Source organism: Pseudonocardia sp. ICBG601 (assembly GCF_020496245.1).
Window position 1 is genome coordinate 460146 of the sequence record NZ_JAHLJA010000002.1, and the last position, 56320, is coordinate 516465.

Here is a 56320-nt window from a genome sequence, read left to right on the forward strand (position 1 = left end):
GGCAGCTACGCCGTCGGGGTGCACGTCGACCCGACGGTGACCGCGGTCGTCCTGGTCGACCTCACCGCGGCGGTCGTGGCCGCCCGCCGCACCGTCGCCGCGTCGGCGACGACGCCGGACGAGCTGGTCACCGCGGTCGCGGCCGCGGTGACCGAGGTGACCGCGGGGGTGCCGCCCGACCGGGTGCTCGGCGTGGGCATCGCGACGCCCGGCCCGGTGGACACCGGCGCCGGCGTCGTGGTCGGTGCGCCGCTGCTGCCCGGCTGGGACCGGGTCGCGCTGCGGTCCCTGGTCCGGGACGCGACCGGGCTGCCGGTGGTGATGCACAAGGACACCGCCGCAGCCGCGGTCGGGGAGCTGTGGCACGACCTCGACCCGGCCGACTTCGTGTTCCTCTACCTGGGCACCGGGCTCGGCGCCGGGTTCGTGGTGGGCGGGGAGCTGCTGCCGGGCAGCACCGACAACGCCGGCGAGATCGGGCACCTCATGGTGGCGCCGGACGGGCCGCCCTGCCCGTGCGGCCAGCCCGGCTGCGTCGGCCCGTCGGGCATGCCCCGCACCCTGGTGGCCGAGGCCGCCGCGGCCGGGGTGCTCGACCCGCTGCCGCACGACGCCACCGACCGCCGGGTGGACGCCGCGTTCAGCACGCTCTGCGCGCGGGCCGCCGACGACCCGGTCGCGCACGGCATCCTCGCCCGCAGCGCCGGGCGGATCGCCCGCGCCGCGGTCACCCTGTGCAACGCGCTTGACGTCGGCGCCGTCGTCCTCGGCGGGCCGGCGTGGTCGCGGACCGCGCCGGTGTTCCTGCCGATCGTGCGCGACGTCGTCACCGCCACCACCGAGGCCCGGCGGGTGCACGAGGTCGACGTGCGCGGCAGCGCCCTCGGCGACGACGCCGCCGTCGTCGGCGCCGCCTGTCTCGTGCTCGAACACGCCTTCTCCGCGCGCCCGGCGACGCTGCTCATCCGTTGACCACCGGCCGCGGGTGTCGCATCGGTCCCGGCGGGGCTCGCGGGGTGTTGCATCGATTGTGCCGATCCTCCCTGCCCGGGAGACTCCGGGCACGGGATCCGTGGTCACGGTCGGAGCCCGGGACGGGAGGGGTCATGTCGGTGTCGGACCGGGCGTCGTGAGCCGCCGGCCGGACGTCACGCTCACCCAGCTGCGCTACTTCGTCGAGGCCGCGTCGACGTTGAGCATGACGCGTGCCGCGGAGGAGCTCCGCGTCGCGCAGTCGGCGGTCTCGGCGTCGATCGCCCAGCTGGAGAAGCAGGTCGGGACCCCGCTGTTCCTGCGCAGGCACGCCCGCGGGCTCGTGCTGACCGCGGCCGGCGAGGCGTTCCTGCGCGACGTGCGCGGGCTGCTCGACCACCTCGGCGAGGTGCTGGACGCGGCACGCGGCCGCGGGGACGAGGTCCGGGGCCGGATCACGCTGGCCTGCATGGTCACCCTCGTCCCGTTCCTGCTGCCGTCGCTGCTCGCCGAGCTGAGCGAGCACTGCCCGGGGCTGGCGGTCGAGGTGCTGGAGCTCGAGGCGGCCGCGGTGAGCGCCGCGCTGCGCAGCGGCACCGTCGAGGTCGCCGTCACCTACGACCTGGGGCTCGGGCCGGGGGTGACCCGCGAGGTGGTCGCGCACGCCCCGCCGTACGTGATCCTCCCGCCGGGGCACCGGCTGGCCGGCGCGGCGCAGGTGCGCCTGATCGACCTGGCCGACGAGCCGATGGTGCTGCTGGACCTGCCGCACAGCCGGGAGTACTTCCGCGACGTGCTGGCCACGGCCGGGGTGACCCCGCCGGTCGCGTACCGCTCGCACAGCGTGGAGGCCGTCCGCGGGATGGTCGCGCGCGGGCTCGGCTTCTCGGTGCTCAACCAGCGGCCCACGCACGGCGACACCTACACCGGGGGCACGGTCGAGAGCCGGCCGATCGCCGACGACGTCCCGGCGCTGTCGGTCGTCGTCGCCTGGATGGAGTCGGCGCGCCGGACGGCCCGCGCCCGCGCCGTCACCGACGCCGCCCGTGAGGTCGCCCACCGGCACCGGGTGGCGGCCGGTGACCCGTCGGTGGACGACGGCGACGACTGAGCCCTCCACCGGCGCTGGTCACGCGGCCGTGACAGGGGTGATACACGGACGCAACTGCATCGATCGAACCGATGCAGCGGACCGTATTTCACTGTTTGATCGACTTTCCCTCCGTTGCCTAGCGTCGTCCCCCACGCGGCCGTGGATGTTCCCGCCGCTGCTCACGGCCCGTGTTCCCCCGGGTTCCGGCCGTGGTCCACGACGAGACCCGCTGGGGGATCCGTGTCCGAACCCACCGCCCGCTCCGCGGCCGAGGCCGCGCTCGACGCCGCCGGCCGGCCCGACCCGGCCACCATGCGCCGCAGCGTCGTCGCCGGCGCCGTCGGCGTCTTCGTCCACTGGTTCGACTGGGCCGTCTACGCCTACCTGGCCACGACCCTGGCCGTGGTGTTCTTCCCCGCGGAGAACCACGTCGCCGGCGTCCTGTCGGTGTTCGCGGTGTTCGCGGTCTCGTTCGGGATCCGGCCGATCGGCGCGCTGGTGTTCGGTCCGCTCGGCGACCGCATCGGGCGGCGCCGCACGCTGTCGATCGTCATCGTGATCATGTCGGTGGCGACGCTGGCGATCGGCCTGCTCCCCGGCTACGCGACGATCGGCATCGCCGCCCCGATCCTGCTGGTCGCGATCCGGCTGGTGCAGGGCTTCGCCGCCGGTGGCGAGTTCGGCAGCGCGGCGAGCTTCCTCGCCGAGTCCGCACCGCGGCGCCGCCGCGGGTTCGGGACGAGCTGGCTCGAGGTCGGCGCGCTGCTCGGCTTCCTCGGCGGCTCGTTCACCTTCTACCTGCTCTCGGTGTCGCTGACCGCGGAGGAGATCACCGCCTGGGGCTGGCGGATCCCGTTCCTGATCGCCGCGCCGATGGGCGTCATCGGGTACGTCATCCGGGCGAAGATCGAGGACACCCCGGAGTACCGGGCGCTGGAGGCGACCGACTCGGTCTCTCGCCGCCCCGCGCGGGAGCTGTTCCGCAGCAACTGGCGCCAGCTGCTGCAGGTCGCCGGGCTGATGACGATGATGCACGTCCTGTTCTACTCGGTGCTGACCTACCTGGTGACCTACCAGACCGACCACCTGGGCCACTCGGCCGAGAGCGCGGCGCTGCTGTCGACCTGCGCGTCGCTGCTCGGACTGGTCCTGGTGCCGGTGTTCGGCAGGCTGTCGGACCGGACCGGCCGCAAGCCGGTGCTGGTGACGGCCGCGGTCGTCCTGCTGGTGACGGCGACGCCGGCCTACCTGCTGATGCAGACCGGCATGGTCGGCACCGTGGTCGCCGCGCTCGGCCTGGCGGTGATCCTCTCGGCGATCCTCGGGACCTACGCGGTGTGGTCGGTCGAGACCCTCCCGACCCGCACCCGCCAGGGCGGTCTGTCCATCGCCTACAACGTCAGCGCCGCGCTGTTCGCCGGCACGGTCCCGTTCCTCATGACCGTGCTCATCGCGACCACCGGGAGCCTGCTCGTCCCCGGCCCGTACCTGATGGCCGCCGCGGCGATCGGTCTCGTCGCCGCCCTGAGCATGCGCGAGACGGCCGGGACGAGCCTGCTGCACGACCAGGACCTCGCGGGCCTGCCCGCACCGACGCCGGCCGCGCAGCCGGCACCCGTCGCGGACCGGGTCGGCTCGTGAGCGGGCACAGCGGACGGAACCGTGGAACGGAGTACGGGATGGCCGACGTCGTGACCGAGGTACTGGTCGTCGGTGCGGGGCAGGCCGGGGTGGCCGCCAGCGAGCACCTGGGCGCCCGCGGGATCGACCACCTGGTGCTCGAACGCGACCGGATCGCCGAGAGCTGGCGCACCCGTCGCTGGGACTCGCTGGTGGCGAACGGCCCGGCGTGGCACGACCGGTTCCCCGGGCTGGAGTTCGACGGGGTGGCACCGGACGGGTTCGCGTCGAAGGACCAGGTGGCCGACTACTTCTCCGCCTACGTAGAGAAGATCGACGCCCCGGTCCGCTGCGGGGTCGAGGTGCTCGGTGTGCACCGGCACGAGGGGCGGCCCGGCTTCCGGGTGGAGACCTCCGCGGGCACCGTCGACGCGCAGCGGGTCGTGGCCGCGACCGGTCCGTTCCAGACGCCGGTCGTCCCGCCCGTCGTGCCCGCCGACGCCGGGGTGACCCAGATCCACTCCAGCGACTACCGGCGTCCCGGTCAGCTGCCCGACGGCGGCGTGCTGGTCGTGGGGGCGGGGTCGTCGGGCGTGCAGATCGCCGACGAGCTCCGGCGCTCCGGGCGCGCGGTGCACCTGTCGGTGGGCCCGCACGAGCGGCCCCCGCGCCGCTACCGCGGGCAGGACTTCTGCTGGTGGCTCGGCGTGCTGGACAAGTGGGACGCGGCGGCGCCGCCACAGGGGGCCGCGCACGTCACGATCGCGGTCAGCGGGGCCCGGGGCGGGCACACCGTCGACTTCCGTGAGCTGGCGGCCACCGGCATCACCCTGGTCGGGATGACCCGGTCCTTCGCCGACGGCCGGCTGCGGTTCGCCCCGGACCTGGCCGACACCGTCGCCGCGGGGGACGCCCACTACCTGGCGATGCTCGACGAGGCCGACGCCTACGTCGTGCGCAACGGGCTCGACCTGCCCGAGGAGCCCGCCGCCCGCGTCCTCGGGCCCGCCCCGGACTGCGTGACCGACCCGGTCACCGAGCTGGACCTCGCGCGGGCCGGGATCGCCTCGATCGTCTGGGCCACCGGCTACAGCTCCGACTACGGCTGGCTGCCCGCCGGCGCCCTCGACGACGACGGCCGCCCGCGGCACTCCCGCGGGATCTCCACCGAGCCCGGCATCTACTTCCTCGGCCTGCCCTGGCAGTCGCGGCGTGGGTCCAGCTTCATCTGGGGCGTGTGGCACGACGCCGCCCACGTCGCCGACCACATCGCGATCCAGCGCGGCTACCTCGCCCACCTCCCCGAGCCCACCGTCACCACGAGCGGAGCCCCCCGATGACCGCACAGCCGGCACAGCCGACCCACACCCGCATCCGGCCGTTCAACACCCGCGACACCTACCCGGAGCAGAACCTCGACAACGACCTGTGCCAGGCCGTCGTCGCCGGCAACACCGTCTACGTCCGCGGCCAGATCGGGCAGGACCTCGACACCAGCGAGTCCGTCGGCATCGGCGACGTCGCGGCGCAGGCCGAGCAGGCGATGGCGAACATCGACCAGCTCCTGCGCGAGGCGGGCAGCCGGATGGAGCACCTGGTCAAGCTGACGATCTACCTGGTCGACCCCCGCTACCGGGAGGCCGTCTACCGGACCGTCGGACGCTGGACGACGGGCGTCCACCCCATCTCGACCGGCGTCGTGGTGTCCGCGCTCGCCCGCCCGGAGTGGCTGTGCGAGATCGACGCCATCGCCGTGATCCCGGAGGACGGGCGGTGACCTTCTCGATCGCGGCCCGTCAGGACGGCCGGTTCGGCATGGCCGTCAGCTCCTCCAGCCCGGCGGTCGCCGCGCGCTGCCTGCACCTGCGGCCGGGGGTCGGCGTCGCCGCGTCGCAGAACGTCACCGACCCGCGGCTCGGCGGGCGCCTGCTGGACCGGCTGGCCGCCCACGACGACGCCGTCCGGGCGGTGCGTGAGGTCGGCGCCGACGCCGTCGACCCGGAGTACCGCCAGCTCACCGCGCTGGGCCGGACCGGCCCGCCCGCCTGGTTCAGCGGGGAGCGGACGCTGGGCACGCACGGCGCCGCCGCCGGTGCGGACGCGGTGGCCGCGGGCAACATGCTGGCCGACGCCGGGCTGCCCGCGGTCCTGGTCGACGCCTTCGAGGCCGCGACCGGCGAGCTCGAGGAGCGGCTGCTCGCCGCCCTGCGCGCCGGGCTCGACGCCGGTGGGGAGGAGGGCCCGGTGCACTCGGCCGGGCTGGCCGTCGTCGCCGACGTCGAGTGGCGGGTGACCGACCTCCGGGTCGACTGGGCCGAGGACCCGGTCGACCGGCTGGCCGAGGCGGTGGAGGTCTGGCTGCCGCAGCGCGACGACTACGTCCGCCGCGGGCTGGCCCCGGCGACCGCGCCGTCCTACGGCGTCCCGGGCGACCGGTGACCGGGGCGAAGGCGGCCGCCCGGGCCGCCGTCGACCGGGCGGCGGACGGGCTGGTCGCGCTGTCGGCCGAGCTGCACGCCCATCCCGAGACGGCCTGGGAGGAGCACCGGGCCGCGACCGTGGTGCCGGAGCTGCTGGACCGCCGCGGGTTCGCGGTGACGCCGTCGTTCCTGGGGCTGGAGACCGCGTTCCACGCCCGGTACGGGTCCGGACCGCTGCGGATCGCGTTGTGCGCCGAGTACGACGCCCTGCCCGGGCTCGGGCACGCCTGCGGGCACAACCTGATCGCCGCCTCGTCGGTCGGGGCCGCGCTGGGCCTGGCCGAGGTCGCCGACGAGCTGGGGCTGACCGTCGAGGTCTACGGCACCCCGGCCGAGGAGGGCGGCGGCGGCAAGATCGAGATGCTGGACCGCGGCGCGTTCCGCGACGTCGACCTGGCGATGATGGTGCACCCCGGCCCGGTCGACGTCGCCGAGGCGCGTCCGTTCGCCGTCAGCCACTCCCGGGTCTCCTACCGGGGCCGGGCCGCGCACGCGGCGGCCTACCCCGAGGAGGGGGTCAACGCCGCGGACGCGTTCACCGTCGCCCAGGTCGCGATCGGGCTGCTGCGACAGCAGCTCCCGCACAGCGCGCGGGTGCACGGCATCGTCACCGCCGCGGGGACGGCGCCCAACGCGATCCCCGAGGACTCGTCGGGACGCTGGTACGTGCGCGCGGAGACCCTCGCCGAGCTGGCCGAGATCGAGCCGAGGGTGCGACGCTGCTTCGAGGCCGGTGCCCTGGCCACCGGGTGCACGCTGGAGATCGAGCCGGAGAGCAGGCCCTACGCCGAGTTCCGCGCCGATCCCACCGCCCTGGCGCACTACCGCGTCAACGCCGTCGAGCTGGGGCGGGAGTTCGCCCCCGACGGCCCGGCGGGCCGGATGAACCGGGCGTCGACCGACATGGGCAACGTGTCCCAGGTCGTGCCGGCCATCCACCCCTACATCGGGATCGGGTCGCTGCCCGCCACGAACCATCAGCGCGAGTTCGCGGCGCACTGCGCGGGTCCCGACGCGGAACGGGCGCTGCTCGACGGCGCGGTCGCGCTGGCCTGGACCGGCGTCGACCGTGCCGGGCGGCGCGACACCGCCTAGCCCTTCAGCCCGCCCGCCGCCGCGAACCCGGACCCGAGCCGGCGTCCCAGCACGAGGTAGAGCACCACCACCGGGGCCGAGTAGAGGATCGAGAAGGCGGCGAGCTGGCCGTAGGCGACCTGGCCGTACTGCGAGGAGAAGGTGAACAGGCTGACCGCGGCGGGCAGCTTGTCCGGCGAGAGCAGCAGCATGAACGGGACGAAGAAGTTCCCCCACGTCTGGACCAGCGTGAAGATCGCGACGACGGCGACGCCCGGGCGCATCATCGGCAGCACGACCTCCCACAGCGTGCGCAGCATGGTGGCGCCGTCGACCCAGGCGGCCTCCTCGATCTCGACCGGAACGCCGTCCATGAAGCCCTTGGTCAGGAAGATCGCGTACGGCAGCGCCGACGTGGCCAGGAACAGCACCGCCGCCGGCATCGAGTCGATGAGGTTGACCTGCACGAACAGCGCGTAGACCGGGATCATGATCGCGGTGATCGGCAGCCCGGTGGCGAAGACGATCGTCAGCAGGAACGGTCGGCTCGCCCGGCTGCGGTAGCGCGAGAGCGGGTAGGCGGCGAGCACCGCGCAGACCACGGTGACCAGCGTGGCGCCGCCGCAGAGCACGACCGAGTTCCACATCGGGCGGAACGTCGTCTCGGTGTCGAGCACGGCGGCGTAGTTGTCCAGGGTCGGTTCCGCGGGCCACGCCACGGCGAGCGAGGCCTCCGCGTCGAACGACGCGAGGACCACCCAGGCCAGCGGGATGCAGAAGAACACCGCGACCGCCACCAGGACGAGGTCGGCGGGGCGGGGTCCGCGCCGGCGCCGTGCGGCGTCCGGCGCGGGGGACGGGACGGCCGGGTCGACCGGCGGTGGACGGTGCGCGGTGGCGGTCATGCGTCCTCCTTGGCGAGCAGGCGCAGGTAGGCGATCGAGGCGATCCCGCCGAGCAGCAGCAGGAGCAGGGCCACCGCGGTGCCGTAACCGAGCTGCCCGTAGGAGAAGGCCTGCTCGTACATGTGCAGCGGCAGCGTCTGGCTGGAGGTGCCGGGGCCGCCGCCGGTCATGACGTAGATGAGGCCGAACACCGACAGCGTCTGCAGCGTGATCAGCATCAGGTTCGTCGCCACGGCGCGGCGGATCAGCGGCAGGGTCAGGGAGAAGAAGCGCTGCACCGGGCGGGCGCCGTCGATCATCGCCGCCTCCTCGACCTCGCGCGGGATCTCGGCGAGTGCGGCGGTGTAGACGAGCATGGTGAACGCCGTCCCGCGCCAGATGTTGGCGAAGGACACCGCGACGATCGGCAACGCGACGAGCAGCTCCTGCTCGGGCAGCCCGACCAGCCCGAGCAGGGCGTTCAACGAGCCGTCCCCGGCGAGGAAGGTGTACCAGAGGTAACCGACGACGACCTCGGGCAGGATCCACGCCCCGACCACGACCGCCCCGGTCACCGCGCTCACCGGCTTCGACGCGTTGCGCATCAGCAGGGCCAGCGCCAGCCCGAGCAGGTTCTGCCCGATGATCGCCGACACCACGGTGAAGACCAGGGTGAGACCGGCGGAGTTCCAGAACTCCGCCGAGGTGAGCGCGTCGGTGAAGTTGCCGAGCCCGACGAACGACGTGGTGTCCGCACCGTCCCCGCGCAGCGCCCGGTTGGTGAAGGCCAGGTAGACGCTGTAGAGCACCGGCCCGGCGAGGAACAGCACCAGCAGGACGACGGCCGGCACGATCGGCCCGCCCCGCAGCAGGGTGCGGCGCAGCGGCGCGGGTCCGCGGTCGGTGGCCTGCCGCCCGGCGAGGGCGGTCATGCGCGCACCTCCGGCGCGGTCTGCTCGACGCCGACGATGTCGACCAGCGCGGCGTCGTAGGCGTCGGCCGCCGCGTCGGGGCCCAGCCGCCCGGTCATGACGTCCTCGGTCGCCGCCTGGATCGCCGAGGAGATCTGCGGGTACGGCGCCGTCGCGGGCCGGTAGTCGGCGTAGGGGACGAGGTCGGTGAAGAAGGGGGAGGCGGGGGAGTAGCCGTCGTACCCGGGGTGCTCCATGACGTCGCTGCGGTTGGCCAGCTTGGCCTCGGCGACGGTCCACCGCAGGGCGTTCCCGGTGGACATCAGCGTCTCCAGCAGCCCCCAGGCCAGGTCCGGATCGGGGGCCAGGCGCGGCAGCGACCACGCCCAGCCACCGGACAGGGTCACGAACCCCCGGCCCTGCCCGCGCCGGGTGGGCATCCGGGCCAGGTCCATCGTCCGCGACCACTCCGGCCAGGCCCCGGACGCGCCCGGGTCCCAGTTCTGGGCGATCCAGTTGCCGTCGACGACCATGCCGACCCTCCCCTCCGGCATCCACGACGTGTAGACGGTCTCGGTGAGGTTCGGGTCGAGAGCGGCCTGCAGCGGCGGGCCGAGGCCCTCGCCGAAGACGGTGTGCAGGAACCCCAGCGACTCCCGCATCCCGGCGGCGCCGGTCGTCCAGCGCCGGGTGGCCTCGTCGTAGAGGACCGAGTCGGTGCCGTTGAACAGCATCTGCAGGCCCTGCATGCTGGCCTTCTCGCCCTGCGCCTTGCCGGAGTAGAGGACGAGGGGGACGACGTCGGGGACCCGGTCGCGGATCGCCCGCGCCGCGGTGAGCAGGTCGTCCCAGGTCCGGGGCCGGAAGGGCGCGGCGATCCCGGCGGCGGCCAGGACGCCGCGGTGGTACCAGATCCCACGGGTGTCGGTCGGTCCCGGGATGCCGTAGACCTTCCCGTCCTCGCCGGTGACGGCGTCCTTCGCGACGTCGACGTAGGTGTCCCACAGGGGCCAGCGGGAGACGTAGTCGTCCAGCGGTCGCAGGTAGCCGGCGGCGATGTCGGCCTTGAGGATGAAGGTGTCCTCGTAGGCGATGTCCGGTGTGGTCCGGGCCGAGGCCATCATCAGCTCGTTCTTGGTGAAGAAGTCGTTCTCCGCCGCGACCAGCGGGACCACCTCCACCGAGGTACCGGGGCGGGCCGCCATGAACTCCGCGGCCGCGCCCTCGATGTAGTCCCCGACGGCCCGGGCCGAGCCCCACTGCTGGTAGGTCACCCGCAGGTGTCCCGGAGCCCGGGCGTCGGCGCCGCACGCGCCGAGCGCCGGGGCGGCGAGCAGGGCGCCGCCCGCCGCGAGGAGCGCGCGCCGGGAGAACCCGCGGGCAGGGGGAGGGGTCATCGGGCGGACCGTCCTTTCGCGTCGTTGCGAGGGCGGGGCGGGAGGGGTCAGGCGCGGGTCAGACGCACCGTGGCGATCTGGAACGCGCGCAGCTCCAGCCGGAGGTCCCCGCCCAGTGCGCGCGGGGTGTCGAGCGTGCGTTCGAGCAGGTCGGTCTCGACCGCGCCGGTGCAGTCGAAGCCGGGGCGCAGCACCGCGCGGGCCCGGCCGCCGTGCGCCTCGTAGAGCCGCACGACCACGTCGCCGGAGCCGTCGTCGGCGAGCTTGACCGCCTCGACGACGACGGCGCCGGTGCCGCCGTCGTCGACGGTCACCAGCGGCTCGACCGGGCCGGACCCGGTGATCTCCCGGGTGCCCAGCGCCACCCGGTAGCCCTCGCGGACGGCGTCGGGGATCTCCGTGCCGGGGGTGAGCGTGCACCGCAGGACGTGCTCGCCGGAGTCCGCGTGCGGGTCCGGGAACTGCGGGGCCCGCAGCAGCGACAGCCGCAGCAGCGTGGTCGTCCCGGCGGCGGTGCCGTCCGGCCCGGGCCGGGTGTCGCGGGTGATGTCGTGGCCGTAGGTGGCCTCGTTCGCGACGGTGACGCCGTAGCCGGGCTCGCCGACGTGCACGAACCGGTGCGCGCAGGTCTCGAACCGGGCCGCGTCCCACGAGGTGTTGGTGTGCAGCGGCCGGTGCAGGTGCCCGAACTGGATCTCCGAGGTGGCGCGCTCGGCGTGCACGTCGAGCGGGAACGCGAGCTTGAGCAGCTTCTGGCGCTCCTGCCAGTCCGCGTGCACCCGCACCTCCAGGGCGCGACCGCCGGGGGCGAGGGTCCAGTCGATGGTGACCGTGCTGTCCCCGGCCACGACGACGGTGCGCACCCCGCCCGGGACCGGCTCGGCCGACGAGGCCTGCGGCAGCCCGGTCTCGACGCGGCGGTAGTGCCGGTCGACGTCCCAGGCGTCCCACTCGTTGGGGATGTCCTGGAACAGCTGCAGGCCCGCGGTCGCGCCGGGGGCGAGGACCGCCCGGCCGGCGTCGAGGTCGTCGAGGGCGTGCACCCGGCCGTCGTCGCCGACCAGCACCGACAGCCGTCCGTTGCCGATGCGGTGGCCGCCGTCGACCCGCTCGACGGTCACCTCCGGGCCGTCCGGCGCCGCGGCCGGGCCGATGCCCAGCGCGGGTGCGCCGTGCAGCGGATAGGGGCCCGCGTTGGCCCGCAGCACGACGTCGCCGTCCCCGGCCAGTGCGGCCAGCGCGCCGTCGACGATCGTCTCCAGCTCGGCGGTGACCGCGGCGTGGTCGCGTTCGGCGTCGTGGTGGACCCAGGCGATGGAGCTGCCCGGCAGGATGTCGTGGAACTGCAGCAGCAGGACCTTCTGCCACAGCCGGCGCAGGTCCTCGGCCGGGTAGGGGGCGCCGGTGCGGACCGTGGCGGTGGCGGCCCACAGCTCCGCCTCGCGGAGCAGGTGCTCGTTGCGCCGGTTGCCCTGCTTGGTGCGGGCCTGCGAGGTGTAGGTGCCGCGGTGGTACTCCAGGTACAGCTCGCCGGACCACACCGGCGGGTCCGGGTAGTCCGCCTCGGCCTCGGTGAAGAACTCCTCCGAGGTGCCGATCCGCACCCGCGGCGCGCCCTCCAGATCGGCCTGGCGGCGGGCCAGGGCGAGCATCTCCCGGGTGGGGCCGCCGCCGCCGTCGCCGTGGCCGAAGGGCACCAGGGAGACGCCGGCGCGGCCCTTCTCCCGGTACTGGCGCTGGGCGCGGTCGAGCTCGTCGGCGGTGAGCTCGGAGTTGTAGGTGTCGACCGGCGGGAAGTGGGTGAACACCCGGCTGCCGTCGAGGCCCTCCCACAGGAACGTGTGGTGCGGCATCCGGTTGGTGTCGTTCCAGGAGATCTTCTGGGTGAGGAACCAGCGCGACCCGGCCGCGCGGACCAGCTGCGGCAGCGCGGCGGTGTAGCCGAACGAGTCCGGCAGCCACACCTCGAGCGGCTCGACGCCGAACTCGTCGAGGAAGAACCGCTTGCCCTCGACCAGCTGGCGGGCCAGGGCCTCGCCACCGGGCATGTTGGTGTCCGACTCCACCCACATGCCGCCGACCGGCACGAACGTCCCGGCGGCGACGGCGTCGCGCAGCCGGGCGTACAGCTCGGGGTAGGTGTCGCGGACCCACCGGTACTGCTGTGCCGAGGAGCAGGAGAACCGCAGCCCCGGGTCGGCCTCGGCGAGGGTCAGCACGTTGGAGAAGGTGCGCGCGCACTTGCGGACGGTCTCGCGCGTCGGCCAGAGCCACGCCGAGTCGATGTGCGCGTGCCCGGTCGCGACGACGCGGTGCGCGCTGGCGTGCGCGGGTGCGGCGAGGGCCGGGGCGAGCCGCTCGCGGGCCGGCCCCGCGGTCGTCGGGAGGTCGCGCGGGTCGATCACGTCCAGGGCGTCCTCGACGGCGGACACGATCAGCGCGTGCCGCGCGGTGTCCGGGTCGAGCCGGTCCAGCCAGCCCTGCAGCACGGTCAGGTCCTGGTCGAGCTCCCAGACGGTCTCGTCCAGCAGCGCCACGTCGACCCGGCGCAGCGTGTAGAGCGGGTCGGAGCCCGCGGTCGCCGGGTCGCCGAGCGGGGTCGGGACGAACCAGCCGTGCTCGGAGATGTGCGGGTTCGCGGCGGCCTCGACGAACAGGTCGACGGTGTCACCGGTGACGGGCACCCAGGCGTTGCGCGGCTCGATGCCCTTGACGATGCGACCGTCCGGGCTCCAGACGGTGCCCTCGGCCTGGAAGCCCGGGTTCTCGGTGCCGAACCCCAGGTCGACGACGGCCTCCACGCGCGTCCCCGGTACGTCCCGCCAGTCCGCGGGCACGGCGCCGGTGGCGCGGAACCACACGGTGCTCCACGGACGCCCCCACGCCGAGAGGTGACCGCGGCCCACCGGGAACGGGGCGTAGGCCTGCCCGGCGGCCTCGGCGAACCCGACGGGCTCGCCCGGGACCTCCCAGGCGGCGACCTCCAGCGGCCGGGCGTCCCGGTACCGGGACCGCTCCAGGTGCTCGGAGCGGAAGCGACGCAGGCGGTCGACGACGAAACGGGTCCGGTCGTGCACGAACTCTCCAGCCGGTGGGCGACGGTGCCGCAGTTAGTAAAAACGATGGAAGAAATGGCCACAAGAGTCCGGTCGACGCGTGGTGCGCGACAGGCGACCGCGAAGTGAGGTGAGGCTAAGTTCACCGGGAGAGTCCGTATCGTCCCCCGGAGGACCCGTGTCCACAGCCCTGCTCGAGCGTCCCGTCGTCGAGATCGCCACCCGCCGCCAGCTCCTCGCCGCGGTCGGCACGGCGGGCCTGCTCGCCGCGTGCGGCCGCCCCGCGGCGACCGTCGGCGCCCCCGCCGGGCGCACCCGCAGCGTCACGACCGCGCTGGGCACCTACGACGTGCCCGTCGCCCCGGTCTCGGTGCTCGCCGTCGACTCGCGGGTCGACCTGGAGACCGCCGTCGCGCTCGGCCTGCCGGTGTCGGCGACCAGCCTGCGTCCCCCGGCCGCGTGGGTCCCGGCCCCGCCCGGGCTGCCGGTCCTCAAGGGTCCGATCGTCGACGAGGAGGTCCTCGCGCTGGGCCCGGACCTGATCGTCTGCTCGGCGGAGGACGACGGCGAGTACTGGCCGACCGCCCGGCTGCAGCGGATCGCGCCGGTCGTCCCGACCTCGTTCGACGTGCCGTGGCGCGCCGACCTGACTGCGATCGCCACCCAGCTCGACCGGCGCGACGCGCTGGACCGGGTGCTGGCCGAGTACGACGCGGTCGCCGCCGGGGTCCGCGAGCGCCACCGTGCCGCGCTGGCGACGAGGCGCGTCGTCATCGCCCAGTGGCGGCCGGAGGCGGGCACGTTCGTGGTGAACACGGCGGGCCGGCTGCAGCAGCAGGTGCTCACCGACCTGGGCGGGTCGCTGTTCGGCTCCGAGCGGGCCTACGCGGCCGACCAGGAGGTGCCGCTGGAGACGATGAGCGAGTTCCGCGACGCCGACGGCTTCTACCTGCAGAACACCGGCACCGAGCGGTCGCTGGCGACCATGGCCGACGTCCCGGTGTGGCGGGAGCTGCCCGCGGTGCGGGCGGGCCGGGTCGTCGAGACCGCGGGCAACGTCAACTACGGCAGCGTCTACAGCGCCATGCAGGTCGCCCGCGACCTCGACGCGCTGTTCGCCCTGCTCGGCTGAGCGGCTCCCCCGGCGCCGGACCCGTGTGGTCCGGCACCGGAATCGCTCGCCCTCAGGGGCGGGACGCCGTCGCGCCGGAGCCGTCGGTGGCGTCGGTGGCGTCCTCGCGGAACTCCAGCGGCGCGGCACCCGGCAGCGGCTTCCCGGCGGGCTCGACGAGGAACCACACGCTGACCAGCCCGACCAGTCCGGCGCCGATCAGGTAGTAGCCCGGCCAGTCCAGGTTCCCGGTGGCGGTCACCGCGGCCTCGATCACCGCGGGCGCCGTCCCGGCGAACAGTGACACCGCCAGGTTGAACGTCAGCCCGAGACCGGCATAGCGGACCAGGGTGGGGAACTGGGCGGGCAGCGTCGACGGGCAGACGCCCGCGAAGCAGACCAGGATCGCGGCCAGCAGGACCAGGCCGGTGGCCTGCCCGGCGAGCCCGAGCTGCAGCAGCCACACGATCGGCAGGCCGAGCACGACCAGCCCGATGCTCCCGGCCGCCAGCAGCGGGCGCCGTCCGATCCGGTCGCTCCAGTGCCCGACGACGACCACCGCGGCCAGCGCGAGCACGGTGACCCCGACCTGCAGCAGGGTCGCGACCTCCCGGCTGGTGCCCGCCGCGCCGGAGCGGGGCAGGGTGCCGGTGAGGTAGGTCGGCACGTACGCGGTCAGTACGTAGTTGGTGACGTTCCAGGCGATCACCAGGCCGGCGGTGACCAGCGCCGCGGAGCGGTAGCGCTTCACCAGGATCCCGAACGCGCGGCCGTGGGTCATCGTGACCAGCGCGGGGGAGCGCTCCATGAGCTGGCGGAACGCGGGCGTGTCCTCCAGGCGCAGCCGCAGGTAGACCCCGGCGATGCCGAGCGGGAGCGCCAGCAGGAACGGGATCCGCCAGCCCCAGGCGAGCAGGTCGTCGTCGGGCATCAGGGTCACCAGCGCCGCGGTGACACCGGCACCGAGCGAGTAGCCGACGATCGTGCCGAACTCCAGCCAGCTGCCGAAGAAGCCGCGCCGCCGGTCGGGGGCGTACTCGGCGACCAGCGTGAGTGCGCCGGTGTACTCGCCGCCCGCGGAGAAGCCCTGCAGCATCCGGATGAGCACGACCAGGACCGGCGCCGCGACGCCGATCGTGCCGTGCGACGGCACGAGCCCGAGCAGCACCGTCGCGACGGTCATCAGCAGCACCGTGGCGGCCAGCACCCGCGGTCTGCCCACCCGGTCGCCGAGGTGGCCGAACACGAACCCGCCGAACGGGCGGGCGACGAACGCCGCCGCGAACGCGGCGAGGGTCAGCACCAGCGACCACCGGCCCGCGTCCGGGAAGAGCACCCGGTTCAGCACCACCGCGGCCAGGTAGGAGTAGATCCCGAAGTCGTACCACTCGGCGACGTTGCCCACCGACGCCGCGGTGGCGGCCCGGCGGACGGTGGCCTCGTCCTCGACCGCGGTGTCGAGGATCCGGCGACGGCTCCTGCGCGGCTTCTCGATCATGTGGCCCCTTCGCCGTCCGAGCGCGTGCCGGGACGTCCCGGCCTGCGGTGCGGCGCCTGTTCTAACATTGATATATTAGACCGCGCAACAGTGGGCGACAGGTGGACGCAGGATCGGTACCGGGCGGTGTCAGATGGCGCTGGCGCCGCCGCCGGTCGGCGGCTGGATGCGCACGACCCGGTCGTCGGTGGCGCCGGGGGAGCCGCCGTCGCGGTTGACCGTCCCCAGCCACAGCAGGCCGTCCGGGGCGAGGGTGACCGGGCCGATCCGGCCGTAGGTGCCCTCCAGGACCGGCTTCGGGTCGCCGGTGAAGGTGCCCTCGGCGCCCGGGTTGAGCACGAACAGCGCCTTGCCGGTGCTCTGTGCGACGACGACCGCGCCCGGCAGCACCGTGCACCCGGCGACGCCCGGGCGGTCCGGCCAGGTCCAGGCGGGCGCGCCGAGCGTGCCCGGCGTGACGCGGTGCAGGACGTCGCGCCCCGCGGTGCGGTCGGTGACCCAGGTGGTCCGCGCCGCGGGGTCGACGCACACCCCGCCCGGGGCGGTGAGCCCGCGGGCCAGGACCGGCGAGGCGCGGTCGGGGTTGCCCGGGGCCGGACGGCCCAGGGTGTCGATCCGCAGCACCGCACCGGCGAGCGGGCCCGCCCCGGCCGGCGTGGCGACGACCAGCGAGGAGCCGTCGGCGTCGACGGCCAGCGCCCCGCCCGGCGGCAGCCCCTCCAGCACCGGCTTCGGCGCCTCACCGGGCGCGATCCGCCAGACCCGTCCCTCGGACAGGGCGTAGAGCAGGCGGTCCTCGGCGTAGCCGGGGGACAGGACCAGCCCGGTCAGCCCGCCCGCCGGGTCGACCGGCACGGTCGCGACCGGCTGCGGGGTGGCGTTGCGGCGGACCTCCAGCACCCGCCCGGTCCGCCGCTCGGCGACGAGTGCGCGGTCGCCCTGCGGGAGCACCGCCACCGCCCCGACCGGCCCCAGGCAGGCCGCGACGACCTGCGGGTCCGGGTCGACGCACGGCTGCGGTGCCGGCGCGGCCCCCTGCTGCTGCGGCGACGGGGCCTGGCTCGACGGCGGTGCCTGCTCCTCCGGGGCCACCCGGGGCGGCCCGCCGAGCTCGCCCTCGCCCTCGGCCTGCGGGCGCCAGTCGCGGGAGCCCGCGTCGGGGAAGGTGGCGCAGCCGCTCAGCAGCACGACGAGCGTCGCGACGATCAGCAGCAGCCGGGCGGTCACGAGGAACCAGGCTAGGCCCCGCGAGGTGAGTGCCCGGTGAGTACGGTCGGGCGTCATGAGCAGCCCCGTGACCGTCCTGGTGCCGCACACCGTCGGAGCCGAGATCCTGTCCGGTGTGGACGGCCTGGATCCGGTCGTCTACGACCCGGAGAAGCCGCTGCCCGACGAGGCCGCCCACGCCCGCGTGCTGGTCGCGCCGTTCCTGGCGGGCTCCGACGCGGTCGGGATCATCGAGCAGGTCCCGAACCTGGAGCTGGTGCAGCTGCTCACCGCGGGCGCCGAGACGTGGATCGGGCGGCTGCCCGAGGGCGTCGGCCTCTCCGACGGGCGCGGCGCGCACGGCGGGGCCACCGCCGAGTGGGTGGTGTCGGTGCTGCTGGCCGTCTACCGGCACCTGGACCGATTCGTGCGTGCCCAGGACCGCGGCGAGTGGGACCACCACCAGACCGAGGAGCTGGCCGGCAAGAAGATCCTCATCGTCGGCGCGGGCGACGTCGGGCAGAAGACCCGGGCCCGTCTGGAGCCCTTCGAGGTGGAGACCGCGCTGGTCGGGCGCACCGCCCGCGACGGCGTCCACGGCTGGGACGAGCTGCCCGCGCTGCTGCCGCACTACGACGCGACCGTGCTGATCGTCCCGCTCACCGACGAGACCCGCGGCATGGTCGACGCCGGCTTCCTGGCCGCCATGCCCGACGGGTCGCTGCTCGTCAACGGCGCGCGCGGGCCGGTGGTGGACACCGACGCGCTGGTCGCGGAGCTGACCTCGGGGCGGATCCGGGCCGCCGTCGACGTCACCGACCCCGAGCCGCTCCCCGCGGGCCACCCGCTGTGGTCGGCGCCCGGACTGCTGCTCACCCCGCACGTCGGCGGCAGCGTGCCGCTGGCGATGCGCCGCGCCTACGGCGTCGCGGCCGAGCAGCTCGCGGCGTTCGCCGCCGGTGACGCGCCGCCGAACCTCGTGACCGGCGCCTACTAGGCGCGCGCCGGTACTGTCGCCGACCATGAGCGGGCCCACGCAGCAGTACGACTGGGGCAACATCTCCGGCGACGAACCGGCGGAGAAGACCCGCCCGGAGCGCATGCCGGTCCCCGCCCACCTCTCCTCCGACATCGGGCTGCTCGTGCTGCGGCTGGTCGTCGGGGCGTCCTTCGCCGCGGCGGGGGCACGCAAGCTGTTCGGCGTCGCGGGCGGGATCGGCCTCGACGCCAGCGCGACCGCGCTCGCCGACGCCGGGTTCACGTCCTTCGCCGGCCCGCTGGCCTGGGTGCTCGCGGTCGGTCAGCTGGTCCTCGGCGTGCTGCTCGTGCTGGGGCTGCTGACGCCCTTCGCCGCGGCGGGCCTGCTCGCGACGAAGGTCGTCGCCGTGGTGGTGGCGCTGGTGCCGGCCCTGTCGGTGCCGCTGTTCGCCTCGGACGGCGCGAACTCCCTGGAGCTGGACCTGCTGCTCGGCGCCGGGGCCGCGGCGCTGGTGTTCGCCGGGGCCGGGCGGATCGCCCTCGACGCCGGGCGCACCTACCAGCGACGCCCGCTGCCGTGGTCGGTGCTGTCGCTGCTGGTCGCGGTCGCGGTGTCGCTGCTGGTCCTGTTCGTGCTGCGCCGGTGACCCCTGCCGACGACGCGTGGCTGCGCCCGCTCGCCCGGCGCCGCCGTCGCGACCTCGCGGTGCGGGCCCGGACCCCGCTGACCGGCGGGTACGCCTCCGGCGGGGCCGAGCGGATCGACCTCGACGACGGCACCGCGGTCGTCCTCAAGCACACCGGGGCGGTGGAGACGGCCGCGCTGCGCGCCGTCGCGGTGGTGAACGGGTCCGTCCGGCTGCCGCGGATGCTCGGCTCCGGCGACGGCTGGGTGCTGCTCGACCACGAGCCCGGCGCGCCGCTGCCGGCCGGGGCCCCGGTACCCGACGAGGTGTGGCGCACCCTCGCGCTGGTCCACGCGCACTGGCGGCGCAACCGGCCGCGCGGCGTCCCCGTCGTCGACGACGCCTGGTGGGCGCGGCTGTGCGGGCACGCCGCGGACCGGCTGACGGCGGCCGGGCACGACGCCGCGGCCGCGTCCGTCGTGGCCTGGGCCGGGGACGACCGCGCCCGCACCGCGCTGCGCGCCCTGCCCCGCACCCTGTGCCACGGCGACGCCCACCGCGGCAACGTCGTCGCCGGTCCGGCCGGTGCGGTGCTGCTGGACTGGGGCAATGCCCGCGTCGCGGTGGGGTCGCTCGACGTCGTGGTGCTGGCCGCGCCCCCGTCCGACGGCCCGGCCGACGCGCCGTCGTCGCCGGTGCCCGCGGTCTACCGGGACACCCTGCACACCGCGCTCGGCGCGCCGGACCCGCCCGCCATGGTCGCGGTGGAGACGGCGTGGGCGCGGGCGGCGGCGCACGTGCAGTTCCTGCCGTTCGCCGCCGACCACCAGGACCCCGACCGGGTCACCTCGATGGTCCGGGTCGCCGCCGCGGCCCTCGACGAGCTGGGCGACCTGCTCGCCACCGCCCGCCGCGGCTGATCCCGGCTCAGCCCTTCGGCTTGGCCGTGCGACGCAGCCGGGTGTTGACGAACTCGCCCATGCCCCAGCGGCCCAGCTCACGGCCGAAGCCGGAGCGCTTCACCCCGCCGAAGGGGAGCCCGGGCAGCGTCGTGCCGTGCTCGTTGACGTAGGCCATGCCCACCTCGAGCCGGTCGGCGATCTCCTGCGCGCGCTCGATGTCGCCGCTCCACACCGACCCGCTGAGCCCGTAGCTCACGTCGTTGGCCAGCGTGACCGCCTCGTCGACCGAGTCGACGCCGTAGACCACGGCGACCGGTCCGAAGATCTCCTCGGAGTAGGCGTCCATGTCCTTCGTGACGCCGGTCAGCACGGCCGGGCGGAGGAACGCGCCGTCGCCGTCGGGCACCTCGCCGCCGGTGTGCAGGGTGGCGCCCTGCTCGACGGCGCGGCGCACCTGCTCGGCGACGCCGTCGCGCGCCGCGACCGAGGACAGCGGGCCGAGCCGGGTGCCGGAGTCGGTCGGGTCGCCGTGCTCGGTGGCCTCGAACGTCGAGACCAGCACCGACACGAACTCCTCGACCTTGTCGGTCGGCACGATCATCCGCTTCGGGGAGTTGCAGGCCTGGCCGCCGTTCATCAGGCGGGCCCGGGCGGCGACCTTCGCGGTGCGGGCGACGTCGGCGTCGTCGAGGACGATGAACGCGTCCGACCCGCCCAGCTCCAGGACGGCCTTCTTCAGGTTGCGCCCCGCCGTCTCGGCGACCGAGGCACCGGCCCGCTCGCTGCCGGTCAGGGAGATCCCCTGGATCCGCGGGTCGGCGATCATGTCGGCGATCTGCTCGTTGGTCGCGTAGACGTTGACGTAGACGTCGGCCGGGACGCCCGCGGTGTGGAAGATCTCGTCCATCACCTCGGCCGAGGCGGCACAGATCGGGGCGTGCTTGAGGACGATCGTGTTCCCGACGACCAGGTTCGGCGCGACGAACCGCGCCACCTGGTAGTAGGGGAAGTTCCACGGCATGACCCCGACCAGCGGCCCGATCGGCTCGGTCTGTACCACCGACTCCTGCGCGCCCTGCGGGTCCAGGGTCTCCCTGCTCAGCAGGTCCGGGCCGTGCTCGGCGTACCAGCGGTAGATCGACGCGGCCAGTGCGACCTCGCCCGCTGCCTCCTTGACGGGCTTGCCCATCTCGGTCGCGATCAGCGCGGCCAGCTCGTCGCTGCGGGCCTCGTAGGCCTCGGCCACCCGGACCAGGATCCGTGCCCGGTCGGCGGCCGGGGTCGCGCGCCACCCGGGGTAGGCGTCGGTGACGCGGCCCAGGACGTCGGAGACCGCCGCGTCGTCGAGCTCGGGGAACGTCTTCTCGGTCTTCCCGGTGGCGGGGTTCGTGGTCACGTAGGCGGTCATGGTGCCCTTCCGTCGTGGGGTGGCGCGGGTCGCGCTCCTATCCGACGGATGTCCGCCGCGGGGGGACCGGCAAACATCGGGTCCGCCTCGTCACCCCACGCCGGCCGCCTCCAGCCGGGCCCGGACGTGGGCGTGTGCCGGTGGGACGCAGCGGTCCAGCACGCCGCGCAGCTCGTCGACCAGACGTGCGGCGGGCCAGTCCGGCGGCAGCAGGACCGTGGGCAGCGCCGGCGCCCGGACCAGGTCGACGAACACCGGGTTGGTCAGCTCGACGAGGCGGCGCAGGCACCCGGCACCGTCCCCGGGCGGCGACGCCGCGGCGGCGGCCAGGCGGTCGGCGTGACCGGCCAGGACGGCCGCGACCCCGTCGAGGTCCCACGCCCCGACCGCGACGCGGGCGGCCTCGGCGGTGTCCACCGCGAGCCCGGCCACGGTCACCCGGGCACCGGGCGGGGCGTCGGCCAGCACCTCGGCGAGGTCGGCGCCGCGGTCGGCCACCGCGATGAGCACGCCCGGCTGCAGCACCCCGTACCCGGCGAGCACGGCGGTGCGCCGCAGCCGGTCGCGGTAGGCCCGCTCCTGCTCCGGGACGGCGTGCAGCAGTGCCCGGAACGAGCCCGTCCACTCCGGGGGGCGGGCGCCGAGGTCGTCGCCGAGGCGCCGGACCGCCGCCCCGAACGGGCCGTCGAGGCGCAGGTGCACGGCGCGCCCGTCGCGCCGGCCCGCGAGCTGGCCGTCCTCGCGCATCCGGGCCAGCAGCCGTCGCGCGGCGGGCTCGCGCATGCCGAGATCGCCCAGCAGCCCGACGAGCACGGCGGCGGGCAGCTCGTCACGACCGGCGACGCGCAGCAGCGACGCGACCACACCGCTCGTCGGGTTGCGCCTTGCCACGAGCGCGCCCAGCTCTACACTTCTGCTCACGGTCGTGAACCATTCCGTCCAGTTCGGGGGAACCGATGGTAGAGGCAGCGGGCCGGAACGGAATGGGGCAGGCACTGTCCTGGACGCAGATGATCGTGCTGAGCATCGCGGTGCCCGTGGTGGTCTACGACGTCCTCACCGACCGCGGGGTCGGCCCGGTCCCCGCCCTGCTCGCCGGGAGCATCGGGCCGCTGCTCGACATCGGCATCACCTGGCTGCGCAGCCGCCGGATCGACGAGTTCGGCGTGCTCGTGCTGGTGTTCCTGGTGGTCGGCGCCGTGGTCGGGCTGGTGTTCTCCGACCCGCGGATCCTGCTGCTCAAGGAGTCCGCGACGACGGGCGTGCTCGGCCTGCTCCTGCTGGGCTCGCTGGTGCTGCTCCCGCGCCCGCTGATGTTCTGGTTCGGCCGTCGCTTCGCCACCGGCGGTGACCCGGCCCGGGTGGCCTGGTGGGACGGGCTCTGGCAGTACGCCGGCTTCCGCCGCACCCAGCGCGTGCTCACCGCGGTGTGGGGCGTGGTGCTGGTCGCCGAGGCGGTCGTGCGGATCGTGCTGACCTACCGGCTCCCGGTCGCGACGATGGTGGTGGTGAACGCCGTCGTCCCGCTCGCGGTGCTGGGCGTGCTGATCGGCTGGACCGTGCTGTACGCCCGGCGGGCGCAGGCCGCGGGACAGCGCCGCGCCGCGGCCGCCGCCTCCGGCTGAGACGACGGCCGGGCGCCCGGCTCAGCGGCCGACGTTGCGCTGCAGGTGCGCCGGGTAGCGCTCCCCGGCCACCGCCGACGACGGGGCGGCCGCCTCGATCTCGGCCAGCTCGTCCGTCGACAGCTCCAGCACGGCGGCCTCGACGTTCTGCTCCAGGTAGGTCCGCCGCTTGGTCCCCGGGATCGGCACGACGTGCTCCCCGCGGCTCTGCACCCAGGCCAGCGCGAGCTGCCCGGCGGTGACCCCGCGGCGCTGCGCGATGGCGGTGAGCGCCTCGACGATCGCGAGGTTCGCGGCCATGTTCTCGTCGGAGAAGCGGGGCAGACCGCGGCGCATGTCGCCCTCGCCGAGCTGGCCGGTCGAGGTGATCGCGCCGGTCAGGAAGCCGCGTCCGAGCGGGGAGAACGGCACGACGCCGATGCCCAGCTCGGCGCACGTCGGCGCGACCGACTCCTCGATGCCGCGCGTCCACAGCGACCACTCCGACTGCACCGCGGCGGGCGGGTGCACGGCGTGGGCGCGGCGGACGGTGTCCGCGCCGCACTCGGAGAGCCCGTAGTGGCGGATCTTCCCCTCCTCGATCAGCCCGGCGAGCGCGCCGACGGTCTCCTCGATCGGCGTGTCCGGGTCGACGCGGTGCTGGTAGTAGAGGTCGATGTGGTCGACGCCGAGGCGGCGCAGCGACTCCTCGGCGCACCGCCGCACGTAGGCCGGGTCGCCCTGCGCGCCCTGGTTGCCCGCGGCGTCGCGGACGATGCCGAACTTCGTCGCCAGGACCACGCGGTCGCGGCGGTCGGCGATCGCGGCGCCCACGAGCTCCTCGTTGGCGCCGTCGCCGTAGACGTTCGCGGTGTCGAGCAGGGTGACGCCCAGGTCCAGGGCGCGGTGGATCGTCGCGATCGACTCGGCGCGGTCGGAGGTGTCGCCGTAGGCCGCGCTCATGCCCATGCAGCCCAGGCCCTGGGCGGAGACGGTCAGGTCGCCGAGACGGCGGGTGCCGAGGCGCATTCCGGTAGCCATGCCAACCAACCTAAACGCGAACGGCCCCGGTCCGCAGGGCGCGGACCGGGGCCGTCGGGACGTGCGGGATCAGGGGATGCGGCGGACCGCCCCGGTGTCGGCGCTGGTCGCCATGTGGGCGTAGGCGCGCAGGGCCTTCGACACGACGCGCTGCCGGTCGACGGGCTGCCACGGCCGCTCGGAGGACTCCATCTTGGCGCGCCGGTCGGCGAGCACCTCGGCGTCGACGAGCAGCTCCAGGGACCGGGCGCGGACGTCGAGCCGGACCCGGTCGCCGTTCTCCACCAGCCCGATCGTGCCGCCGGCGGCGGCCTCGGGGGAGACGTGGCCGACCGAGATGCCCGACGAGCCGCCGGAGAACCGGCCGTCGGTGATCAGGGCGCAGACCTTGCCCAGCCCGGCACCCTTGAGGAACGCGGTCGGGTGCAGCATCTCCTGCATGCCCGGTCCGCCCGAGGGGCCCTCGTAGCGGATGACCAGCACGTCGCCGGGCTTGATCTCCTTCTTGAGGATCGCCGAGACGGCGTCCTCCTGGCTCTCCAGCACCACGGCCGGGCCCTCGAACTCCCAGATGTCCTCGGGGATGCCCGCGGTCTTGATCACGGCGCCGTCGACCGAGAGGTTCCCGCGCAGCACGGCCAGTCCGCCGTCGGCGGAGTAGGCGTGCTCGAGGTCGCGGATGCACCCGCCCGCGGCGTCGGTGTCGAGGGAGGACCAGCGGTTCTCCGTCGAGAACGCCTGCGTGGTCCGGACCCCGCCCGGCGCGGCGTGGTAGAGCTCGACCGCGGTCTCCGACGGGGCCGACGACCGGATGTCCCACTCGGTGAGCCACTGCTCCAGCGTGGGGGAGTGCACGGTGTGCACCCCGGTGTTGAGCAGCCCGGCCCGCCACAGCTCGCCCAGCAGGGCGGGGATGCCACCGGCCCGGTGGACGTCCTCCATGTGGTAGTCCGAGTTCGGCGCGACCTTGCTCAGGCACGGCACGCGCCGGGAGACCGCGTCGATCGCGGCGAGGTCGAAGTCGATCTCGCCCTCCTGGGCGGCGGCCAGGATGTGCAGCACCGTGTTGGTGGAGCCGCCCATCGCGACGTCGAGCGCCATCGCGTTCTCGAACGCCTCGCGGGTGGCGATGTTGCGGGGCAGCGCGGACGCGTCGTCGTCGCGGTACCAGCGCGTCGCCAGGTCCATCACGGTGCGCCCGGCGTTCAGGAACAGCTCGCGGCGCGCGGCGTGCGTGGCCAGGGTGGAGCCGTTGCCCGGCAGCGAGAGCCCGAGCGCCTCGGTGAGGCAGTTCATCGAGTTCGCGGTGAACATCCCGGAGCAGGACCCGCAGGTCGGGCAGGCCGAGCGCTCGACCTCGGCCAGGCCCTCGTCGTCCACCTCGGACGACGCGGACGCCGAGATCGCGGTGATCAAGTCGGTGGGTGCCTGCGCGACCCCGCCGACGACGACCGCCTTGCCGGCCTCCATCGGCCCGCCGGAGACGAACACGGTCGGGATGTTCAGCCGCATCGCGGCGTTCAGCATGCCCGGCGTGATCTTGTCGCAGTTGGAGATGCACACCAGGGCGTCGGCCGCGTGGCCGTTGACCATGTACTCGACCGCGTCGGCGATGATCTCGCGGCTGGGCAGGGAGTAGAGCATCCCGCCGTGGCCCATCGCGATGCCGTCGTCGACGGCGATCGTGTTGAACTCCTTGGCGACCCCGCCCGCCTCCTTGATCGCGCCCGCGACGAGGTCACCCATGTCCTTGAGGTGCACGTGGCCGGGCACGAACTGGGTGTAGGAGTTGGCGATCGCGACGATCGGCTTGCCGAAGTCGTCGTCGCCCATGCCGGTCGCGCGCCAGAGCGAACGCGCTCCGGCGGCGTTGCGACCGTGGGTGGTGACGCGGGAACGCAGGGCGGGCATCGGTCTTCTCCAGCCGGGTCTTCCGTGGTGGTTCGTGAGGGACCCCGGTGGGCGCGTCGCGGAGCGTGGGCACGAGCCGCCCGGGGGTGCGGCGCGACGGCGGCGGGGCGGGTCGCGTCCCGCCGGCCGGCGGGCCGATCGCCCGCAACCGTACGCCCCGCGACGGGCGTCAGTGACCCTCGGCCGGATCCTCCGGGTCGGTCACCGCGGCCGGGTCGGCGAACCGGCCGCCGCTGGCGACCGAGAGCGCGGGCAGGTCGCGCGCGTGCACCGCGGGCAGGACGAGGTCGTCGTCCTCGCCCAGCACCGCGCTGACCCGCGAGCGCGAGCCGATCCGCAGACCGCGCACGTCGTCCCAGTCCACGGTGCGGGAGGAGAACGCGCCGCGGACGGTCAGCGTCTCCGGGTCCACGGTGGTGCGGACCCGCAGGATCCAGGCGATCGCCGCGACCGGGGCCAGCAGCACGATCCAGAACCACGGCAGGCTGAACACCAGCGGCGTCGACCCGACGACCGCGACCAGGATGGCGAAGATGGTCAGCCGGCTCGGCTTGAACACCAGCGCGCGCGAGCCCACGCGGAGCTTGCGGCCCTCGTCGCGGACCCGGGGGGTCCACGCCAGCTCGCTGTCCACCTGCTGGGACGCCCCCGGGGCCGGCTGCGGGTCGGCGGAGGCGGGGTCGGCGGGGACGGCGCGGTCGTCGGTGCTGCTCACGACCCCAGTGTGACAAATCCGGACCGTGACCCCACGGCCCGGACGGGTGGGGTCGTTTGACTCCGTCCGTGGGACGCGTGCTAGCGTCGATGCATGTTCGCCGTTCGAATTCTCGTACTTCTTGGGCGCGTCGTCGCCTGAGTTCGACCTTCTCGAACGACGACGCGCTCACCCTCGCAGCGCCCGGAGTACCGGGCGGCGGGGGTTTTTTCATGTCCAGCTCCGAGTCCAGCCCATGTCCGGCATCTGATCGACACGATCTCCAGCGAGGCAGACCCAGATGACCACCGTCCCCGCCAAGCCCGGCTCGCCCGGCCCGAAGCCGGGCCCGCCGCCCGGCCGGTCCGCGGCCTCCGGCACGTCCCGCAGCGCGGCCCCGGCACCCGGTGAGACCACCGTGCCCGGCCCGCGCGTCGTGGACGAGCCCATGACCGGCGCCCAGTCCCTGGTGCGTTCGCTCGAGGAGATCGGCTGCGAGGTCGTCTTCGGGCTGCCCGGCGGGACGATCCTGCCCGCGTACGACCCGCTCCTGGACTCGACGAAGGTGCGTCACATCCTCGTCCGCCACGAGCAGGGCGCCGGACACGCGGCGACCGGCTACGCGCAGGCCACCGGCCGGGTCGGGGTCTGCATGGCGACGTCCGGGCCGGGGGCCACGAACCTGGTCACCCCGATCGCGGACGCCCACATGGACTCGGTGCCGCTGGTGGCCATCACGGGTCAGCAGACCCGGCCGCTGATCGGCACCGACGCCTTCCAGGAGGCCGACATCACCGGCATCACCATGCCGGTGACCAAGCACAACATGCTGGTGACCGACGCGACGGAGATCCCGCGCGCGATCGCCGAGGCCTTCCACCTGGCGTCCACCGGCCGGCCCGGCCCGGTCCTGGTGGACATCCCGAAGGACGTGCTGCAGGAGCAGACCACGTTCTCCTGGCCCCCGGAGCTGCAGCTGCCCGGCTACCGGCCGACGACCCGGCCGCACGGCAAGCAGATCCGCGAGGCCGCCCGGCTCATCCGCGAGTCGGCCAAGCCGGTGCTCTACGTCGGCGGCGGTGTCCTCAAGGCGGAGGCCGCCGAGGAGCTCAGGGAGCTGGCCGAGCTGACCGGGGCGCCCGTCGTCACCACCCTGATGGCGCGCGGTGTGTTCCCCGACAGCCACCCGCTGCACCTGGGCATGCCCGGGATGCACGGCACCGTCGCCGCGGTCGCGGCGATGCAGCGGTCCGACCTGCTGGTCGCGCTCGGCTCCCGGTTCGACGACCGGGTCACCGGCAAGCTGGAGAGCTTCGCCCCCGGGGCGAAGATCATCCACGCCGACATCGACCCGGCCGAGATCTCCAAGAACCGGCGCGCCGACGTGCCGATCGTCGGGGACTGCAAGGAGGTCCTGGCCGACCTGGTCGAGGCCGTCCGTGCGGACCGCGCCGAGCACGGTGAGCCGGACCTGTCGGCCTGGTGGAAGCAGGTCGGCGGGCTGCGCGACCGCTACCCGCTCGGCTACGACGAGCCGACCGACGGGGCGCTCTCGCCGCAGTATGTGATCGAGCGGATCGGCGCGATCGCCGGGCCCGACGCGATCTACACCGCGGGCGTCGGCCAGCACCAGATGTGGGCCGCGCAGTTCGTCAAGTACGAGAAGCCGCGGACCTGGCTGAACTCCGGCGGGCTCGGGACCATGGGCTACGCGGTCCCGGCCGCGATGGGCGCCAAGGTCGGCGAGCCGGACGCCGTCGTCTGGTGCATCGACGGCGACGGCTGCTTCCAGATGACCAACCAGGAGCTCGCCACCTGCGCGATCGAGGGCATCCCGATCAAGGTCGCCGTCATCAACAACGGCAACCTCGGCATGGTCCGCCAGTGGCAGAACCTGTTCTACGGCGAGCGGTACTCCAACACCGACCTCAACACCCACAAGCTGCGCATCCCGGACTTCCCGATGCTCGCGCAGGCGATGGGCTGCGAGGGGCTGCGGGTCGAGTCCAAGGAGGACGTCGACCGGGTCATCCACCAGGCCATGGAGATCAACGACCGGCCGGTCGTCGTGGAGTTCGTCGTCGGTGCCGACGCCCAGGTGTGGCCGATGGTCGCCGCGGGCACGAGCAACGACGAGATCAACGTCCGGCGCGACATCCGGCCGGAGTTCGAGCACGACGAGCTGGCCGCGTCGGTCGACGCGGTCGCCGACGTCACCGAGCAGGCCCTGGAGGGCGAGAAGTGAGCGAGCTCCACACCCTCTCGGTCCTGGTCGAGGACAAGCCGGGTGTCCTGGCCCGGGTCTCCGGGCTGTTCTCGCGGCGCGGGTTCAACATCAACTCGCTCGCGGTCGGCCCGACCGAGCACCCCGACGTCTCCCGCATGACGATCGTCGTCGAGGTGGACGAGCTCCCGATGGAGCAGGTCACCAAGCAGCTCAACAAGCTGGTGCACGTCATCAAGATCGTCGAGCTGGAGCCGGACGCCTCGGTGCAGCGCGAGCTGCTGCTGGTCAAGGTCCGGGCCGACGCCACGGTGCGCAGCCAGGTCGTCGAGACCGTGCAGCTGTTCCGCGCCAAGGTCGTCGACGTCTCCCCGGAGGCGGTCACGGTCGAGGCCACCGGGTCGGCCGACAAGCTCAACGCGCTCCTGCGCATGCTGGAGCCCTACGGGATCCGCGAGATGGTGAAGTCCGGGATGGTGGCCGTCGGCCGCGGCCCCCGGTCCATCACCGCCGCGGCCGTCCGCTAGACAGTCGTCGCTACACAACCTCCGAGAGGAACCGTCCCAGAGCCATGAGTGTCAACATCTACTACGACGCCGACGCCGACCTGTCGATCATCCAGGGCCGCAAGGTCGCCGTGATCGGCTACGGCTCCCAGGGGCACGCGCACTCGCTGTCCCTGCGTGACTCCGGGGTCGAGGTGAAGATCGGTCTGCCCGAGGGCTCCAAGTCCCGGCAGAAGGCCGCCGACGAGGGCCTCGAGGTCGGCACGCCGGCCGAGGTCTCCGCCTGGGCCGACGTGATCATGGTCCTGGCGCCCGACACCAAGCAGCGCTTCATCTACACCCAGGACATCGAGCCGAACCTGAAGGACGGCGACGCGCTGTTCTTCGGCCACGGCTTCAACATCCGCTTCGAGCTGATCAAGCCCCCGGCGAACGTCGACGTGGCCATGGTCGCGCCGAAGGGCCCGGGCCACCTGGTCCGCCGCCAGTTCGTCGACGGCAAGGGCGTCCCCGCCCTGATCGCCGTCGAGCAGGACGCCTCGGGCAACGCCAAGGCGCTCGCGCTCTCCTACGCGGCCGGGATCGGCGGCGCCCGCGCGGGCGTCATCGAGACCACCTTCAAGGAGGAGACCGAGACCGACCTGTTCGGTGAGCAGGCCGTCCTCTGCGGCGGTGCCGCCGCGCTGGTCCAGACCGGCTTCGAGGTGCTGACCGAGGCGGGCTACGCCCCGGAGATCGCCTACTTCGAGTGCCTGCACGAGCTCAAGCTGATCGTCGACCTCATGTACGAGGGCGGCATCGCCAACGAGCGCTTCTCCATCTCCGACACCGCCGAGTACGGCGACCTCACCCGCGGCCCGCGCGTCATCACGCCCGCGGTCAAGGCCGAGATGCAGAAGATCCTGGGCGAGATCCAGGACGGCACCTTCGCCCGCGAGTGGGTGGCCGAGGACGAGGCCGGCCGCGGCAACTACACCAAGCTGCAGCAGCAGGGCGCCGAGCACCCGATCGAGCAGGTCGGCGAGAAGCTCCGCGGCCTCATGAGCTGGGTCGGCGAGAAGGCCAAGTGATCCACTGCCGGATGCGTCCGGCAGGATGAATCGCGCGGGCCCCAGACGGCCCGCGGATGCCCGGGCCCGGACGCACCCATCCGGACCAGGCGACGTGGAACCCCCGTACCGGCGACACCGGGCGGGGGTTCCGCGCGTTCAGGGGCTGTCGGCGAGCAGCCGGTCGAGGACAGAGAGCAGGTCGGGGAGCCGGTTCGTCGCGGCGTCCCACACGATCTCGTCGTCGACCACGGCGTAGCCGTGGATCAGGATGTTGCGGAACGACACGAGCCTGGGCAGGTCGGAACGCGGAGAGCGAGTTCCGGGTCCGCCCGCGAGAGCCGGTTGAGCGCCTCGCCCACGATCTCGAACTGGCGCTCCACCGCTGAACGGAGCAACACGTCCGACAGGTAGTCGTCGAGACTCCGGTCGGCGACGAACCGTTCGACGAGACCCGCGGCACGTCGCGCGTCCCAGAGGAACGCGCGCGGGTCACGCGGCGTAGAGGGCGACACGCTGCTCGTCGATCGACCGTCGGAGGTACGGGTTGACGACGGCGTCGTCCACGACGAGGTCGACCGTTCGGCCGAGCAGCCGTTCGAGCTCTTCCTTGAGCTCGAAGTAGAGGCCGGAGCTGTCGGTGGCCCGTGGACCGAGGTCGACGAGGACGTCGACGTCACTGCGGTCGGGGTCGAAGCCCGGGCCGGCAGCGGACCCGAACAGCTCCAGGCTGCGGATGCCGAGCCGGCGGCACAGAGCCTCGATCTCGGACCGGACGCGTTCGATCGACGGATGCACGGCCACCCCCTCGTGCACAGTGTGCACCCGGGCCGACGGTCGCGGGGCGGCGACAGCCACCCCGCTGTCCCGCAGAGTGACGGGGTGCCCACGTGCAGTTCCGTCCGGAGCCGCCCAAGTCGTGGTGCGCGCATCGCCGCCGGACCGTCGCGCCGTCCTAGGATGAGCCGAGGCCAGGCCCGTCCGACCCGGGAGCATCCGCACACCGTGAGCACCGCAGCCACCGACCACCGTCCCGTCGTCCTGCTCGCGGAGACGCTCGCGCCCTCCGCCGTCGAGCTGCTCGGGGACGGCGTCGAGATCCGCCACGTCGACGGCACCGACCGCCCCGCCCTGCTGGCGGCGCTCGCCGACGCCGACGCGCTGCTGGTCCGGTCCGCCACCCGGGTCGACGCCGAGGCGCTGGCCGCGGCCGGCCGCCTCAAGGTCGTCGCACGCGCCGGGGTCGGCCTGGACAACGTCGACGTCCCCGCCGCCACCGCGCGCGGGGTGATGGTCGTCAACGCCCCGACCTCGAACATCGTCTCCGCCGCCGAGCACGCCATCGCGCTGCTGCTCGCGACCGCGCGCCACATCCCGCCGGCGGACGCCGCGCTGCGCTCCGGGGCGTGGAAGCGCTCGTCCTACGGCGGCGTCGAGCTCAACGGCAAGACCGTCGGCATCGTCGGGCTCGGCAAGATCGGGCAGCTCGTCGCGCAGCGCCTCGCCGCGTTCGGCATGACGCTGGTCGCCTACGACCCCTACATCGCGCCGTCGCGGGCCGCGCAGCTCGGCATCGAGCTGATGAGCCTCGACGACCTGCTCCGCACCGCGGACATGATCACCGTGCACCTGCCGAAGACCCCGGAGACCCTCGGGCTGATCGGCAAGGACCAGCTCGCGCTGACCAGGCCGGGGGTGCTCGTCGTCAACGCCGCCCGCGGTGGCCTGATCGACGAGGACGCCCTGGCCGAGGCGGTCCGCTCCGGGCACGTCGGCGGCGCCGGGATCGACGTCTACGTCACCGAGCCGACCACGTCGAGCCCGCTGTTCGAGCTGGAGAACGTCGTCGTCACCCCGCACCTGGGCGCCTCCACCGCCGAGGCGCAGGACCGGGCCGGGACCGACGTGGCCCGCTCGGTGCAGCTGGCCCTGGCCGGGGAGTTCGTACCGGACGCGGTCAACGTGCAGATCCACGGCGCCGTCGGCGAGGAGGTCCGGCCCTGGCTGCCGCTGGTGCAGAAGCTCGGCACCACCCTGCACGCCGTCGCCGGGCGCACCCCGACCTCGGTCACCGTCGACGTCGCGGGCGAGCTGGCCACCGAGGACGTCCAGGTCCTCGGCCTGGCCGCGCTGCGCGGGGTGTTCACCCACGTCGTCGAGGACCAGGTGACGTTCGTGAACGTGCCGCAGCTCGCCGAGGAGCGCGGGGTCACCGTGGAGATCACCACCAGCCCGGAGAGCGCCAACCACCGCAGCGTCGTGCAGCTGCGCGGCGCCATGCCCGACGGCGAGAAGGTCACCGTGTCCGGCACCCTGACCGGCCGCGCCGAGGTCGAGAAGCTCGTCGAGATCAACGGGCGGCACTTCGACCTGCGCGCCGAGGGTGAGGTCGTGCTGCTGGAGTACGCCGACCGGCCCGGCGTGATGGGGCGGGTCGGGTCGCTGCTGGGGGAGGCCGCGGTCAACATCGAGGCGGCCCAGATCTCGCAGACCACCGACGGCACCGACGCCGTCATGCTGCTGCGGGTGGACCGCCAGATCGACCCGGCGGTGCTGGAGCCGATCGGCGCCTCGGTCGGCGCCCGGACGATCCGGCTCATCTCCTTCGACGACTGAGCGACCGGGCCCCGTCCCGCACTGCGGGAAACGGCTGCGCGGACCCGGTCGGTCGTGGGATCGTGTCTGCTCGCCACGAGCGGAGGGGGACCCGGTGAGCTGGCTGCGGGCACTGGTACTGGCGGGCACGGCGGTCGGTGTGGGGTGCCTGGTGCTGCTCGGCGTCGGCTTCGTCACCGGGCTGTCGCTGACGGTGCCCTACGTCGTGTCGGTGATGGCGATCGTGACCGGGCCGCCGTCGGCGACGATGACGATCGGCCCCGGCATGCTCGTGGTCCTCGCCGCGCTCGTCGCGATGATCGAGGCCCCTGGCCGGGTGCGGGCCCGCCGGGCGCTGCCGCGCGCCGGGCACTGAGCCCGGGGCGGCCGTGCCGCGGCCGCCGGGTCAGCCGCGCGGCGCCCAGCCCAGCGCCGGTCCGAGCGCGCCGGCGATGTCGGTGACGATCTGGACGTAGTCGTCGTGCGGGAAGCCGAACGGCAGCGCGAACACCGCCTCGTCGACCTCGCGGAACCCGGCGTCGGCCCACAGCCGCTCGGCGATCTCGGCGGAGGTGCCGACCAGGTCGCGGGCGAACAGCAGCCCGGCCGGGCCCTGCGGGACGCCGACCCGGGCGTCGCGCTCGCGGGCGTAGGCGGCGTAGCGCTCGCGCTGGGCGGGCGTCGCCGAGTCGGTCGGGACGACGACCAGGCCCTGCGACACGCGCCCGGCGGGGTTCGCCTCGCGGTACGCCCGGATCTGCCGGGACTGGATCGCGGCGAAGTCGGTCTCCCCGCCGGAGCGCACCACGTTGCTCGTCAGCAGGTTCAGGCCCTGCCCCGCGGCCCAGACGGCGGAGGAGTCGCTGCCCGCGCCGTACCACATCCGCCCGGCCAGACCGGGGGAGTGCGGCTGCACCCGCTCGGAGAACGACTCGATCCCGACCGTCCCGGAGAAGGTGCTCGCCCGCTCCCCGCGCACCAGGCGCAGCAGCCGCGACACCCGCTCGCGGCCGAAGTCCTCGACGTCGGCGGTGTCCGGGTAGAGCGCGTCCCGCACGTGCTCCCACTGCATCGGCGGCCCGACAGAGACGCCCGGGTTCAGCCGGCCGCCGGAGAGCACGTCGACCGTCGCGAGGTCCTCGGCGAGGCGCAGCGGGTTCTCCCAGCCCAGCGGGACCACGGCCGTCCCGAGCTCGATCCGCGAGGTCCGCTGGCTCGCCGCGGCGAGCACCGCGACCGGCGAGGAGATGCCGAACTGCAGGTGACGGTGCCGGACGAAGGCCGAGTCGAAGCCCAGACGCTCGCCGAGGGCGATCATCTCCAGGGTCGTCTCGTGGCCGGGGCGGGGGTCGTCGCCGTCGAAGGAACCGATGGTGAGGAAGCCGAGGCGACGCAGCGGGCGGTCGGGCGTGGGCACGTCCGGGGCAACGACGCCGTCGTCGCGCTTCTTCCCCACTACCATCCGGACGGGTGACGGCCGCGGCGGGCGTCCCACCCCTCGGAACGGGCCGGAGTCCCCGGAACGGCCGCGTGTCGCGGGTACTCCGACCGCGTGCGGCGCACGCGTCACCCGGACGGGACCACCCCACCGGGTGGCCGAACGATGACCCTGCGTCGGCAGGCGGTAGCGTGCGGCCAGCAGTACGACGAGAGGACGAGGTCATGCGCCTTGCGGTCATCCCCGGTGACGGCATCGGCCCGGAAGTGATCAACGAGGCACTCAAGGTCCTGGGCGAGGTCGCCCGCGACGTGGAGACGACCGAGTACGACCTCGGTGCCGCCCGCTGGCACTCCACGGGCGAGCTGCTCCCGGAGACGGTGCTGACCGAGATCAAGCAGCACGACGCGATCCTGCTGGGTGCGGTCGGCGACCCGTCGGTGCCCAGCGGCATCCTCGAGCGCGGCCTGCTCCTGCGCCTGCGCTTCGAGCTGGACCACCACGTGAACCTGCGCCCCGCGCGGCTCTACCCGGGGGTGCGCGGCCCGCTGGCCGGCAACCCGGAGATCGACCTGGTGGTCGTGCGCGAGGGGACCGAGGGTCCGTACGTCGGCACCGGCGGCCTGCTCCGCAAGGACACCCCGCACGAGATCGCGACCGAGGTCAGCCAGAACACGGCGTTCGGCATCGACCGTGTCGTGCGCGACGCGTTCGCCCGCGCCCAGCGGCGGCCGAAGAAGCACCTGACGCTGGTCCACAAGACCAACGTCCTGACCTTCGCCGGTGCGCTGTGGTCGCGGATCGTCGAGGAGGTGTCGCTGGAGTACCCCGAGGTGTCGGTGGCCTACCAGCACGTCGATTCGACCACGATCCACCTGGTCACCGACCCGGGCCGGTACGACGTGATCGTCACCGACAACCTGTTCGGCGACATCCTCACCGACCTGGCGGCGGCGGTCACCGGCGGCATCGGCCTGGCGGCCAGCGGCAACATCGACGCCAGCCGTACCAACCCGTCGATGTTCGAGCCGGTGCACGGCTCCGCCCCGGACATCGCGGGCCAGGGCATCGCCGACCCGACGGCCGCCGTGCTGTCGGTCGCGCTGCTGCTCGACCACATGGGCCAGCGTGACTCGGCCCGCCGCATCGAGGCCGCGGTCGCGTTCGACCTGGCCACTCGGGACCACGCGGCGACGGGCAACACCTCGTCGATCGGGGACCGGCTCGCCGCGCTCGTGTCGAGCCGCGAGGTCGCCACCAACTGACGCGGTACGGGTGGCCGCCGGAGCCCGGCGGCCACCCACCGGCTCAGATCTGGTTCGACGGCCCGGTCAGCAGGGACACCCCGGCGCCGGCGAAGTTCTCGAGGTCGGCGACGGCCGCCTGCCCCTCCTCGCCGCCCATGCCGGCCTGGAACGCGGCCGCATCCGGGAACTCCAGCACGGCCACCAGGTGGTACGCCGGCTTCGCCCCGTCCGGACCCGGCGCGGGCCGGGAGACCGTGAACCGCGCCAGGCCGGGGATCTTCCGTGCCAGCGGCGCGTGCACCGTGTCGTAGTGCGTGTCGAACGCGGCGACGTCCTCGGGGTGGTTGTAGAGAGCGGTCAACTGGAACACGGGGTTCCCTCCTCGCGTCGCACGGCGCTCCGGTGCGCCGCGACTGCCTCCACCATGGTCCATCCGGCGCCCGCGTGCACCACCCCTCCGTACGGGGTCGATACGCTGGACCGACCATGAGTACTCCAGCCCAGGTCCGGGTGCGGTTCTCCCCGTCGCCCACCGGTACCCCGCACGTCGGCCTCATCCGCACCGCCCTGTTCAACTGGGCCCACGCCCGCCATCACGGCGGGGCCCTGGTGTTCCGGATCGAGGACACCGACGCCTCCCGCGACTCCGACGAGTCCTACCGGGCCCTGCTCGACGCGCTGGAGTGGCTCGGCCTCGACTGGGACGAGGGCGTCGAGAAGGGCGGCCCGCACGGGCCGTACCGGCAGAGCGAACGCGGCGAGGTCTACGCCGACGCCCTGCGCCGGCTGATCGACGCCGGCGAGGTCTACGAGTCGTTCTCCAGCGCCGAGGAGATCGAGGCCCGGCACCGCGCCGCGGGCCGCGACCCCAAGCTCGGCTACGACAACGCCGACCGCGACCTCACCGAGGACCAGCGCGCCGCGTTCCGGGCCGAGGGCCGCGCCCCGGTCTACCGGCTGCGCATGCCCGACCACGACATCACCTTCACCGACCTCGTCCGCGGCGAGATCACGTTCCGGGCCGGGCAGGTGCCCGACTTCGTGCTGGCCCGCGGCGACGGCACCCCGCTGTACCCGCTGACCAACCCGGTCGACGACGCGCTGATGGAGATCACGCACGTCCTGCGCGGGGAGGACCTGCTGGCCTCCACCCCGCGGCAGATCGCGCTGCTGGAGGCGCTGGCCCGGGTCGGCATCGGCCACGGCCCCTTCACCTACGCCCACCTCCCGCTGGTCACCGGTGAGGGCAACCGCAAGCTGTCCAAGCGGGACCCGCAGTCGAACCTGTTCCACTACCGCGACCGCGGGTTCGTGCCGGAGGGGCTGCTCAACTACCTCGCGCTGCTCGGCTGGTCGATCGCCGAGGACCGCGACGTGTTCTCCCTCGACGAGATGGTCGCCGCCTTCGACGTGTCCCGGGTGTCGAGCAACGCCGCCCGCTTCGACCTCAAGAAGGCCGAGGCGATCAACGCCGCGCACCTGCGCCTGCTCGCCCCCGACGACTTCGCCGCGCGCGTCGTGCCGTACCTCGCCGCCGAGGGGATCACCGACCCCGACCGCTCGGTGCTAGCCGCCGCCGCGCCGCTGGTGCAGGAGCGCAGCCAGGTGCTGTCCGACGCGGCCCGGATGCTGGCCTTCCTCTTCCGCGACGAGGACACCTTCACCCCGGACGACGACGCCGCCGCGAAGAACCTGGGCGCCGACGCGGCCCCGGTGCTGGAGGCCGCCGTCGCCGGGCTCACGGACCTGCCGGAGTGGTCGGCCGCCGCGATCGAGGAGTCGCTCAAGACCTCGCTCGTGGACGGTCTGGAGCTCAAGCCGCGGAAGGCGTTCGCCCCCGTCCGCGTCGCCATCAGCGGGCGCACGGTGTCCCCGCCGCTCTACGAGAGCATGGAGCTGCTGGGCCGCGAGCGGTCGCTCGCCCGCCTGGGGGCCGGTGTCAGACGCTCCCAGGGCATGGGTTAGAGTACCTACATCAACGGAGAGTGGGCCTCGCTCCGGAACGGGGCCCGCTTTTCGATGGGGTATGGTGTAATTGGCAGCACGACTGATTCTGGTTCAGTTAGTCTAGGTTCGAGTCCTGGTACCCCAGCGGAAATCACGAATTCTCCGGAATGATGGTTTCTGACAATCGGCACGGTCTCGTCCAAGGTCCCGTCGTCTAGCGGCCTAGGACGCCGCCCTCTCAAGGCGGTAGCGCGGGTTCAAATCCCGTCGGGACTACCACGGACTCCCTCGCAGGGGGTCCGCAATCGAGATCGAGCCGAATGTCCTGGTCCCGTCGTCTAGCGGCCTAGGACGCCGCCCTCTCAAGGCGGTAGCGCGGGTTCAAATCCCGTCGGGACTACCACGGACTCCCTCGCAGGGGGTCCGCAATCGAGATCGAGCCGAATGTCCTGGTCCCGTCGTCTAGCGGCCTAGGACGCCGCCCTCTCAAGGCGGTAGCGCGGGTTCAAATCCCGTCGGGACTACTCCACGAAGGCCCCGCTCCACGGAGCGGGGCCTTCGTCGTGCCCGGGTCAGGTCGCGCCGAGCAGCCCGGGGAGCCGGTCGGTCGTGGTGACCAGGGCCTGGGTGGGGAACACCGCGGACAGCAGGACGTCGTGGACGTCGGCCCGCGGGTCCGCGCAGGCGTCGCCGAGGACGACGACGCGGAAGTCCCGGTCCGCGGCCTCGCGCACCGTGGTGAGCACCACCCCGCTGGTCGACAGCCCGGCGAGCACCACGGTGGTGACGCCCGCCGCGCGCAGCCGCGCGTCGAGGTCGGTGGTGGAGAACGCCCCCACCCGCGACTTGCGGACCACGACGTCCCCGGGCTCCGGGGCGACCCGCTCGTCGAAGGCGGTGCCGGGGTGGTCGGGGTGCATCGACCCGGCGGGCCGCGCGGCGATCGCCCGGCCGAACAGGCTGTGTGCGGGGGCCGCGGCGGCCTCCTCGTCGGTGAGGGCGACGCGCACGTGCCCCACCAGGGCGCCCGCGGCCCGGGCGGTGGCGACGGCGCGGGCGGCGGCGTCGACCGGCGCGGGGTGCCCGGTGCGCTCGGCCACCGCGTCGACGATCGAGCGCTGGTAGTCCATGACGAGCACCACGGTGCGGGTGGGGTCGAGCTGGTCGGTCACGAGGGTGCTCCTTCCGGTCCGGCGAGCCGGGCCAGTGAACGGTCGGCGAGGGTGAGCAGGACGAACAGCGTCGAGGCGACGAGCATCACCGCGGCGAGGACGGGCAGGCCGTCGCCCGCCGTACCGCCGCCGAAGGCGATCCCGCCCGCGGCCGAGGCGGCGATGGCGCCCAGGTAGAAGAAGGTGCGCATCAGCCCGGCCGAGGACGCGACCCGCTCCGGGTCGGCCTGCCGGTAGACCGCGTTCTGCACGGCGAGGTTGTTCAGGCCCTGCGGCAGCCCGGCGAGCAGTGCGACGACGACGATGACCCAGACCGGGCTGGTGGGCCCGAGGGTGAACAGCAGTGCGGCGAGCAGCACCTGGGCGGCCCCGCCGACGAGCAGCTTGCCCCGGACCGCGCGCCGCCTGCCGGTCAGCGCGGTCACCCCGATCCCGGTGACGAAGATCGGCAGCAGGACCAGCCCGGCCGTCGCCGGGGTGAGCCCGCGGCCCTGCTCCAGCCACTGGGTGAAGCCGTACAGCACGCAGTAGGAGACGGTCGCGGTGAGCACCGCGCGGACGAAGGTCAGCAGCAGCGGCACGTTCCCGCCGAGCACCCGCAGGTCCAGGAACGGCTCGGGGGTCCGCAGCTCGCGCACCACCAGCCCCGCCCCGGCGGCGACAGCCACCACCGCGGGGGCGACCGCGCCGGCGTCGGGGTGCAGCAGGGCGAGCAGCAGCGCGACGACGGTGACCGCGAACAGCACGATCCCCGGCGGGTCGACCCGGCGCAGTGCGGCCCGCACGCCCCGCTGGGCGACCGGGGTGTGGGGGAGTCGCAGCGCACCGAGCGCCAGGCACAGCAGGGCCAGCGGGATGTTCACCACGAACACCGCCCGCCAGCCCGCGACCCCGAGGAGCAGCCCACCCAGGCTCGGCCCGACGACGGCGATCGTCGACGTCGCGATCGACAGCACCGTCAGCACGCCCTCCGGACTGTCGGTGCCGGTGCGGTCGGCCTCGCCGCGGATCAGTGCCATCGCCGCCGGGTAGCCCGCGCACGTCCCGAGCCCGATGACGACCCGCGCCGCGACCAGCCACCAGACGTCGGGGGCGAGCGCACCCAGGGTCCCGCCGACGCCGACCAGCACGGCGCCGGCCAGGTAGAGCGGGCGTGGCCCGTACAGGTCGACCAGGCGCCCGGTGACGGGCTGGCCGACCGCCGTCGCGAGGTAGAGGCCGGACACCAGCCAGGCGGTCTCGGTCGCGGGGGCGCCGAGGGCGAGCCCGATCGGCACCAGCGCGACCGCGATCAGCGACGAGTTCACCGGGTTCAGCACGGCCCCGCCGATCATGGGCACGAGCAGCCGGCGGTCGAACGTGGGCGGGCCGGTACGGCGGCTCCGGTGCAGCATCACGGCTCGGTCACCCGTTCCAGCAGCCGCATCGCCTCGTCGACGGTGCGCAGCTCGTCCCGGGAGAGCCGGTCGGCGAGCACCCCGGCGAGCCAGTCCTCCCCGGCGGACCGGGCGTCGGCGGTGAACCGGCGGCCGAGGTCGGTGACCGAGACGATCTGACGGCGCCCGTCGGAGGGGTCCGGGCGGCGCTCGACCAGGCCGCGCTCCTCCAGGGCGGCGATCGACATCGCGACCGACTGCGGGCGGACGCCCTCGGCGGCGGCGAGCGCGGCGGCGGTGCTGGGGCCGCCGCGGTCGAGGCGGCCGAGCAGCGCGGTCTGCGACGCCGTCAGCTGGTCGCGGTCGTAGTGCTCGCGCATGCGGCGGCGCAGCCGGCCGACGCCGATCCGGACCGCGCGGGCGGTGGTGGCGGCGGCGGTCCCCGTGCTCGGTTGCGGCATGCAACCCACGATATGTCGACAGTCCGGATTCATCAATCCGGACTGTCGATCTGTCGGCTGCCTCAGGTGCCCGGCGGGACCGGGTTCCCCTCCGGCGGGTTGGGCGTCGAGCTGTCCGGCGGAGGCGGCGTCGAGGACGACGAGGACGTCGAGCTCTGCGGCGGGGCGGTCGTCGTCGTGGTCACGACCGGCGGCGGCACGGGGATCGGGGCGTCGGTCGTCGTCGGGACGGCCTCGGTGGTGCGTTCCCGGGTCCGCTCCGGCTGACGGACCGGCTGCTCCTCGACCGTCGTCGGGGGCGGGGCCTCGGTGGTCGTCGGCGTCGCGGGGAGGTTGGGGATCGCGTTGCCGATCGAGTGGTCCTGCGGCCAGAGGAACACCGTGCCCAGCACGGCCAGCGCCGCGACGACCCCGCCGGCGCCGATGAGCAGCGCGGGGGAGCGGCGGACGGGTGCGGGCCCGGGGGCGACGGTGGTCTCGCCGTCGTCGTAGCCGTCGTACCCGCCGTAGCCGTGCACGGCGGTCTGGTCGTAGCCCATCGGCGGCACGACGGGGAAGCGGTCGGTGGGCGGGTCGGCGCGGGCGCCCTCGAGGTAGGCGGTGCGGTCGCCGTCGAGCTGGGTCGTGCCGCCGGTCGGCATCCGGTCGGTGACCGGGTCCGGGTTCTCCCAGGGCAGCGGGCCGGGGTCGGGGGCCAGGGCGAGACCGCTGCTCGCCGACACCGCGCCGAACCCGCCCGAGCCGGTGCCGGGCACGGGGTCGGCCGGCCCGAGCGCGACGACGGCGCCCTTCGCGATGGTGTTCTTCGGATCCGCGTCGACCTGCACGGGACGCCCGAGCCCGGTGGAGACCAGCTCGGCGACCAGCGGGACCCGCGAGGACCCGCCCACGAGCAGCACCACCGACGGCCCGGAAGCGGCCAGCCCGGCCGAGGCGATCGCGCGCTGCAGCGCCTCGACCGACTCCTCCAGCCGGGGCCGGATGCGCTCCTCGAAGTCGCTGCGGTGCAGGCGCACCGTCGTGCGGACCTCGCCGAGCCACACCGGGATCGAGACCTCGGTGTCGGCCGACAGGCCCTCCTTGGCCTCGCGGCAGTCGCGGCGCAGCCGGGCCATCGCGGACAGGACGTTCGGGTCGGTCTCGTCGAGCCCCTCGAAGGCGGCCGGGACGGCGTCGCGCACGTGGTCGACGACGGCCTGGTCGAAGTCGGCGCCACCGAGCTGCTCGACGCCCTCGGGCCTGCCGAGCAGCGTGAACCCGCCGCCCGCGGCCTCCTTACGCACCACGGCGGCGTCGAAGGTCCCGCCGCCCAGGTCGTAGACGGCGACGGTCGCGCCGGGCTCGACCCGCTCGTTCGTCGCGTAGTGCAGCGCGGCGGCCTGCGGCTCGGTGAGGAAGGTGACGGTCAGGCCGCGCTCGGCCAGGGCCGCGGCGAACAGGTCGCACTTGTGCGTGCCCCAGGACGCCGGGTGGGTCACCGCGATGCGCTCGGGCGCGCCGCCCTCGGTGCGCGCGACGACGTCGACGACGTGCTCGGCCAGCAGCGCGGACAGCTGCTCGGGGGCGAAGGACTGCTCGCCCAGCGGGATCGGCGTGGGGTCGCCGATGCGCCGCTTGAACTCGCGGGCGACGCGGTCCGGCTCGGTCAGCGCGCGGCGCTCGGCGGCCTCGCCGAACAGCAGACCGCCGTCGGGCGCCACGTAGACCACGGACGGGATGTCGACCGAGTGGTCACCGAGCGTGACCATCTCGACGGTGCCGGAGCCGATGACCGCAGCCGCGGTGCGGGTGGTGCCGACGTCGATGCCCAGCAGGTAACCCATCGTCTCCCCGGTGTGCCGACCATGTCCGAAGGGTCCGGCCCGGTGCCGGACCTCCACACGGTAGTGGAGCCCGGAACCGTCACCTCAGTCGCGTCGGTACCGCAAGCAGGGGCCGATCAGGTGAGCCGGTGCTGCAGCGCGTCGGCCGCGGCGAGCAGGTCGGCGGCCCAGCGGACCCCCGGACGGCGCCCGATCCGGTCCACCGGCCCGGACACCGAGACGGCGGCGACGACCTGGCCCGCCGCGTCGCGCACCGGGGCCGACACCGACGCCACCCCGGCCTCGCGTTCGGCGACGCTCTGTGCCCAGCCGCGGCGGCGGACGTCGACGAGCACGCGCTCGGAGAAGCTCGCGTCGGCGAGGATGAGCCGCTGCGTGGCCGGGTCGCACCAGGCGGCGAGCACCTTCGCCCCGGAGCCCGCGGTCATCGGCAGCCGGGAGCCGACGGGCACGGTGTCCCGCAGGCCGGACGGCGGCTCGGCGTGTGCGATGCAGATCCGGTGGATCCCGTCGCGCCGGTAGAGCTGCACGCTCTCGCCGGTGATGTCGCGCAGCCGGGGCAGCACGGCGGCCGCGGCGTCGAGCAGCGGGTCCGGCCGTCCGCCCGCGAGCTGGCCGAGGGTCGGGCCGGGGTGCCAGCGCCCGTCCGGTGTGCGCAGCAGCATCCCGTGCGCCTCGAGCCCGACGGCGAGCCGGTGGGCCGTCGCCCGGGGCAGGCCGGTGCGCTCACAGAGCTCCGCCAGGCCGCACGGCCCCTCCGCCGTCGCCCGGAGAACCCCCACGGCCTTGTCGAGCACGCCGATCCCGCTAGACTGTCCCACGTTCCGATACTAACTTCCCACGATCTGGGAAGTCCACCGCGATCAGATCACAGAGGAGGCGGGCGTGACCACCGCAGAGAAGCCGCGCACGCTGGCCGAGAAAGTCTGGGACCGGCACCTCGTCCGCAAGGGCGAGGGCGACGAGCCCGACCTGCTCTACATCGACCTGCACCTGGTGCACGAGGTCACGAGCCCGCAGGCGTTCGACGGGCTCCGGCTCGCGGGCCGTCCGGTGCGCCGTCCGGACCTCACCATCGCCACCGAGGACCACAACGTCCCGACCCTCGACGTCCTCGCCCCGATCGCGGACGAGGTCTCGCGGACCCAGGTGGAGACCCTACGTCGCAACTGCGAGGAGTTCGGCGTCCGCCTGCACCCGATGAACGACCCCGAGCAGGGGATCGTGCACGTGGTCGGACCGCAGCTGGGGCTGACCCAGCCCGGCACCACGGTGGTCTGCGGGGACTCCCACACCTCCACCCACGGCGCGTTCGGCGCGATGGCGTTCGGCATCGGCACCTCCGAGGTCGAGCACGTGCTCGCCACCCAGACGCTGCCGCTCAAGCCGTTCCGGACGATGGCGATCGAGGTGACCAGTGCCGACGGCACGCTGCGCCCGGGCGTCACCTCCAAGGACGTCATCCTCGCCGTGATCGCGCGGATCGGGACCGGCGGCGGGCAGGGCCACGTGCTGGAGTACCGGGGCAACGTCATCGAGAACCTCTCGATGGAGGCCCGGATGACGGTCTGCAACATGTCGATCGAGGCCGGTGCCCGCGCGGGCATGATCGCCCCGGACGAGACGACCTTCGCCTACCTCAAGGGCCGCGACCACGCCCCGGTCGGCGACGACTGGGACGCCGCCGTCGCCGACTGGCGGTCCCTGCGCACCGACGACGGCGCCGAGTTCGACCGGGTCGTGCGGATCGACGCCGACGAGCTCACCCCGTTCGTCACCTGGGGCACCAACCCCGGCCAGGGCCTGCCGCTGGGCGAGTCCGTGCCCGACCCGGAGACCATCTCCGACGACGGCGAGCGCGCCGCCGTGGAGAAGGCGCTGTCCTACATGGGCCTCACCGGTGGGACCCCGCTGCGGGAGGTGCCCGTCGACGCGGTGTTCGTCGGCTCCTGCACCAACGGCCGGATCGAGGACCTGCGCTCGGTCGCGGAGGTGCTCGACGGGCGCTCGGTCGCGAAGGGCGTGCGGATGCTCGTCGTCCCGGGGTCGATGCGGGTGCGTTTCCAGGCCGAGGAGGAGGGCCTGGACAAGGTCTTCACCTCCGCCGGTGCCGAGTGGCGCTCCGCGGGCTGTTCGATGTGCCTGGGCATGAACCCCGACCAGCTCGCGCCCGGTGAGCGCTGCGCGTCCACCTCGAACCGCAACTTCGAGGGGCGGCAGGGCAAGGGCGGCCGTACCCACCTGGTGTCGCCGCTGGTCGCCGCCGCGACCGCCGTGCGCGGCACGCTGAGCAGCCCGGAGGACCTGGACTGATGGAGAAGTTCGACACCCACACCGGGATCGGCGTGCCGCTGCGCTGGTCCAACGTGGACACCGACCAGATCATCCCGGCCGTCTACCTCAAGCGGGTCACCCGCACCGGCTTCGAGGACGGCCTGTTCTCCGCCTGGCGCGACGACCCGTCCTTCGTGCTCAACAACGAGCCCTTCGACCGGGGGTCGGTGCTCGTCGCGGGCCCGGACTTCGGTACCGGCTCCTCGCGTGAGCACGCGGTCTGGGCGCTGATGGACTACGGCTTCCGGGTCGTCATCTCGTCGCGGTTCGCCGACATCTTCCGCGGCAACTCGGCGAAGGCGGGTCTGGTGGCCGCCGAGGTCGCCCAGCCCGACGTCGAGCTGATCTGGAAGAAGCTCGAGACCGAGCCCGGCACGGAGATCACCGTGGACCTGGGTGAGAAGACCGTGCAGGCCGGCGACCTGACCGTGCCGTTCGAGATCGACGACTACGCCCGGTGGCGGCTGCTGGAGGGTCTCGACGACATCGGACTCACCCTGCGGCACGAGGCCGACATCACCGCGTTCGAGGGAACCCGGCCCGCCCGGATGCCACGCACTCTGGCCTGATCCGAACACGGGTGGTCACCATGCTCCGACAGATGTCGTGGTGATCACCCGTTCGGACCTGTACTGATGGATGGTATGCGACCTGGACTCGCGTCGGGATCTGGTGCGCGGCAGGGGCGCAGCCTTACCTTTCGTGACCATGAACAAGGCTCAGCTCGTCGATGCGCTGACCGCCCGGCTCGGAGACCGTCGTGCCGCCACGTCGGCCGTCGACGCGATGGTCGAGGTGATCGTGGACGCCGTCGGGCGTGGTGAGACCGTCACCCTGACCGGGTTCGGGGTCTTCGAGCCGCGACGACGTGCACCGCGCACCGCCCGCAACCCGCGGACCGGGGAGACGGTGCCCGTCGGGGAGACCGTGGTGCCGTCGTTCCGGCCCGGCGCCGCCTTCAAGGAACGGGTGGCCGCCAGCGAGGCCGCCGCCGCGAACGCGACCAGCGCCCCCCGCCGTACCGAGCGGGCCGCGACGGGCAACGGTCGCACCACCGCGACCCGCAAGACGATCCCGCCGGAGACCGCGGGCGCTCCGGCCGCCGCGGCGGCACCGGCGAAGAAGGCGGCTGCCCCGAAGAAGGCGGCCGCGTCGGCGAAGAAGCCGGCCCGGCGGAAGGCCGCTGCGGAGAAGTAGCCGCGCCACCGTACTGCCCCCGGTCGGCGCCGCCCCGCGCTGCGCCACGGTGTTCCGCGCTGCCCGCGTCGCGCCGCCCGGCGCTGCCTGCGGGCGCGTCGATCAGTACATGAGTGCTGTTCGAGCGGGTGCGGACAGCACTCATGTACTGATCGACGGGGATCGCGGCATCGGTGACGCAGCCGGGTGCGGTCGGGGTCAGTAGGGCGCGAGGCGGGTCCGTCGGGCGAGCAGGGCGCGGACCGTCCCGACGGTGCGACCGGCGTTGCGGGTGAGGCCGTCGGCGGTGATCCGGAGGGTCTGCCATCCCAGCGCCGCGGTGCGGGTGTCGCGGATGCGGTCGAGCGGGTCGTCGTGGTGGGCGCCGTCGTACTCGATCGCGAGCAGGGCGTCGGGGTAGGCGAGGTCGAACCGCAACCAGGGGCGGCTCCGGCCGTCGTACAGCGGGAACCGGACCTGGGGGACGGGGGGCCCGGAGAGCACGAGCAACAGCCGTAGCCGGGTCTCGGGCGGGGACTCCGCGCGCGGGTCGGCGAGCGCGACGACCCTGTCCAGCCGGGCCGAGCCCCGCACGTGCGGGTGGAGCGACCGCCGGACCAGCAGGTCGGCGGGGTCGAAGCCGGGGCACGGCGCCGTCATCCGGGACAGCGTCCGTTGCTCGGGGGCCGGTGTGCCCCGCACCGCGACGAACACCGGCCGGTCCCGTCTCCGGGCGGCGAGCGCGTCGAGGGGCCCGGCGTGGATCGATGCGGCCCGGGCCCGGAGCAGCGGCGTCACGGGGACCACGGCGGAGACGTACACGTCGGGGAACAGGCGCACGAACCGTGGCCCGCGCAGCCGCCCCGGCGTGACGGTCCCACGCGCGACGGCCTCCGACCCCCGGAACGGCTCCTCCACCCGCGCACCCTGCACCCCGGCCCACGCCCGGCGGGCCGGAACCGGTGCGCCCGTTCGCGATCGCACACGCCGTCGCCGGGAGCGGGCTTCCGGGACCCGGTCGATCAGTGCACCAGTGCTGCCCGCCCGGGGTCGGACAGCACTCGGGTACTGATCGACGAGCGGCCCGGACCCGGGGCCGCCGGGTCCGGGACGGCGCGGCGGGTCAGGAGGGCGGGCGGCGGTAGTAGTCGGCCGACAGCAGGGCGCCGTCGTCGCCGAAGCCCAGGACCCAGGTGCTGGCCTTGTGCGAGGGCAGGTCGGGGTCGGGGGACCGGCCCGCGGCGGCGAGCAGGTGCCCGACGACGTCCGGGATGACCCCGCCCTGGCTGCACAGCAGCGTCACGCCGGGCTGCGCCGCGAGGGTGCGGAAGCGGGCCAGGCCGTCGGCGGGGGAGACCCAGTAGCCGTGCTCGCCGAGCAGCGGCTCCACGTCCGGTTCGCCCGCGCCGGACGCGTGGGCGTAGGGCTCGATCGTCTGGCCGCAGCGCAGCGGCGGGGCGGTCGCGAGCCGGTCCGGGCCGAAGCGGCCGAGGAAGTCCGCGAGCCGGTCGGCCTGGGTGAACCCGGTGCCGGACAGGGGGCGCAGGTCGTCGTCGCCCTCCCAGGCGGTCCGGCTGCCCGCCTTGGCGTGCCGCACGAGCACCACCGTCGACGACGGCGGCCCCACCCGGTCGAGCCGGTCCAGCAGGTCGGCGTCGGTCGGGCGGGTGAGCAGCGCGGCGGCCTCGTCGCGGGGCAGCCAGCGCAGGTCGTCGGTCTCGTCGGTGACGGTGAAGCCGTTATCGCGGACCGCCTCGGCGGCCCAGTAGTGCACGACCTTGTGGCCCTTGCCGGGTACGCCGTACGCGGTGTGACCGAGCCGGGCGCCGAGGCGGCACCCCAGGTGCGCCTCCTCGGCGGTCTCGCGCAGCGCGGTCAGGGTCAGCGCCTCGCCCGGGTCCTGGTGGCCCTTGGGCCAGGACCAGTCGTCGTAGCGGGGGCGGTGGACCAGGGCCACCTCGACGGTGCCGTCGTCCGCGCGGCGCCACGGCACCGTCCCGGCCGCGACGACGTCGGCGATCCCCGCCGGGTCGACCTCGGCGCCGTCGGTCCGGAGCTGTGCGGAGAGCATCAGTCCTCGCTGCTGCCGCGGCGGGAGTTCATCATCTCGACCTGGTGGTCCCGGACCCGGATGTTCTCCGAGCCCGGCGCGGGCGACGGCGACCAGGTCCCGTCCGGCCCGAGCGTCCAGCAGCGCGTCGCCGGGTCCAGGCAGGAGTCGAACATCGCGCCGAGCTGGTCGGCCAGCTTCGGGTCGGCGACCCGCAGCATGACCTCGACCCGGCGGTCCAGGTTGCGGTGCATCATGTCCGCCGAGCCGATCCAGTACTCGTCGGCCGAGCCGAAGTGCAGCACCCGGGAGTGCTCCAGGAACGGCCCGAGGATCGACCGGACGGTGATGTTCTCGCTGAGCCCCGGCCGCCCGGGGACGATCGCGCAGATGCCGCGCACCACGATGTCGACCGGCACGCCCGCCTGCGACGCCCGGTAGCAGGCGTCGATGATGGCCTCGTCGACGAGCGAGTTCGCCTTGATCTGCACCCGCGCGCCGGACTCGCCGGACAGGTGCGCCTCGATCTCGTCGTCGATGCGGCGGACGATGCCGCGGCGGATGCCGTACGGCGCCACGAGCAGGCTCCGGTAGGAGGTCTGCCGCGAGTAGCCGGTGAGGGAGTTGAACAGGTCGGTGAGGTCCGCGCCGATGGTCGGGTCGGCGGTGAGCACGCCGACGTCCTCGTAGAGCCGCGCGGTCTTCGGGTTGTAGTTGCCGGTGCCGATGTGGCAGTAGCGGCGGATCTCCGACCCCTCCTGGCGCACGACCAGGCAGGTCTTGCAGTGCGTCTTGAGCCCCACCAGGCCGTAGACCACGTGCACGCCGGCCTTCTCCAGCTCGCGTGCCCAGCGGATGTTGGCCTGCTCGTCGAACCGGGCCTTGATCTCCACCAGGGCGACGACCTGCTTGCCCGCCTCGGCGGCGTCGATCAGGGCGTTGACGATCGGGGAGTCGCCGGAGGTGCGGTACAGGGTCTGCTTGATCGCGAGCACGTTCGGGTCGGCGGCGGCCTGCTCGATGAAGCGCTGCACCGACGTCGAGAACGAGTCGTAGGGGTGGTGCACCAGCACGTCGCCCTCGCGCAGGGTCGCGAACACGCTGCGCGGGGTCTCCCGCTCGGCGAACGCCGGGTGCGTCGCGGGGCGGAACGGCTCGTCCTTCAGGTCGGGGCGGTTGACCCCGTGCACCTGCCACAGACCGGTGAGGTCGAGCAGCCCGGGGACGGTGACGACGTCGTTCGGGTCGACGTCGAGCTCGCGCAGCAGCAGCTCCAGCACGTGCTCGGACATGGTGTCGAGCACCTCGAGGCGGACCGGCGGGCCGAACCGGCGCCGGGCCAGCTCGCGCTCCAGGGCCTGCAGGAGGTCCTCGTCGCGGTCCTCCTCGACCTCGAGGTCGGCGTTGCGGGTGACGCGGAACGGGTGGACCTCGGTGACCTCCATGCCGTTGAACAGGTCACCGAGGTGCGCGGAGATCAGGTCCTCGATCGGCAGGAACGTGCACTGCCGGTTCCCGGCGCGGGTGTCGGTGTCCGGCGGGTCGACCGACACCAGCCGCGGCACGTTGTTCGGCACCTTGACCCGGGCGAACCGCTCGGTCCGGCCCTCGGGGTCGCGGACCGTCACCGCGAGGTTGAGCGACAGCCCGGAGATGTAGGGGAACGGGTGCGCCGGGTCCACCGCGAGCGGGGTGAGCACCGGGAACACCGTCTCGGTGAAGTAGTCCGACAGCCGCAGGCGCTCGGCGTCGGTCAGGTCCTCCCAGCTGCGCAGGTGGACGCCGGCCGCGTCGAGCTCGGGGAGCAGCTCGTCCATGAACACCTCGGCGTGCGCCCGCGACAGCGCGCGGCTCCGCTCGGTGATCCGGGCCAGCTGCTGGCGCGGGGTCAGGCCGTCGGCGCTGCGCACGGACAGGCCGGTCTCGTCGCGGCGCTTCAGGCCCGCGACCCGGACCATGTAGAACTCGTCGAGGTTGGAGGCGAAGATCGCGAGGAACTTCGCGCGCTCCAGCAGCGGCTGGCTGGAGTCCTCGGCCAGGGCCAGCACCCGGGCGTTGAAGTCGAGCCAGGACAGCTCACGGTTGAGGTAGCGGTCCTCGGGGAGCAGCTCGGCCATCGTCGACGCCGGGGTGGTCGCCCCCGCGGGCGGCGCGATCGGGGCGGCCCCCTGGACCTGCGACGGCGCGGCGGCCGGCGGCGCGGACGGCGCCGCGGGGCCCGACGGCACGTGCTGCTGGGCCGGGATGTCCGCGGACGGTGCCTGGTCGGCGACGCTGCGGCTCGCGGTGTGCAGCCGCCGCGACGCCGGACGCGGGGCACGGCGCGCCGCCGTACGGGGACGGCCCCCCGGGTGCGCGGAGGTGCCGTTCCGTCCGTCCGGGGTCGCCGAGTCGTCACTCACGTCGCGATTGTTTCGTACCGCTCCGCAACCGTCCACGTGGACACGGCCCCGTCCGGCGATGTCACGTACGTGGTGTGCCACACCGTCGGGCGACGGCGTCACCGGGCGGGGGACATCCGGGTGGGTGAGGTGCGGCGGGCGGCCCGTGCCGGGCGTCGACCACGGCCCGGGTCCACGCCCCCACCCCGAGGGCGACGGCGTCGTCGAGGTCGGCGGCGGTGTCGACGTCGCGGCGCAGACCGGGACGGTCCCCGGGCAGCGGGCGTGCCCCGGAGGCGCCGTGCCGGGCGGCCGACCCGCGGCCGAAGTGCGGGTCGAGGTCGTGGCCCGGCGCGACGAGCAGCAGCGTGGTGCCCTCGCCGGGGGCGTCGGGCTGGAAGGCACGGGTCGCGCCCGCGGCGAACAGCACGGCGGCCGCGGCGACGGCGTCGTCGAGCTCGGCCGGGCGCAGCGCGGGCAGGTCGGCCTGCAGTGCCCCCAGCGCGACGTGCGGGTCGCGCGAGCGCAGCAGCGCGGCACCGTGGCGCAGCGCGCCGTTGAGCCGGCGGCCGGGGTCGGTGACGACCTCCGCGCCGAGCGCGCCGACCTCCATCGCCACCGCCGGGTCCGAGGAGATCACCAGCACGTGCCGGACCGCGGTCGCGGCGACGGCGGCGGCCACGGTGTCGCGGGCCAGGGCCAGCGCGAGCCTCTGGTGCGCGTCGAGATCACCCACCCCGCCGTCGGCGGCACCGCGCAGCCGGGTCTTGGCGCGGGGCAGCGGTTTCACCGGTACGACCAGGTCCACCCGCAGGGTCACGGCCCCAGTCTGGCACCCCGCGTGACACCGTGGGGCCTCTGTGGGGAGACTCCACGGACGAGATCCGGATCATCCCGATCCGCGACGACCCCACGACCCGCCCCGGAGGCGGGCAGGAGGAGGCCGCCGGTGGCACGCGAGAAGGGCGGATTCTGGGTCGGTTTCGCCGTCCCGTTCTTCTACTCGATCGGCTGGCTCACCGGCCGGCCGCGCTACCAGGGCCGTGAGCACCTCCCGGCCCGCGGCGGCGCGCTGCTGGTCGGCAACCACATCTCCCACCTGGACCCGATCCACACCGGGACCTACGTGCACAGCGCGGGGCGGGTGCCCCGGTTCCTGGCCAAGAGCAGCCTGTGGCAGGTGCCGGTGCTCGGGCAGGTGCTGCGCGGCTCGGGGCAGATCCCGGTCTACCGCGACTCCGCCGACGCCCAGCAGAGCCTGGCCGCCGGGACGCAGGCCCTGGCCGACGGCAAGATCGTCATCATCTACCCGGAGGGCACCATCACCCGCGACCCCGACGGGTGGCCGATGCGCTCGCGCACCGGCGTCGCGCGGATGGCGCTGGCCTCGGACGTGCCGGTCATCCCGATGGTGCACTGGGGGACCCGCGAGGTCCTGGACGGCTACGAGAAGAAGTTCCGCCCGCTGCCGCGCACCGACGTCGTGCTGCGCGCGGGGGACCCGGTGGACCTGAGCGGCTACCGCGGGCGCCCGCTGGACGCCCACGTCCTGCGCGAGGTCACCGACCTGATCATGGGACGGGTGCGGGAGCTGCTCGCCGAGGTCCGCGACGAGGACGCGCCGGAGGAGTTCTACCGCCGCCGCCCGGAGAGCGAGGCGGGCCGATGAGCGTCCCCCCGGCCCCGTCGTTCGGGGAGCGTCCGGTCAACGAGCCCGTGCACTCGATCCACCGCGTCGCCGTGCTCGGCGCGGGCAGCTGGGGCACCGCGTTCGCGAAGGTCCTCGGCGACGCCGGCCGCGACGTGCGGCTGTGGGCCCGCCGGGTCGATGTGGCCGAGGCGATCAACGCCGACCGGCGCAACCCCGACTACCTGTCCGACGTCGCGCTGCCGGACACGCTGCGGGCCACCCACGACGCGGCCGAGGCCCTCGACGGGGCCGACGCGGTGATCCTCGCGGTGCCGTCGCAGTCGCTGCGCGACAACCTGGAGCGCTGGCGCGACCTGGTCCCGGCCGGGGTCACCCTCACCAGCCTGGCCAAGGGCGTCGAGCTGGGGACGCTCAAGCGGATGACCGAGGTCATCGACGACGTCACCGGCGTCGGGGTGGACCGGCTCGCCGTCGTGTCCGGGCCGAACCTGGCCGCGGAGATCGCGCACGAGCAGCCGACGGCCACCGTCATCGCCTGCGAGGACCACGACCGTGCGGTGGCGCTGCAGACCGCCTGCGCGACCGGCTACTTCCGCGCCTACACCAACACCGACGTCGTCGGGGCGGAGCTGGGCGGGGCGGGCAAGAACGTCATCGCGCTGGCCGTCGGCGTCGCGTCCGGGATGGGGCTGGGCGACAACTCGCGGGCCTCGCTGATCACCCGCGGGCTGGCCGAGATGTCCCGGCTCGGGATGGCGCTCGGTGCCTCGCCGCTGACCTTCGCCGGTCTGGCCGGCATGGGCGACCTGGTGGCGACGTGCAGCTCCCCGCTGTCGCGCAACCGCACCTTCGGCGAGCAGCTGGGCCGCGGCGCGAGCCTCGCCGAGGCGGAGAAGGCCAACCACGGCCAGGTCGCCGAGGGCGTGAAGTCCTGCCTGTCGATCTGCGAGCTCGGTGAGCGCACCGGGGTGGAGCTGCCCATCGCCGACGCGGTGCGCCGGGTCTGCCACGAGGGCATGACCGCCCACCAGATGGCCAAGGAACTGATCTCCCGGGCCCCGAAGCCGGAGTGAACCCCATGCTCGGAGACGGCACCCGCTGCGTGCGCGGCGGGGAGCACGACGCCCACGCCGTCGGCGACCCGGTGCACCGCGGACCGGTGCTGACCAGCACGTACCACCTCGGGCGCCCGGAGGAGGCCGACCAGGGCGCGGACTTCTACGCCCGCGCCGACAACCCGACGTGGCGGGAGTTCGAGGCCGCCGTCGGCGAGCTCGACGGCGGGCCGTGCACGGTGTTCCCGTCCGGCATGGCCGCGGTCGCCGCGGTCCTGCGCGCCTTCACCGGCACCGGACGCGGCGTGCTGCTGCCCAGCGACGGCTACTACGTCGCGCGCCTGCTCGCCGACGAGGAGCTCGCCCCGCTCGGGGTGCCGGTCGCCTACTGCGCGACCGCGGGCGACTGGGACTCGGCGATCGCCCGGCACCGGCCCGCGCTGGTGATGCTGGAGACGCCGTCGAACCCCGGCCTGGAGGTCTGCGACGTCGCCGCGGTCGCCGCCGCCGCACACGCGGCCGGGGCGGTCGTCGCCGTCGACAACACCACGTGCACCCCGCTCGGGCAGCAGCCGCTCGCGCTCGGGGCGGACCTCGTCGTCGCCAGCGACACCAAGGCGCTGTCCGGGCACGGGGACCTGCTGCTCGGGCACGTGTCCGCGGCCGACCCGGTGCACCACGAGCGGGTCCGGGCCTTCCGCACCCGCGGCGGCGCGATCGCCGGGCCGATGGAGACCTGGCTGGCGCTGCGCGGGCTCGGCACCCTGGACCTGCGGCTGGCCCGGCAGGCCGAGAACGCCCGCGCGCTCGCCGTCGCGCTGCGGGAGACCCCGGGCGTGCACGACGTGCGCTGGCCCGGGCTGGCCGACGACCCGTCGCACGTGCTCGCCCGGACCCAGATGCGGCGCTGGAACGGGATCCTGCGGTTCACCCTGGCCGACGCCCACGCCGTCTCGGACTTCCTGGCCGCCGCGACGCTGGTCGACTCGGCGACGAGCTTCGGTGGGCTGCGCACCGCCGCGGACCGGCGGGCCCGCTGGGGCGACGCCGTGCCGGACGGTCTGGTGCGGCTGTCCTGCGGCGTCGAGGACACCGACGACCTCCTCGCCGACGTCTTGGGAGCCCTTCGCGGCATCTGACCCCGGCCGGCCCCGCACGATGCGTCCACCGGACGTCGACCTCGCCATCACACTCGCGTAACCCGGCTTCCGTATGGTCGACTACATCACGGACCTCGAGCGTTCGCGGAGGTGGTCGCGTGCCGTACCGACAACCCGTCCCCCATGGTGTCGAGATGATCGTCCCCGGCGACTTGAGAGCGGTCGACCCGCTTCCCGACGATCCTGTCCCGGCGCCGGGGGACGAGCTGCCGACCACAGCTCGGATCCCGTCGGGGTCGCGGGTCCTGCTCCTCAACGCCAGCTTCGAACCGCTGGCCGTCGTCACGTCCAAGCGCGCCATCTGCCTGCTGCTCTCCGGCAAGGCCGAGTGTCTGCAGGAGGCGCTCGAGGGGGCGGAGTTCCGCTCCGAGAGCCTCGCGCTCCCCGCACCGTCGGTGCTGCGGCTCTCCCGCTACGTCCGCGTCCCCTACCGCCGGTCGGTGCCCATGACCCGGGCCGGCGTGCTCCGCCGGGACGCCCGGCGCTGCGCGTACTGCAGCAAGCGTGCCGACACGATCGACCACGTGATCCCGCGCAGCCGCGGCGGGGCGCACAGCTGGGAGAACTGTGTCGCCGCCTGCAAGGCCTGCAACTCCAAGAAGGCGGACCGCCTCATCGAGGAGCTGGGGTGGGCCCTGCGGACCACCCCGGCGCCGCCCGCCAGGAACGGCGCGGGCGTGCTCGTCCTGGCGGTGGAGCCACTGCCCGCCTGGGAGCCCTGGCTCGGCGCCGCGGCCTGACGGTGGACGCGCGAACGCCCCCGCCTCAAGGAAGGAGGCAGGGGCGTTCGTGGAACGTCTCCCGGCGGACCGTCCGGGGACGGAGGGCAGGGATCAGCGGCGCCGCAGCAGGGCCGAGGTGAGGCGGGCGGCGCGACCGGCCGAGCGGCCGGCGGCGGAGCCGGTGCGGGCGTGGAAGGCGCGGCAGGCGGTGCCGCAGACACCGCAGTCGGTGCCGGCGCGGTAGTGGTCGTGGGCGTCGCGCTCGTGCCCGCAGCGGCACAGGTCGACCGCGACCGGGGTGGCCGCGACGGGCGGCAGGACGGTGTCCTCCGCGGCGGCCCGCGGAGCCGGGATCGCCGAGCCGGCGGTGGTGGCGGTGCTGGTGGCGGGGGTCTCGGGCGTGACGCTCATGGGTTCCTCCTCGGTCCGCGACGGCCGTGCGGCCGTTCTGCCCCTGAATTCGCCTGGTCCGTCCGGACCATTAGCGAGAGGGCCGTCGGTTCCACACATCTGATGACACAGCACTCCCGTGTGACTGCGCTGTGTGCGCACTGAGCCGTTGACCTGCGACGACCGGTGACGTTGTGCGCCACCGGGAGTGGGACCGTGCGGTGTCACGTGACGCCGTACGCGCGGGAGCGACGAACCGGACGACCGTCCACACAGATCCAGGAGACCCGATGCGCAACGCCGTCCCCCCGACCCGGCACGACGACGTCGTGCCCGGCCTGCGCGACGGGCGTCCGCGGCGTCGCGGGCGGCGGGTGCTCGACGTGCTGGCGGCGCTGGTCCTCGTGCTGCTGCTCGCGGTCGGCGGCGTGGTCGTCTACCTGACCTCCAGCATCGGCGGCGGCATCGCCCGCATCCCGGACGCGTTCCGCGGGATCGACGCCGGCAGCCGCCCCGCGACGTTCGGCGGCACCACGTTCCTGCTCGTCGGCACCGACTCCCGGGCCGAGGCCCCCACCACCGGCACCGACGCCGCCCCGGGCGTCGACGCGGGCTCCCAGCGCTCCGACGTGATCATGCTCGGCACCCTCGCCCCCGACGGCGAGCACGCCAGCGTCGTGTCGATCCCGCGCGACTCCTGGGTCGACATCCCCGGCCGCGGCATGAACAAGATCAACGCCGCCTACGCCTTCGGTGGCGCCCCGCTGCTCATCGAGACCGTGGAGAAGCTGACCGGGGTGCGGGTGGACCACTTCGGCGTCGTCGACTTCGCCGGGTTCACCTCGCTCGTCGACTCGGTCGGCGGCATCGACGTGACGGTCGCGCAGGCCACGAGCAACGCCGGTGTGGACTTCCGGGCGGGGGAGAACCACCTCGACGGCGCCCAGGCCCTGGCCTACGTCCGCCAGCGCTACGGCCTCCCGAACGGCGACATCGACCGCGCCGCCCGCCAGCAGAACGCGATCAAGGCGCTGCTCGCGAAGGTGCAGGAGAAGGCCACCACCGACCCGACCGCGCTCTACTCGTTCGCGACCAGC

At 74.1% G+C, this 56320-nt stretch carries 53 protein-coding genes and 4 tRNA genes (2 of these 57 only partly in view); 31 read left to right on the top strand and 26 right to left on the bottom strand.

The window, feature by feature from the left end; genetic code table 11:
* The 7 genes from KPL57_RS02075 to KPL57_RS02105 all read left to right on the top strand — a co-directional run.
* Positions 1-972 carry the 3' portion of an ROK family transcriptional regulator gene (locus KPL57_RS02075; RefSeq protein WP_226350190.1) on the top strand. The gene continues 192 nt to the left of window position 1, outside the view, so 972 of the gene's 1164 nt are visible here — the last part of the coding sequence; its start codon lies beyond the left edge, outside the window; its stop codon occupies positions 970-972.
* Positions 973-1129: 157 nt separating this feature from the next.
* Positions 1130-2083 (top strand): LysR family transcriptional regulator, encoded by a 954-nt coding sequence (locus KPL57_RS02080; RefSeq protein ID WP_226350191.1) that lies wholly within the window; start codon positions 1130-1132, stop codon positions 2081-2083.
* A 222-nt stretch (positions 2084-2305) separates the two neighbouring features.
* Positions 2306-3706: an MFS transporter gene (locus KPL57_RS02085; protein ID WP_226350192.1), complete on the top strand. Its 1401-nt coding sequence runs from the start codon at positions 2306-2308 to the stop codon at positions 3704-3706.
* A 38-nt stretch (positions 3707-3744) separates the two neighbouring features.
* Positions 3745-5025, top strand: a complete 1281-nt coding sequence (locus tag KPL57_RS02090) for an NAD(P)/FAD-dependent oxidoreductase (protein ID WP_226350193.1) — start codon at positions 3745-3747, stop codon at positions 5023-5025.
* Positions 5022-5462, top strand: a complete 441-nt coding sequence (locus tag KPL57_RS02095; protein WP_226350194.1) for a RidA family protein — start codon at positions 5022-5024, stop codon at positions 5460-5462. Before KPL57_RS02090 ends, KPL57_RS02095 begins: the two co-directional genes overlap by 4 nt.
* Positions 5459-6124 (top strand): DUF1028 domain-containing protein, encoded by a 666-nt coding sequence (locus tag KPL57_RS02100; protein ID WP_226350195.1) that lies wholly within the window; start codon positions 5459-5461, stop codon positions 6122-6124. The genes KPL57_RS02095 and KPL57_RS02100 overlap by 4 nt, the downstream gene beginning before the upstream one ends.
* Entirely contained in the window at positions 6121-7260 is a 1140-nt protein-coding gene (locus KPL57_RS02105; RefSeq protein WP_226350196.1) for a M20 family metallopeptidase, read from the top strand. The genes KPL57_RS02100 and KPL57_RS02105 overlap by 4 nt, the downstream gene beginning before the upstream one ends.
* On the opposite strand, the gene KPL57_RS02110 is transcribed toward KPL57_RS02105, so the two are convergent.
* Genes KPL57_RS02110 through KPL57_RS02125 form a run of 4 tightly spaced genes read right to left on the bottom strand, consistent with a single transcriptional unit; the run spans position 7257 to position 13508 of the window.
* Complete coding sequence (locus KPL57_RS02110; protein ID WP_226350197.1) at positions 7257-8144, bottom strand: carbohydrate ABC transporter permease; 888 nt, start codon at positions 8142-8144, stop codon at positions 7257-7259. The two genes, KPL57_RS02105 and KPL57_RS02110, sit on opposite strands and share 4 nt — an antisense overlap.
* The gene (locus KPL57_RS02115) at positions 8141-9055 is read right to left on the bottom strand and encodes a carbohydrate ABC transporter permease (RefSeq protein ID WP_226350198.1); all 915 of its coding nucleotides are present in this window, start codon (positions 9053-9055) and stop codon (positions 8141-8143) included. The genes KPL57_RS02110 and KPL57_RS02115 overlap by 4 nt, the downstream gene beginning before the upstream one ends.
* Positions 9052-10431, bottom strand: a complete 1380-nt coding sequence (locus KPL57_RS02120) for an extracellular solute-binding protein (RefSeq protein ID WP_226350199.1) — start codon at positions 10429-10431, stop codon at positions 9052-9054. Before KPL57_RS02120 ends, KPL57_RS02115 begins: the two co-directional genes overlap by 4 nt.
* A gap of 47 nt (positions 10432-10478) precedes the next feature.
* Complete coding sequence (locus KPL57_RS02125) at positions 10479-13508, bottom strand: glycoside hydrolase family 38 C-terminal domain-containing protein (protein ID WP_226350200.1); 3030 nt, start codon at positions 13506-13508, stop codon at positions 10479-10481.
* 157 nt (positions 13509-13665) lie between these two features.
* Here KPL57_RS02125 and KPL57_RS02130 point away from each other — a divergent pair, with 157 nt between their 5' ends.
* Entirely contained in the window at positions 13666-14619 is a 954-nt protein-coding gene (locus KPL57_RS02130) for an ABC transporter substrate-binding protein (protein WP_226350201.1), read from the top strand.
* A gap of 52 nt (positions 14620-14671) precedes the next feature.
* On the opposite strand, the gene KPL57_RS02135 is transcribed toward KPL57_RS02130, so the two are convergent.
* Together KPL57_RS02135 and KPL57_RS02140 are read right to left on the bottom strand one after the other, a co-directional pair.
* Complete coding sequence (locus KPL57_RS02135; RefSeq protein WP_226350202.1) at positions 14672-16096, bottom strand: MFS transporter; 1425 nt, start codon at positions 16094-16096, stop codon at positions 14672-14674.
* A gap of 129 nt (positions 16097-16225) precedes the next feature.
* Positions 16226-17323 (bottom strand): glucose dehydrogenase, encoded by a 1098-nt coding sequence (locus KPL57_RS02140; RefSeq protein ID WP_226350203.1) that lies wholly within the window; start codon positions 17321-17323, stop codon positions 16226-16228.
* A gap of 55 nt (positions 17324-17378) precedes the next feature.
* Between KPL57_RS02140 and KPL57_RS02145 the strand changes: the two genes are divergently transcribed.
* Genes KPL57_RS02145 through KPL57_RS02155 form a run of 3 tightly spaced genes read left to right on the top strand, consistent with a single transcriptional unit; the run spans position 17379 to position 19826 of the window.
* Positions 17379-18299, top strand: a complete 921-nt coding sequence (locus tag KPL57_RS02145; protein WP_226350204.1) for a 2-hydroxyacid dehydrogenase — start codon at positions 17379-17381, stop codon at positions 18297-18299.
* 25 nt (positions 18300-18324) lie between these two features.
* A complete protein-coding gene (locus tag KPL57_RS02150; RefSeq protein WP_226350205.1) occupies positions 18325-18927 on the top strand; it encodes a DoxX family membrane protein in 603 nt (200 codons plus the stop codon).
* Positions 18924-19826, top strand: coding sequence for a phosphotransferase (locus tag KPL57_RS02155; protein WP_226350206.1), 903 nt, complete (start codon positions 18924-18926; stop codon positions 19824-19826). Before KPL57_RS02150 ends, KPL57_RS02155 begins: the two co-directional genes overlap by 4 nt.
* A 7-nt stretch (positions 19827-19833) precedes the next feature.
* Here the strand turns inward: KPL57_RS02155 and KPL57_RS02160 are convergent, their stop codons facing one another.
* Both KPL57_RS02160 and KPL57_RS02165 read right to left on the bottom strand, forming a co-directional pair.
* A complete protein-coding gene (locus tag KPL57_RS02160; RefSeq protein WP_226350207.1) occupies positions 19834-21216 on the bottom strand; it encodes an NAD-dependent succinate-semialdehyde dehydrogenase in 1383 nt (460 codons plus the stop codon).
* A 90-nt stretch (positions 21217-21306) separates the two neighbouring features.
* Positions 21307-22137 (bottom strand): hypothetical protein, encoded by an 831-nt coding sequence (locus KPL57_RS02165; RefSeq protein WP_226350208.1) that lies wholly within the window; start codon positions 22135-22137, stop codon positions 21307-21309.
* 89 nt (positions 22138-22226) lie between these two features.
* On the opposite strand from KPL57_RS02165, the gene KPL57_RS02170 reads away from it, so the two are divergent.
* Complete coding sequence (locus KPL57_RS02170; protein WP_226350209.1) at positions 22227-22841, top strand: VC0807 family protein; 615 nt, start codon at positions 22227-22229, stop codon at positions 22839-22841.
* Positions 22842-22862: 21 nt separating this feature from the next.
* Here KPL57_RS02170 and KPL57_RS02175 read toward each other — a convergent pair whose 3' ends face one another.
* The 3 genes from KPL57_RS02175 to KPL57_RS69240 form a co-directional block, all read right to left on the bottom strand.
* Positions 22863-23861, bottom strand: a complete 999-nt coding sequence (locus KPL57_RS02175; RefSeq protein ID WP_226350210.1) for an aldo/keto reductase — start codon at positions 23859-23861, stop codon at positions 22863-22865.
* Positions 23862-23930: 69 nt separating this feature from the next.
* A complete protein-coding gene (gene ilvD / locus KPL57_RS02180; RefSeq protein ID WP_226350211.1) occupies positions 23931-25772 on the bottom strand; it encodes a dihydroxy-acid dehydratase in 1842 nt (613 codons plus the stop codon).
* Positions 25773-25941: 169 nt separating this feature from the next.
* Positions 25942-26487, bottom strand: coding sequence for a PH domain-containing protein (locus tag KPL57_RS69240; RefSeq protein WP_226350212.1), 546 nt, complete (start codon positions 26485-26487; stop codon positions 25942-25944).
* A 280-nt stretch (positions 26488-26767) separates the two neighbouring features.
* On the opposite strand from KPL57_RS69240, the gene KPL57_RS02190 reads away from it, so the two are divergent.
* From KPL57_RS02190 to ilvC, 3 genes are read left to right on the top strand one after another with little or no spacing between them, the layout of a single operon-like run.
* Positions 26768-28711, top strand: a complete 1944-nt coding sequence (locus KPL57_RS02190; RefSeq protein ID WP_226350213.1) for an acetolactate synthase large subunit — start codon at positions 26768-26770, stop codon at positions 28709-28711.
* Positions 28708-29217 carry an acetolactate synthase small subunit gene (gene ilvN, locus KPL57_RS02195; protein WP_062397155.1) on the top strand — a complete coding sequence of 170 codons (510 nt, stop codon included), beginning with the start codon at positions 28708-28710 and terminating at the stop codon, positions 29215-29217. Before KPL57_RS02190 ends, ilvN begins: the two co-directional genes overlap by 4 nt.
* A gap of 44 nt (positions 29218-29261) precedes the next feature.
* The gene (ilvC, locus tag KPL57_RS02200) at positions 29262-30266 is read left to right on the top strand and encodes a ketol-acid reductoisomerase (protein WP_226350214.1); all 1005 of its coding nucleotides are present in this window, start codon (positions 29262-29264) and stop codon (positions 30264-30266) included.
* A gap of 138 nt (positions 30267-30404) precedes the next feature.
* On the opposite strand, the gene KPL57_RS65790 is transcribed toward ilvC, so the two are convergent.
* The 3 genes from KPL57_RS65790 to KPL57_RS02210 are packed head-to-tail and all read right to left on the bottom strand — an operon-like array spanning position 30405 to position 31070.
* On the bottom strand, positions 30405-30533 hold the full coding sequence (locus KPL57_RS65790; protein ID WP_308016750.1) for a HepT-like ribonuclease domain-containing protein: 129 nt from the start codon (positions 30531-30533) through the stop codon (positions 30405-30407).
* Positions 30512-30760: a DUF86 domain-containing protein gene (locus KPL57_RS71700; RefSeq protein ID WP_374203652.1), complete on the bottom strand. Its 249-nt coding sequence runs from the start codon at positions 30758-30760 to the stop codon at positions 30512-30514. Before KPL57_RS71700 ends, KPL57_RS65790 begins: the two co-directional genes overlap by 22 nt.
* Positions 30738-31070, bottom strand: a complete 333-nt coding sequence (locus tag KPL57_RS02210; RefSeq protein ID WP_226350215.1) for a nucleotidyltransferase family protein — start codon at positions 31068-31070, stop codon at positions 30738-30740. The genes KPL57_RS71700 and KPL57_RS02210 overlap by 23 nt, the downstream gene beginning before the upstream one ends.
* Positions 31071-31250: 180 nt before the next feature.
* Here KPL57_RS02210 and serA point away from each other — a divergent pair, with 180 nt between their 5' ends.
* Together serA and KPL57_RS02220 are read left to right on the top strand one after the other, a co-directional pair.
* Positions 31251-32861 (top strand): phosphoglycerate dehydrogenase, encoded by a 1611-nt coding sequence (serA, locus tag KPL57_RS02215; RefSeq protein WP_226350216.1) that lies wholly within the window; start codon positions 31251-31253, stop codon positions 32859-32861.
* Between the two features lie 94 nt (positions 32862-32955).
* Positions 32956-33216, top strand: coding sequence for a hypothetical protein (locus KPL57_RS02220; protein ID WP_226350217.1), 261 nt, complete (start codon positions 32956-32958; stop codon positions 33214-33216).
* A 30-nt stretch (positions 33217-33246) separates the two neighbouring features.
* Here KPL57_RS02220 and KPL57_RS02225 read toward each other — a convergent pair whose 3' ends face one another.
* On the bottom strand, positions 33247-34257 hold the full coding sequence (locus tag KPL57_RS02225) for an LLM class flavin-dependent oxidoreductase (protein WP_226350635.1): 1011 nt from the start codon (positions 34255-34257) through the stop codon (positions 33247-33249).
* Positions 34258-34502: 245 nt separating this feature from the next.
* Between KPL57_RS02225 and KPL57_RS02230 the strand changes: the two genes are divergently transcribed.
* The gene (locus KPL57_RS02230) at positions 34503-35543 is read left to right on the top strand and encodes a 3-isopropylmalate dehydrogenase (protein WP_062397147.1); all 1041 of its coding nucleotides are present in this window, start codon (positions 34503-34505) and stop codon (positions 35541-35543) included.
* A gap of 43 nt (positions 35544-35586) precedes the next feature.
* On the opposite strand, the gene KPL57_RS02235 is transcribed toward KPL57_RS02230, so the two are convergent.
* Entirely contained in the window at positions 35587-35895 is a 309-nt protein-coding gene (locus KPL57_RS02235; RefSeq protein WP_226350218.1) for an EthD family reductase, read from the bottom strand.
* A 116-nt stretch (positions 35896-36011) separates the two neighbouring features.
* Between KPL57_RS02235 and gltX the strand changes: the two genes are divergently transcribed.
* From gltX to KPL57_RS02260, 5 genes are all read left to right on the top strand, one after another.
* Complete coding sequence (gene gltX, locus KPL57_RS02240) at positions 36012-37490, top strand: glutamate--tRNA ligase (protein WP_226350219.1); 1479 nt, start codon at positions 36012-36014, stop codon at positions 37488-37490.
* 55 nt (positions 37491-37545) lie between these two features.
* Positions 37546-37617, top strand: a tRNA-Gln gene (locus KPL57_RS02245).
* A gap of 58 nt (positions 37618-37675) precedes the next feature.
* Positions 37676-37751, top strand: a tRNA-Glu gene (locus KPL57_RS02250).
* Positions 37752-37799: 48 nt separating this feature from the next.
* A tRNA-Glu gene (locus tag KPL57_RS02255) sits at positions 37800-37875 on the top strand.
* 48 nt (positions 37876-37923) lie between these two features.
* Positions 37924-37996: transfer RNA gene (locus KPL57_RS02260), tRNA-Glu, on the top strand.
* Positions 37997-38044: 48 nt separating this feature from the next.
* Here KPL57_RS02260 and KPL57_RS02265 read toward each other — a convergent pair.
* From KPL57_RS02265 to KPL57_RS02285, 5 genes are all read right to left on the bottom strand, one after another.
* On the bottom strand, positions 38045-38644 hold the full coding sequence (locus tag KPL57_RS02265) for an isochorismatase family protein (RefSeq protein ID WP_226350220.1): 600 nt from the start codon (positions 38642-38644) through the stop codon (positions 38045-38047).
* Positions 38641-40038, bottom strand: coding sequence for an MFS transporter (locus tag KPL57_RS02270; RefSeq protein ID WP_226350221.1), 1398 nt, complete (start codon positions 40036-40038; stop codon positions 38641-38643). The genes KPL57_RS02265 and KPL57_RS02270 overlap by 4 nt, the downstream gene beginning before the upstream one ends.
* Positions 40038-40481: a MarR family winged helix-turn-helix transcriptional regulator gene (locus KPL57_RS02275; RefSeq protein ID WP_226350222.1), complete on the bottom strand. Its 444-nt coding sequence runs from the start codon at positions 40479-40481 to the stop codon at positions 40038-40040. The genes KPL57_RS02270 and KPL57_RS02275 overlap by 1 nt, the downstream gene beginning before the upstream one ends.
* Positions 40482-40543: 62 nt before the next feature.
* Positions 40544-42304, bottom strand: a complete 1761-nt coding sequence (locus KPL57_RS02280) for an Hsp70 family protein (protein ID WP_226350223.1) — start codon at positions 42302-42304, stop codon at positions 40544-40546.
* A 116-nt stretch (positions 42305-42420) separates the two neighbouring features.
* Positions 42421-43125, bottom strand: a complete 705-nt coding sequence (locus KPL57_RS02285) for an IclR family transcriptional regulator (protein WP_226350224.1) — start codon at positions 43123-43125, stop codon at positions 42421-42423.
* 64 nt (positions 43126-43189) lie between these two features.
* On the opposite strand from KPL57_RS02285, the gene leuC reads away from it, so the two are divergent.
* The 3 genes from leuC to KPL57_RS02300 all read left to right on the top strand — a co-directional run bounded on the left by leuC (position 43190) and on the right by KPL57_RS02300 (position 45835).
* Positions 43190-44617, top strand: coding sequence for a 3-isopropylmalate dehydratase large subunit (gene leuC / locus KPL57_RS02290; protein ID WP_226350225.1), 1428 nt, complete (start codon positions 43190-43192; stop codon positions 44615-44617).
* A complete protein-coding gene (gene leuD, locus KPL57_RS02295) occupies positions 44617-45207 on the top strand; it encodes a 3-isopropylmalate dehydratase small subunit (RefSeq protein WP_226350226.1) in 591 nt (196 codons plus the stop codon). Before leuC ends, leuD begins: the two co-directional genes overlap by 1 nt.
* A 139-nt stretch (positions 45208-45346) precedes the next feature.
* Positions 45347-45835: an HU family DNA-binding protein gene (locus KPL57_RS02300; protein WP_226350227.1), complete on the top strand. Its 489-nt coding sequence runs from the start codon at positions 45347-45349 to the stop codon at positions 45833-45835.
* A gap of 198 nt (positions 45836-46033) precedes the next feature.
* On the opposite strand, the gene KPL57_RS02305 is transcribed toward KPL57_RS02300, so the two are convergent.
* The 4 genes from KPL57_RS02305 to cofC all read right to left on the bottom strand — a co-directional run bounded on the left by KPL57_RS02305 (position 46034) and on the right by cofC (position 51065).
* The gene (locus tag KPL57_RS02305; RefSeq protein WP_226350228.1) at positions 46034-46732 is read right to left on the bottom strand and encodes an endonuclease domain-containing protein; all 699 of its coding nucleotides are present in this window, start codon (positions 46730-46732) and stop codon (positions 46034-46036) included.
* A 205-nt stretch (positions 46733-46937) separates the two neighbouring features.
* Complete coding sequence (locus KPL57_RS02310) at positions 46938-47885, bottom strand: NUDIX hydrolase (RefSeq protein WP_226350229.1); 948 nt, start codon at positions 47883-47885, stop codon at positions 46938-46940.
* Positions 47885-50266, bottom strand: a complete 2382-nt coding sequence (locus KPL57_RS02315; RefSeq protein ID WP_226350230.1) for an RNA degradosome polyphosphate kinase — start codon at positions 50264-50266, stop codon at positions 47885-47887. The genes KPL57_RS02310 and KPL57_RS02315 overlap by 1 nt, the downstream gene beginning before the upstream one ends.
* A 61-nt stretch (positions 50267-50327) precedes the next feature.
* Entirely contained in the window at positions 50328-51065 is a 738-nt protein-coding gene (gene cofC / locus KPL57_RS02320; protein ID WP_308252765.1) for a 2-phospho-L-lactate guanylyltransferase, read from the bottom strand.
* 129 nt (positions 51066-51194) lie between these two features.
* On the opposite strand from cofC, the gene KPL57_RS02325 reads away from it, so the two are divergent.
* The 4 genes from KPL57_RS02325 (at position 51195) to KPL57_RS02340 (ending at position 54851) form a co-directional block, all read left to right on the top strand.
* A complete protein-coding gene (locus KPL57_RS02325; protein ID WP_226350231.1) occupies positions 51195-51914 on the top strand; it encodes a 1-acyl-sn-glycerol-3-phosphate acyltransferase in 720 nt (239 codons plus the stop codon).
* On the top strand, positions 51911-52969 hold the full coding sequence (locus KPL57_RS02330; protein WP_226350232.1) for an NAD(P)H-dependent glycerol-3-phosphate dehydrogenase: 1059 nt from the start codon (positions 51911-51913) through the stop codon (positions 52967-52969). The genes KPL57_RS02325 and KPL57_RS02330 overlap by 4 nt, the downstream gene beginning before the upstream one ends.
* A gap of 5 nt (positions 52970-52974) precedes the next feature.
* Positions 52975-54090 carry a cystathionine gamma-lyase gene (locus KPL57_RS02335; RefSeq protein WP_226350233.1) on the top strand — a complete coding sequence of 372 codons (1116 nt, stop codon included), beginning with the start codon at positions 52975-52977 and terminating at the stop codon, positions 54088-54090.
* Positions 54091-54245: 155 nt separating this feature from the next.
* Entirely contained in the window at positions 54246-54851 is a 606-nt protein-coding gene (locus KPL57_RS02340; RefSeq protein WP_226350234.1) for an HNH endonuclease, read from the top strand.
* 93 nt (positions 54852-54944) lie between these two features.
* On the opposite strand, the gene KPL57_RS02345 is transcribed toward KPL57_RS02340, so the two are convergent.
* Positions 54945-55244, bottom strand: a complete 300-nt coding sequence (locus KPL57_RS02345; protein ID WP_226350235.1) for a hypothetical protein — start codon at positions 55242-55244, stop codon at positions 54945-54947.
* Positions 55245-55513: 269 nt separating this feature from the next.
* On the opposite strand from KPL57_RS02345, the gene KPL57_RS02350 reads away from it, so the two are divergent.
* A protein-coding gene (locus KPL57_RS02350) for an LCP family protein (protein ID WP_226350236.1) crosses the window boundary here: on the top strand, positions 55514-56320 show its 5' portion. 261 nt of this gene lie beyond the right edge of the window; only the first 807 of its 1068 coding nucleotides appear in the window; it begins with the start codon at positions 55514-55516; its stop codon lies beyond the right edge, outside the window.

Bases quoted from the DNA above. Each gene is read 5' to 3' on its own strand.
- KPL57_RS02090 (WP_226350193.1), top strand. From the start codon at position 3,745: ATGGCCGACGTCGTGACCGAGGTACTGGTCGTCGGTGCGGGGCAGGCC.
- KPL57_RS02095 (WP_226350194.1), top strand. From the start codon at position 5,022: ATGACCGCACAGCCGGCACAGCCGACCCACACCCGCATCCGGCCGTTC.
- KPL57_RS02110 (WP_226350197.1), bottom strand. From the start codon at position 8,144: ATGACCGCCACCGCGCACCGTCCACCGCCGGTCGACCCGGCCGTCCCG.
- KPL57_RS02115 (WP_226350198.1), bottom strand. From the start codon at position 9,055: ATGACCGCCCTCGCCGGGCGGCAGGCCACCGACCGCGGACCCGCGCCG.
- KPL57_RS02120 (WP_226350199.1), bottom strand. From the start codon at position 10,431: ATGACCCCTCCCCCTGCCCGCGGGTTCTCCCGGCGCGCGCTCCTCGCG.
- KPL57_RS02135 (WP_226350202.1), bottom strand. From the start codon at position 16,096: ATGATCGAGAAGCCGCGCAGGAGCCGTCGCCGGATCCTCGACACCGCG.
- KPL57_RS02145 (WP_226350204.1), top strand. From the start codon at position 17,379: ATGAGCAGCCCCGTGACCGTCCTGGTGCCGCACACCGTCGGAGCCGAG.
- KPL57_RS02150 (WP_226350205.1), top strand. From the start codon at position 18,325: ATGAGCGGGCCCACGCAGCAGTACGACTGGGGCAACATCTCCGGCGAC.
- KPL57_RS02160 (WP_226350207.1), bottom strand. From the start codon at position 21,216: ATGACCGCCTACGTGACCACGAACCCCGCCACCGGGAAGACCGAGAAG.
- KPL57_RS02170 (WP_226350209.1), top strand. From the start codon at position 22,227: ATGATCGTGCTGAGCATCGCGGTGCCCGTGGTGGTCTACGACGTCCTC.
- KPL57_RS02175 (WP_226350210.1), bottom strand. From the start codon at position 23,861: ATGGCTACCGGAATGCGCCTCGGCACCCGCCGTCTCGGCGACCTGACC.
- ilvD (WP_226350211.1), bottom strand. From the start codon at position 25,772: ATGCCCGCCCTGCGTTCCCGCGTCACCACCCACGGTCGCAACGCCGCC.
- KPL57_RS02190 (WP_226350213.1), top strand. From the start codon at position 26,768: ATGACCACCGTCCCCGCCAAGCCCGGCTCGCCCGGCCCGAAGCCGGGC.
- ilvC (WP_226350214.1), top strand. From the start codon at position 29,262: ATGAGTGTCAACATCTACTACGACGCCGACGCCGACCTGTCGATCATC.
- KPL57_RS02230 (WP_062397147.1), top strand. From the start codon at position 34,503: ATGCGCCTTGCGGTCATCCCCGGTGACGGCATCGGCCCGGAAGTGATC.
- gltX (WP_226350219.1), top strand. From the start codon at position 36,012: ATGAGTACTCCAGCCCAGGTCCGGGTGCGGTTCTCCCCGTCGCCCACC.
- KPL57_RS02270 (WP_226350221.1), bottom strand. From the start codon at position 40,038: ATGCTGCACCGGAGCCGCCGTACCGGCCCGCCCACGTTCGACCGCCGG.
- KPL57_RS02275 (WP_226350222.1), bottom strand. From the start codon at position 40,481: ATGCCGCAACCGAGCACGGGGACCGCCGCCGCCACCACCGCCCGCGCG.
- KPL57_RS02280 (WP_226350223.1), bottom strand. From the start codon at position 42,304: ATGGGTTACCTGCTGGGCATCGACGTCGGCACCACCCGCACCGCGGCT.
- leuD (WP_226350226.1), top strand. From the start codon at position 44,617: ATGGAGAAGTTCGACACCCACACCGGGATCGGCGTGCCGCTGCGCTGG.
- KPL57_RS02300 (WP_226350227.1), top strand. From the start codon at position 45,347: ATGAACAAGGCTCAGCTCGTCGATGCGCTGACCGCCCGGCTCGGAGAC.
- KPL57_RS02310 (WP_226350229.1), bottom strand. From the start codon at position 47,885: ATGCTCTCCGCACAGCTCCGGACCGACGGCGCCGAGGTCGACCCGGCG.
- KPL57_RS02330 (WP_226350232.1), top strand. From the start codon at position 51,911: ATGAGCGTCCCCCCGGCCCCGTCGTTCGGGGAGCGTCCGGTCAACGAG.
- KPL57_RS02335 (WP_226350233.1), top strand. From the start codon at position 52,975: ATGCTCGGAGACGGCACCCGCTGCGTGCGCGGCGGGGAGCACGACGCC.
- KPL57_RS02340 (WP_226350234.1), top strand. From the start codon at position 54,246: ATGATCGTCCCCGGCGACTTGAGAGCGGTCGACCCGCTTCCCGACGAT.
- KPL57_RS02345 (WP_226350235.1), bottom strand. From the start codon at position 55,244: ATGAGCGTCACGCCCGAGACCCCCGCCACCAGCACCGCCACCACCGCC.